The sequence below is a fragment of the Gordonia sp. IEGM753 genome, from assembly GCF_050321825.1.
GTDB lineage: Bacteria > Pseudomonadota > Gammaproteobacteria > Pseudomonadales > Pseudomonadaceae > Aquipseudomonas.
In genome coordinates this window covers 405101-461952 of sequence record NZ_JBNQGB010000002.1, presented here as the reverse complement: position 1 = coordinate 461952, position 56852 = coordinate 405101, and the positions used below count along the sequence as shown (strand labels likewise).

The 56852-nt window shown below is 59.1% G+C and carries 52 protein-coding genes (2 of these 52 running past the window's edge); 27 read left to right on the top strand and 25 right to left on the bottom strand.

The genetic code is table 11. The annotated features are described in order from the left end of the window. From ACQR3R_RS15055 to ACQR3R_RS15020, 8 genes are all read right to left on the bottom strand, one after another. Positions 1–1310, bottom strand: the 5' portion of a protein-coding gene (locus tag ACQR3R_RS15055; RefSeq protein ID WP_428273083.1) for an amino acid permease. The gene continues 175 nt to the left of window position 1, outside the view; 1310 of the gene's 1485 nt are visible here — the first part of the coding sequence; it begins with the start codon at positions 1308–1310; its stop codon lies beyond the left edge, outside the window. 280 nt (positions 1311–1590) lie between these two features. After that, positions 1591–3015: an aminobutyraldehyde dehydrogenase gene (locus tag ACQR3R_RS15050; RefSeq protein WP_428273082.1), complete on the bottom strand. Its 1425-nt coding sequence runs from the start codon at positions 3013–3015 to the stop codon at positions 1591–1593. A gap of 167 nt (positions 3016–3182) precedes the next feature. Next, entirely contained in the window at positions 3183–4010 is an 828-nt protein-coding gene (locus tag ACQR3R_RS15045) for an ABC transporter permease subunit (RefSeq protein ID WP_428273081.1), read from the bottom strand. Next, positions 4000–4938 (bottom strand): ABC transporter permease subunit, encoded by a 939-nt coding sequence (locus tag ACQR3R_RS15040; RefSeq protein ID WP_428273080.1) that lies wholly within the window; start codon positions 4936–4938, stop codon positions 4000–4002. Before ACQR3R_RS15040 ends, ACQR3R_RS15045 begins: the two co-directional genes overlap by 11 nt. A 10-nt stretch (positions 4939–4948) precedes the next feature. Continuing rightward, positions 4949–5986: an ATP-binding cassette domain-containing protein gene (locus tag ACQR3R_RS15035; RefSeq protein WP_428273079.1), complete on the bottom strand. Its 1038-nt coding sequence runs from the start codon at positions 5984–5986 to the stop codon at positions 4949–4951. Between the two features lie 153 nt (positions 5987–6139). Beyond that, positions 6140–7291, bottom strand: a complete 1152-nt coding sequence (gene ydcS, locus ACQR3R_RS15030; RefSeq protein ID WP_428273078.1) for a putative ABC transporter substrate-binding protein YdcS — start codon at positions 7289–7291, stop codon at positions 6140–6142. Positions 7292–7373: 82 nt separating this feature from the next. Next, complete coding sequence (locus tag ACQR3R_RS15025; RefSeq protein WP_428273077.1) at positions 7374–8831, bottom strand: aminobutyraldehyde dehydrogenase; 1458 nt, start codon at positions 8829–8831, stop codon at positions 7374–7376. A gap of 130 nt (positions 8832–8961) precedes the next feature. Further along, a complete protein-coding gene (locus tag ACQR3R_RS15020; RefSeq protein WP_428273076.1) occupies positions 8962–9876 on the bottom strand; it encodes a LysR substrate-binding domain-containing protein in 915 nt (304 codons plus the stop codon). A gap of 195 nt (positions 9877–10071) precedes the next feature. Here ACQR3R_RS15020 and ACQR3R_RS15015 point away from each other — a divergent pair, with 195 nt between their 5' ends. From ACQR3R_RS15015 to ACQR3R_RS14945, 15 genes are all read left to right on the top strand, one after another. Beyond that, entirely contained in the window at positions 10072–10794 is a 723-nt protein-coding gene (locus ACQR3R_RS15015) for a DUF533 domain-containing protein (RefSeq protein WP_428273075.1), read from the top strand. 135 nt (positions 10795–10929) lie between these two features. Next, positions 10930–12552, top strand: a complete 1623-nt coding sequence (locus tag ACQR3R_RS15010; RefSeq protein WP_428273074.1) for a methyl-accepting chemotaxis protein — start codon at positions 10930–10932, stop codon at positions 12550–12552. Next, positions 12552–13088, top strand: coding sequence for a chemotaxis protein CheW (locus tag ACQR3R_RS15005; RefSeq protein ID WP_428273073.1), 537 nt, complete (start codon positions 12552–12554; stop codon positions 13086–13088). Before ACQR3R_RS15010 ends, ACQR3R_RS15005 begins: the two co-directional genes overlap by 1 nt. Beyond that, entirely contained in the window at positions 13085–14356 is a 1272-nt protein-coding gene (locus tag ACQR3R_RS15000) for a CheR family methyltransferase (RefSeq protein WP_428273072.1), read from the top strand. Before ACQR3R_RS15005 ends, ACQR3R_RS15000 begins: the two co-directional genes overlap by 4 nt. Beyond that, positions 14353–15036 carry a chemotaxis protein CheW gene (locus ACQR3R_RS14995; protein ID WP_428273071.1) on the top strand — a complete coding sequence of 228 codons (684 nt, stop codon included), beginning with the start codon at positions 14353–14355 and terminating at the stop codon, positions 15034–15036. Before ACQR3R_RS15000 ends, ACQR3R_RS14995 begins: the two co-directional genes overlap by 4 nt. Beyond that, positions 15033–17330 (top strand): response regulator, encoded by a 2298-nt coding sequence (locus ACQR3R_RS14990; protein ID WP_428273070.1) that lies wholly within the window; start codon positions 15033–15035, stop codon positions 17328–17330. The genes ACQR3R_RS14995 and ACQR3R_RS14990 overlap by 4 nt, the downstream gene beginning before the upstream one ends. Next, positions 17327–18337, top strand: a complete 1011-nt coding sequence (locus ACQR3R_RS14985) for a chemotaxis-specific protein-glutamate methyltransferase CheB (protein WP_428273069.1) — start codon at positions 17327–17329, stop codon at positions 18335–18337. Before ACQR3R_RS14990 ends, ACQR3R_RS14985 begins: the two co-directional genes overlap by 4 nt. Before the next feature lie 48 nt (positions 18338–18385). Further along, positions 18386–19387 (top strand): diguanylate cyclase, encoded by a 1002-nt coding sequence (locus ACQR3R_RS14980; RefSeq protein ID WP_428273068.1) that lies wholly within the window; start codon positions 18386–18388, stop codon positions 19385–19387. Between the two features lie 149 nt (positions 19388–19536). After that, positions 19537–20632, top strand: a protein-coding gene (prfB, locus tag ACQR3R_RS14975) for a peptide chain release factor 2 (protein ID WP_428273067.1) whose coding sequence is annotated in 2 segments (ribosomal slippage) — positions 19537–19599 and positions 19601–20632 — 1095 coding nt in all. Because the reading frame shifts where the segments join, the coding sequence is not laid out codon by codon here. 116 nt (positions 20633–20748) lie between these two features. After that, positions 20749–22251, top strand: a complete 1503-nt coding sequence (gene lysS, locus ACQR3R_RS14970; protein ID WP_428273066.1) for a lysine--tRNA ligase — start codon at positions 20749–20751, stop codon at positions 22249–22251. A gap of 98 nt (positions 22252–22349) precedes the next feature. Further along, positions 22350–23066: a TetR family transcriptional regulator gene (locus ACQR3R_RS14965; protein ID WP_428273065.1), complete on the top strand. Its 717-nt coding sequence runs from the start codon at positions 22350–22352 to the stop codon at positions 23064–23066. A 160-nt stretch (positions 23067–23226) separates the two neighbouring features. Further along, positions 23227–23781, top strand: coding sequence for a hypothetical protein (locus tag ACQR3R_RS14960; RefSeq protein ID WP_428273064.1), 555 nt, complete (start codon positions 23227–23229; stop codon positions 23779–23781). 34 nt (positions 23782–23815) lie between these two features. Then, complete coding sequence (locus ACQR3R_RS14955) at positions 23816–25093, top strand: flavohemoglobin expression-modulating QEGLA motif protein (RefSeq protein WP_428273063.1); 1278 nt, start codon at positions 23816–23818, stop codon at positions 25091–25093. A gap of 203 nt (positions 25094–25296) precedes the next feature. After that, entirely contained in the window at positions 25297–26154 is an 858-nt protein-coding gene (locus tag ACQR3R_RS14950) for an alpha/beta fold hydrolase (RefSeq protein ID WP_428273062.1), read from the top strand. Next, positions 26151–26480 (top strand): PA3694 family proteiin, encoded by a 330-nt coding sequence (locus tag ACQR3R_RS14945; RefSeq protein ID WP_428273061.1) that lies wholly within the window; start codon positions 26151–26153, stop codon positions 26478–26480. The genes ACQR3R_RS14950 and ACQR3R_RS14945 overlap by 4 nt, the downstream gene beginning before the upstream one ends. Before the next feature lie 189 nt (positions 26481–26669). On the opposite strand, the gene ACQR3R_RS14940 is transcribed toward ACQR3R_RS14945, so the two are convergent. From ACQR3R_RS14940 to ACQR3R_RS14930, 3 genes are all read right to left on the bottom strand, one after another. Further along, positions 26670–27458, bottom strand: a complete 789-nt coding sequence (locus tag ACQR3R_RS14940) for a lipotoxin F family OmpA-related lipoprotein LptF (RefSeq protein ID WP_428273060.1) — start codon at positions 27456–27458, stop codon at positions 26670–26672. A gap of 54 nt (positions 27459–27512) precedes the next feature. Continuing rightward, entirely contained in the window at positions 27513–27911 is a 399-nt protein-coding gene (locus ACQR3R_RS14935) for a DUF4398 domain-containing protein (RefSeq protein ID WP_428273059.1), read from the bottom strand. A gap of 391 nt (positions 27912–28302) precedes the next feature. Then, positions 28303–28647 carry a hypothetical protein gene (locus tag ACQR3R_RS14930; protein ID WP_428273058.1) on the bottom strand — a complete coding sequence of 115 codons (345 nt, stop codon included), beginning with the start codon at positions 28645–28647 and terminating at the stop codon, positions 28303–28305. 199 nt (positions 28648–28846) lie between these two features. Between ACQR3R_RS14930 and ppc the strand changes: the two genes are divergently transcribed. From ppc to ACQR3R_RS14895, 7 genes are all read left to right on the top strand, one after another. After that, the gene (gene ppc / locus ACQR3R_RS14925) at positions 28847–31477 is read left to right on the top strand and encodes a phosphoenolpyruvate carboxylase (protein WP_428273057.1); all 2631 of its coding nucleotides are present in this window, start codon (positions 28847–28849) and stop codon (positions 31475–31477) included. A 287-nt stretch (positions 31478–31764) separates the two neighbouring features. Further along, positions 31765–32412 carry an adenylate kinase gene (gene adk, locus ACQR3R_RS14920; protein ID WP_428273056.1) on the top strand — a complete coding sequence of 216 codons (648 nt, stop codon included), beginning with the start codon at positions 31765–31767 and terminating at the stop codon, positions 32410–32412. An 86-nt stretch (positions 32413–32498) separates the two neighbouring features. Then, complete coding sequence (tsaB, locus tag ACQR3R_RS14915) at positions 32499–33173, top strand: tRNA (adenosine(37)-N6)-threonylcarbamoyltransferase complex dimerization subunit type 1 TsaB (RefSeq protein WP_428273055.1); 675 nt, start codon at positions 32499–32501, stop codon at positions 33171–33173. Between the two features lie 148 nt (positions 33174–33321). Then, on the top strand, positions 33322–33627 hold the full coding sequence (locus ACQR3R_RS14910; RefSeq protein WP_428273054.1) for a hypothetical protein: 306 nt from the start codon (positions 33322–33324) through the stop codon (positions 33625–33627). Next, a complete protein-coding gene (locus tag ACQR3R_RS14905; protein WP_428273053.1) occupies positions 33627–34487 on the top strand; it encodes a DUF72 domain-containing protein in 861 nt (286 codons plus the stop codon). The genes ACQR3R_RS14910 and ACQR3R_RS14905 overlap by 1 nt, the downstream gene beginning before the upstream one ends. A gap of 32 nt (positions 34488–34519) precedes the next feature. Beyond that, positions 34520–35341, top strand: a complete 822-nt coding sequence (locus ACQR3R_RS14900; protein ID WP_428273052.1) for an isocitrate lyase/phosphoenolpyruvate mutase family protein — start codon at positions 34520–34522, stop codon at positions 35339–35341. A gap of 2 nt (positions 35342–35343) precedes the next feature. After that, positions 35344–36039 (top strand): extensin family protein, encoded by a 696-nt coding sequence (locus ACQR3R_RS14895; protein WP_428273051.1) that lies wholly within the window; start codon positions 35344–35346, stop codon positions 36037–36039. 2 nt (positions 36040–36041) lie between these two features. On the opposite strand, the gene ACQR3R_RS14890 is transcribed toward ACQR3R_RS14895, so the two are convergent. After that, entirely contained in the window at positions 36042–36662 is a 621-nt protein-coding gene (locus tag ACQR3R_RS14890; RefSeq protein ID WP_428273050.1) for a hypothetical protein, read from the bottom strand. Positions 36663–36755: 93 nt separating this feature from the next. Between ACQR3R_RS14890 and ACQR3R_RS14885 the strand changes: the two genes are divergently transcribed. Next, on the top strand, positions 36756–37538 hold the full coding sequence (locus ACQR3R_RS14885) for a class I SAM-dependent methyltransferase (RefSeq protein ID WP_428273049.1): 783 nt from the start codon (positions 36756–36758) through the stop codon (positions 37536–37538). 173 nt (positions 37539–37711) lie between these two features. Here the strand turns inward: ACQR3R_RS14885 and ACQR3R_RS14880 are convergent, their stop codons facing one another. Then, positions 37712–38356: a TetR/AcrR family transcriptional regulator C-terminal domain-containing protein gene (locus tag ACQR3R_RS14880; RefSeq protein WP_428273048.1), complete on the bottom strand. Its 645-nt coding sequence runs from the start codon at positions 38354–38356 to the stop codon at positions 37712–37714. Between the two features lie 93 nt (positions 38357–38449). On the opposite strand from ACQR3R_RS14880, the gene ACQR3R_RS14875 reads away from it, so the two are divergent. Together ACQR3R_RS14875 and ACQR3R_RS14870 are read left to right on the top strand one after the other, a co-directional pair. Further along, on the top strand, positions 38450–39550 hold the full coding sequence (locus tag ACQR3R_RS14875) for an efflux RND transporter periplasmic adaptor subunit (RefSeq protein ID WP_428273047.1): 1101 nt from the start codon (positions 38450–38452) through the stop codon (positions 39548–39550). 6 nt (positions 39551–39556) lie between these two features. Continuing rightward, positions 39557–42628, top strand: coding sequence for an efflux RND transporter permease subunit (locus tag ACQR3R_RS14870; protein WP_428273046.1), 3072 nt, complete (start codon positions 39557–39559; stop codon positions 42626–42628). A 171-nt stretch (positions 42629–42799) separates the two neighbouring features. On the opposite strand, the gene ACQR3R_RS14865 is transcribed toward ACQR3R_RS14870, so the two are convergent. The 4 genes from ACQR3R_RS14865 to plsB all read right to left on the bottom strand — a co-directional run bounded on the left by ACQR3R_RS14865 (position 42800) and on the right by plsB (position 47017). Beyond that, on the bottom strand, positions 42800–43489 hold the full coding sequence (locus ACQR3R_RS14865) for a DUF4197 family protein (protein ID WP_428273045.1): 690 nt from the start codon (positions 43487–43489) through the stop codon (positions 42800–42802). 27 nt (positions 43490–43516) lie between these two features. Continuing rightward, positions 43517–43915 (bottom strand): YbaY family lipoprotein, encoded by a 399-nt coding sequence (locus tag ACQR3R_RS14860; protein WP_428273044.1) that lies wholly within the window; start codon positions 43913–43915, stop codon positions 43517–43519. 75 nt (positions 43916–43990) lie between these two features. Beyond that, positions 43991–44356, bottom strand: a complete 366-nt coding sequence (locus ACQR3R_RS14855; protein ID WP_428273043.1) for a YbaY family lipoprotein — start codon at positions 44354–44356, stop codon at positions 43991–43993. 168 nt (positions 44357–44524) lie between these two features. Beyond that, entirely contained in the window at positions 44525–47017 is a 2493-nt protein-coding gene (gene plsB, locus ACQR3R_RS14850) for a glycerol-3-phosphate 1-O-acyltransferase PlsB (RefSeq protein WP_428273042.1), read from the bottom strand. Positions 47018–47181: 164 nt separating this feature from the next. Between plsB and ACQR3R_RS14845 the strand changes: the two genes are divergently transcribed. Next, positions 47182–47391 (top strand): cold-shock protein, encoded by a 210-nt coding sequence (locus tag ACQR3R_RS14845; RefSeq protein WP_010462862.1) that lies wholly within the window; start codon positions 47182–47184, stop codon positions 47389–47391. A 136-nt stretch (positions 47392–47527) separates the two neighbouring features. Here ACQR3R_RS14845 and ACQR3R_RS14840 read toward each other — a convergent pair whose 3' ends face one another. The 4 genes from ACQR3R_RS14840 to ACQR3R_RS14825 form a co-directional block, all read right to left on the bottom strand. Continuing rightward, on the bottom strand, positions 47528–47905 hold the full coding sequence (locus ACQR3R_RS14840; protein ID WP_428273041.1) for a hypothetical protein: 378 nt from the start codon (positions 47903–47905) through the stop codon (positions 47528–47530). A gap of 82 nt (positions 47906–47987) precedes the next feature. Further along, the gene (locus ACQR3R_RS14835) at positions 47988–48797 is read right to left on the bottom strand and encodes a putative RNA methyltransferase (RefSeq protein ID WP_428273040.1); all 810 of its coding nucleotides are present in this window, start codon (positions 48795–48797) and stop codon (positions 47988–47990) included. Beyond that, complete coding sequence (gene dapE, locus ACQR3R_RS14830) at positions 48797–49948, bottom strand: succinyl-diaminopimelate desuccinylase (protein WP_428273039.1); 1152 nt, start codon at positions 49946–49948, stop codon at positions 48797–48799. The genes ACQR3R_RS14835 and dapE overlap by 1 nt, the downstream gene beginning before the upstream one ends. A gap of 224 nt (positions 49949–50172) precedes the next feature. Then, entirely contained in the window at positions 50173–52764 is a 2592-nt protein-coding gene (locus tag ACQR3R_RS14825) for a glycosyltransferase (protein WP_428273038.1), read from the bottom strand. Positions 52765–52993: 229 nt separating this feature from the next. On the opposite strand from ACQR3R_RS14825, the gene tcdA reads away from it, so the two are divergent. Next, positions 52994–53806 (top strand): tRNA cyclic N6-threonylcarbamoyladenosine(37) synthase TcdA, encoded by an 813-nt coding sequence (tcdA, locus tag ACQR3R_RS14820; RefSeq protein WP_428273037.1) that lies wholly within the window; start codon positions 52994–52996, stop codon positions 53804–53806. A 98-nt stretch (positions 53807–53904) separates the two neighbouring features. Here the strand turns inward: tcdA and ACQR3R_RS14815 are convergent, their stop codons facing one another. The 4 genes from ACQR3R_RS14815 to ACQR3R_RS14800 all read right to left on the bottom strand — a co-directional run. Next, positions 53905–54309, bottom strand: coding sequence for a SufE family protein (locus tag ACQR3R_RS14815; protein WP_428273036.1), 405 nt, complete (start codon positions 54307–54309; stop codon positions 53905–53907). Continuing rightward, entirely contained in the window at positions 54306–55511 is a 1206-nt protein-coding gene (locus tag ACQR3R_RS14810; protein ID WP_428273035.1) for an aminotransferase class V-fold PLP-dependent enzyme, read from the bottom strand. The genes ACQR3R_RS14815 and ACQR3R_RS14810 overlap by 4 nt, the downstream gene beginning before the upstream one ends. Positions 55512–55697: 186 nt before the next feature. Next, the gene (gene dapD / locus ACQR3R_RS14805) at positions 55698–56732 is read right to left on the bottom strand and encodes a 2,3,4,5-tetrahydropyridine-2,6-dicarboxylate N-succinyltransferase (protein WP_428273034.1); all 1035 of its coding nucleotides are present in this window, start codon (positions 56730–56732) and stop codon (positions 55698–55700) included. A gap of 33 nt (positions 56733–56765) precedes the next feature. After that, a protein-coding gene (locus ACQR3R_RS14800) for an ArsC family reductase (RefSeq protein WP_428273033.1) crosses the window boundary here: on the bottom strand, positions 56766–56852 show its 3' end. The gene runs 276 nt beyond the window's last position; 87 of the gene's 363 nt are visible here — the last part of the coding sequence; its start codon lies beyond the right edge, outside the window; the stop codon is at positions 56766–56768.

Sequence of the window (56852 nt, the reverse complement as noted above, 5' to 3'; positions counted from 1 at the left end):
CCGACGCCATACACCAGCGCGCCGATGTTGACGGCCCAACCCCAAGCGCCGAGGGTGAATTTGCCGCTCGGTTTCCAGCCTTTCATGCGTGCATACAACGCGGCGAGCACGATCATCTGGAACGCCAGGTAGATGCCGATGGCGGCGAAGCTGACGATGGTTGCCACCGCGTCTTGCAGGAAAAATCCCAGGGCGATGATCACCGCCGGCAGGACACCCGACACGAACAGTGCAGCAACCGGTACTTGGGTTGTAGGAGAAATCTTCTTCAGCAACTTGCTGCCGATGACCATTTCGTCCCGAGCGTAGGAGTACAGCAGACGACTCGCCGCTGCTTGCAGGCTGATGACGCAGGAGATGAACGAAATCATCACCACGCCCATCACCACTTTCGAACCAATCGGGCCAAACGCGTTGTTGAGAATGGTGGTGACCGGGTCTTTATCGGTGCCGTTGATCACCGCTTGCATATCCGGCACAGCAAGAATCAGCGCCAGGCAGGCAAACATCGCCGAGATGCCGCCGATGTAGATCGTCATGCGCATGGCAATCGGGATTTGTTTGCTCGGGTTCGGGGTTTCTTCGGCCACATCGCCGCAGGCCTCGAAGCCGTAGTACAGGAACATCCCCGCCAGCGAGGCGGTGAGGAACGCAGGCAAATATGAGCCATCGACGCGGATATCGAACGTGTTGAACAACACGCTGATCGGCTGATGCCGTTCGAATACCAGCAGGTAGACACCGACGATGACGGCGCCGATCAGCTCACAGAGGAAGCCGAACATGGCGATGCGCGCCAGCACTTTGGTGCCGCTGAGGTTGACCAGTGTGGCAAACAGCGTCAGCACCAACGCGATAACGATATTGGTATTGTTGCTCGGTTCAAAACCCATCATCGCGGCGAGGTACGGACCGGCGCCGACAGCGACGGCGGCGATGGTCACGCACAGGGCAATGGAGTAGATCCAGCCGACCATCCACGCCCATTTTTTGCCCACCAAACGGCGAGCCCACGGGTAGACGCCACCGGAGATCGGGAATTGCGAGACCACTTCGCCGAAGATCAGGCAGACCAGTAATTGGCCGCAACCTACCAGCAGGTAAGCCCAGAACATCGGTGGGCCGCCCGCGGCGAGACACAGGCCAAACAGGGTATAAACCCCTACGACCGGTGAGAGGTAAGTGAAGCCCAGTGCGAAGTTTTCCCACAGGCTCATGCTGCGGTTGAAGTTGGAGGTGTAGCCCAGCTTGCGTAACTGCTCGGCGTCGCTATCGGCAACGGCTGCAGAGAGGTCGGGTGATGTACTCATAATGTGTCAGCTCCGGAAAATCGGCAGATTTCGGATGTCCAAACCCCTGGCAGGGCGATGACGGCGCTGCCCGGGTCGGTGGTTATTGTTTTGACTTCTTTGGTGTGGAGCCTGGTGGTACGTAATGCCGGTTTCTGCCTTGAAACCGAGGTGACGCTATCGCCAGCAGGCTGGCTCCCACAGGGTTTGTGGTTTGGTTGTTGAGGCCGTGGTGTGGCCATCGCCGGCTCCCACAGGGGAACGCATTCCAAACTGTGGGAGCCAGCCTGCTGGCGATGCTTTAGTGCTTGAACATCACATGCCGCACGGTGGTGTAATCCTCTAGGCCGTACATGGACATGTCCTTGCCATAACCGGACAGTTTCTGGCCGCCGTGCGGCATTTCGCTGACCAGCATGAAGTGCGTATTGACCCACGTGCAGCCGTACTGCAGGCGTGCGGCGAGGCGATGGGCGCGACCGATGTCGGTGGTCCACACCGACGACGCCAGGCCGTAGTCCGAGTCGTTGGCCCAGCCCAGCACCTGCGCTTCATCGCTGAATTTGGTGACCGAAACCACCGGCCCGAACACTTCGCGACGCACGATTTCGTCGTCCTGCTGTGCATCGGCCAGCACGGTCGGCTCGAAGAAGAAGCCATTGCCTTCCACCGATTTGCCGCCGGTGATCAAGCGGATGTGCGATTGCGCCACGGCGCGCTCGACGAACCCGGCGACACGGTCGCGGTGCTGCGCGGTGATCAGCGGGCCGAGTTCGGTCGCCGGGTCATCCTGCAGGCCGTGCTTGATGCTGCTGACAGCGGCGCCGAGTTTCTCGACGAACTTGTCGTAGATGCCTTCCTGCGCATAGATGCGGCACGCGGCCGTGCAATCCTGGCCCGCGTTGTAGAAACCGAAGGTACGAATGCCTTCTACGGCGGCGTCGATGTCGGCGTCATTGAAGATGATCACCGGGGCTTTGCCGCCCAACTCCATGTGCATGCGTTTGACGCTGTCGGCGGTGCTGGAAATGATGTTGGCGCCGGTCGCAATCGAACCGGTCAGCGACACCATGCGCACTTTCGGGTGCGTGACCAGCGGGCTGCCAACGGTAGGACCACGGCCGAACACCAGGTTAAGCACGCCGGCCGGGAAGATGTCCGACGCCAGTTGCGCCAGGCGCAATGCGGTCAGCGGGGTTTGTTCCGACGGCTTGAGCACCACGGTATTACCGGCCGCCAGCGCCGGGGCGATTTTCCAGGCCACCATCATCAACGGGTAATTCCACGGTGCGATGGAGGCGATGACGCCGACCGGGTCACGGCGGATCATCGAGGTGTGGCCGGCCATGTATTCGCCACCGGCCGAGCCGTTCATGCAACGGCTGGCGCCGGCGAAGAACCGGAACACATCGGCAATCGCCGGAATCTCGTCGTTCAGCGCGGCGCTGTAGGGTTTGCCGCAGTTGTCGGATTCCAGTTTGGCCAGTTCCTCGCCATGCGCTTCGATGGCGTCAGCCAGTTTGAGCAGCAGCAGCGAACGTTCCTTGGGTGGCGTCTGCGACCAACCCTCGAACGCCGCATCGGCGGCGCGTACGGCGGCATCGACCTGGGCTTCGCTGGCCTCTTTGATTTCGACCAGAACACGGCCCAGCGACGGGTTGAACACCGGTTGGGCGGGGCCTTCGCCGTCAATCAGATGGCCGTTGATCAGTAACTTGGTTTGCATGACGTGTCCTCATCAAAACTGTTGTTTTTGTCGCTTTGGAATTCGGTCCCCTGTGGGAGCGGGCTTGCTCGCGAAAGCGGTGTGTCAGGCACTATCAATGTTGGATGTGACGGCCTCTTCGCGAGCAAACCCGTTCCCACAGGGAATAGTCTTTGTCAGTGACTGATCTATTTCCCGCCGCTGCCCGCCACGCTTTCGCCGCCACGGGTCAGGTAATACGCGCCGAGAATCGGCAGCATGGTCACCATCATCACCAGCATCGCGACGACGTTGGTCACCGGCACGTCTCGAGGGCGGCTTAGCTGATTGAGCAACCACAGCGGCAAGGTGCGTTCATGGCCGGCGGTGAACGTGGTCACGATGATTTCGTCGAAAGACAATGCAAACGCGAGCATGCCGCCCGCCAGCAACGCCGAACCAAGACTCGGCAGGACGATGTAGCGGAAGGTTTGCCAGCCGTCGGCGCCGAGGTCCATCGACGCCTCGATCAGGCTGTGCGAAGTACGGCGCAGACGAGCGATCACGTTGTTGTAGACGATCACCACGCAGAAGGTCGCGTGGCCAACGATGATGGTGAACATCCCCGGCTCAATGCCCAGCGTCTTGAAGGTCGCCAGCAGCGCGATACCGGTGATGATTCCCGGCAAGGCAATGGGCAGGATCAGCATCAGCGAAATACCTTGCTTGCCGAAGAAATCCCGACGGTACAACGCGGCGGAGGCGAGCGTGCCGAGCACCATCGCAATCAGCGTCGCAATGGCCGCGATTTGCGCCGACAGCTTGATCGCTTCCAGTACGTCGGGGCGCGAAAACGCCACGCTGAACCAGTGCAAGGTGAAGCCTTTGGGTGGAAAGCTGAACGCTGCTTCTTCGGTGTTGAACGCATACAGGAAGATGATCAGGATCGGGAAGTGCAGAAACACCAATCCGCCCCATGCGGCGATTTTCAGGCCCAGGGACGCTTGATCGCCCTGTTTTACAGGTTTAGAGCGCATCGAAGGCCCCCAGTCGTTTGACGATGGACAGGTAAACGGCGATCAACACAATCGGCACCAGCGTGAAGGCTGCGGCCATCGGCATGTTGCCAATTGCGCCTTGCTGGGCGTAGACCATGCTGCCAACGAAGTAGCCCGGCGGGCCGACCAGTTGCGGCACGATGAAGTCACCGAGCGTCAGGGAGAACGTGAAGATCGAACCGGCGGCGATGCCCGGAATCGACAGCGGCAATATCACCTGCATAAAAGTCTGGCGCGGTTTAGCGCCGAGGTCCGCAGAGGCCTGCAGCAAGGAGGGCGGCAGACGTTCCAGCGAGGCCTGGATCGGCAGGATCATGAACGGCAGCCAGATGTAGACGAACACCATGAAGCGGCCCAGGTGCGAGGTCGACAAGGTGCTGCCGCCGACGCCGGGAATGCCGAGCACGAATTGCAGTGCCGGCTCCAGTCCCAAATGTTGAACGAACCACTGCGCCACGCCGCCCTTGGCCAGCAGCAAGGTCCAGGCGTAGGCCTTGACGATGTAACTGGCCCACATCGGCATCATCACCGCGATGTAGAAAAACGCCTTGGTTTTGCCGGTGGTGTAGCGCGCCATGTAGTAGGCAATCGGGAAGGCGACGATGGCGCTGGCAATCGACACCACAATTGCCATGCTCAAAGTGCGCAGGATGATGTCGAAGTTCGAGGGCTGGAACAGTGCGGCAAAGTTCGCCAGGGTCAGGTCAGGCGTGACCGCCATGGTGAAGTCATCGAACGTGTAGAAGCCTTGCCACAGCAGCATCAGCAATGAGCCGAGGTAGATCGCGCCGAACCACAGCAGCGGCGGAACCAGCAGCAACGACAGGTAAAAGTTAGGTCGGCGGTAGAGCAGGTTAGAGAACCTGCGCAACGGCGAACTGCTGGCCGACGTTTGAGGGAGAGCCACGCTGTTCATCTCACACCCCGCTCGCAACGGTGTCGTGCAGCGCGATCATCGCCTCGCGCGCCCAGCGTGCGCTGACACGTTGCCCGGTCTGGTGACGGGCGCTGGTGTCCAGCCATTGATTGTTAGCCTGGCTGATGTTCAGGGTCTGGCCGTTTTCCAGTTTCACTTCATAGCGGGTGGCGCTGCCTTGATATTGAATGTCGTGCAGCAAACCGCTGACTTCAATTTCGTGGCTGCCCAGTGGGCCTTCGGCAAAACGCACGTGTTCCGGGCGAATCGAAAACGGCTGCGGGTTGCCGCTGAGTTGCTGCGCCAGGTCGCCACGAATCACGTTGGAGGTGCCGACGAATTCGGCGACGAAGGTGGTCGCCGGTTTCATGTACAGGTTGCGGGGCGTATCGACCTGTTCGATACGACCCTTGTTGAACACGGCCACGCGGTCGGACATCGACAGCGCTTCGGTCTGGTCGTGGGTCACGAAGATGAAGGTGATGCCGAGTTGGCGTTGCAACTTCTTCAGTTCGCTCTGCATTTGCTCGCGCAGCTTCAGGTCCAGCGCGCCCAGAGGTTCGTCCAGCAGCAATACCCGAGGGCGATTGACCAGCGCACGGGCCAGTGCCACACGCTGACGCTGGCCGCCAGACAATTGCACTGGTTTGCGGTCGCCGTAGCCGCCGAGGGCGACCATGTCGAGCGCTTCTTCGGCGCGTTTCTGGCGTTCTGCTTTGCCAACACCTTTTACTTTCAAACCGTAGGCGACGTTGTCGCGTACGTTCATGTGCGGGAACAGTGCGTAGTCCTGGAACACGGTGTTTACGTCGCGCTGATACGGCGGCAACCCGGCGGCTTCTTCACCGTGAATCCGGATGGAGCCTGCGCTCGGTTGTTCGAAACCGGCGATCAGGCGCAAACAGGTGGTTTTGCCCGACCCGGAAGGGCCCAGCATGGAGAAAAACTCGCCGTCCTGGATGTCGATGGAAACCCGGTCTACGGCTTTCACTTCGCCGAATAGACGGGAAACGTTGGTGAACTGGACTGCAAGTGTCATGGTGCGGTGCTCCAAAAAGGCAATGACCGTCGCTGCGGCCTTGCCTGGACTTCTGAAAAATCTGAATCAAGATCACGTCGATGTATCTGGAAGACTGTTTGTGGAGAGGGACTTATCCCTCTCCACAAAAGCGCCTTGGCCGGCAGCGGTGTGTTAACGACCGCCCATGATTGCGATGTAGTCCTGGGTCCAGCGGCTGTACGGCACGAATTTTCCGCCTTCAGCCTGCGGGGTTTTCCAGAAGGCGATCTTCTCGAACTGATCAAAACCGTTGGTTTTGCAGCCTTCAGCGCCGAGCAGTTCACTGCCGGTGCAGGCCGCCGGGACCGCTGGCAACGAGCCGAACCACGCTGCTACGTCACCCTGGACCTTGGGTTGCAGGGACCAGTCCATCCACTTGTAGGCACAGTTGGGGTGCTTGGCTTCGGCGTGCAACATGGTGGTGTCGGCCCAGCCTGTAGCGCCTTCTTCAGGAATGGTCGAGGCGATTGGTTGCTTCTCGTTCACCAGGCCGTTGACCTGATATGGCCAGGCGCTGGAGGCGACCACGCCTTCGTTCTTGAAGTCACTCATTTGCACAGTGGTGTCGTGCCAGTAACGGTGAATCAACGGCTGCTGGGCGCGTAACAGATCAAGCACGGCTTTGTACTGCGCTTCGGTCAGTTCATACGGGCTCTGAATGCCCAGATCGGGTTTGGTTTTTTTCAGGTACAACGCCGCGTCGGCAATGTAGATCGGACCGTCATACGCCTGCACGCGGCCCTTGTTCGGCTTGCCGTCCGGCAGGTCCTGCGCGTTGAACACCACGCTCCAACTGGTCGGCGCGGTCTTGAACACGTTGGTGTTGTACATCAACACGTTCGGGCCCCACTGGTAGGGCGTGCCGTAGGTTTGTTTGTTGACCACGTACCACGGCGCATCCTTGAGGCGCGGATCAATGCTTTTCCAGTTCGGGATCAGGTCAGTATTGATCGGCTGTACGCGTTTGCCGACGATCAACCGCAAGGACGCATCGCCCGACGCCGTGACCAGGTCGTAACCGCCCTTGGCCATCAGGCTGACCATCTCATCGGAGGTGGCGGCGGTCTTGACGTTCACTTTGCAGCCGGTTTCCTTTTCGAAACCGGTCACCCAGTCGTAAGCCTTGTCGCTTTCGCCACGTTCGATGTAGCCGGGCCAGGCCACGATATCGAGTTGCCCTTCGCCGGCACCGATGGCTTTGAGCGGTTCTGCGGCTTGAATGCTGGCGCTCGCCAACAATGCCGTAGTGATTGCACTGAGCAGTGCGGTCTTGTGCACGAACATGGGATTTCCCTCTTCTTTAATTATGGTCGGGGCAGTGTTGAACGTGGTGAAGCATGCCGTTGGCGGCTTGTTGTTAGCGTAGTCAGAGATGCTGGCCGTGGCGGGCCATAATGTGCCGCACCACGCTGTAGTCCTGTAGCGAATCGCTGGACAAATCCTTGCCATAACCCGAGCGTTTCAGCCCGCCATGCGGCATTTCGCTGACCAACATGAAATGGCTGTTGATCCAGGTGCAGCCGTACTGCAATCGGGCGGCAACCTGCATGGCTTTATCGAGGTTCTGGGTCCACACCGAGGAGGCCAGGCCGTATTCGGAGTCGTTGGCCCAATCCACCGCTTGTTCCAGTTCGTCGAAGCGGGTCACGGTGACGACCGGGCCGAACACTTCGCGCTGAACGATTTCATCGCTTTGCTTGCAGCCCGCCAGCAGCGTCGGCTGGTAGTAGAAGCCCGCGCCGGAATGCACCGCCGCACCCGTCACGCGCTCGATGTGTGGCTGGCCCAGGGCGCGCTCGACAAAACTGGCCACGCGGTCACGTTGGCGAGTGCTGATCAGCGGACCTATCTCGTTATCGGCGTCTCGTTTGCCGGCGAAACGCAGGCTGCTGACGGCCGCGCCGAGTTCTGCCACCAGTCGGTCATGAATGCCAGCCTGAGCATAAATGCGGCAAGCGGCGGTGCAGTCCTGGCCAGCGTTGTAGTAGCCATAACTGCGCACGCCATCGACCACGGCTTGAATGTCGGCATCGTTGCACACGATCACCGGCGCTTTGCCGCCGAGTTCGAGGTGCGTGCGCTTCAGGGTTTTTGCGGCGGCTTGAAGGATTTTCTGTCCGGTGACGATATCGCCGGTCAACGACACCATGCGCACTTTAGGGTGGCTGACCAAGTGGCTGCCGACGCCTTCGCCACCACCGCAGATGATGTTGATCACACCGCGCGGCAGGATTTCAGCCAGCGCCGGGGCCAAGGCCAGAATCGACAGCGGTGTGTGTTCGGAAGGCTTGAATACCAGGGTGTTGCCAGCGGCGAGGGCCGGCGCGATTTTCCACGCGGCCATCATGATCGGGTAGTTCCAGGGCGCAATCGACGCCACCACGCCAATCGGATCGCGCCGGACCATGCTGGTATAGCCCGGCAGGTATTCGCCGCTGAGCTGGCCTGTCTGGCAGCGCACGGCACCGGCGAAAAAGCGGAACACGTCGACTGTGGCGCTCAAGTCGTCCTGGCGTGCCAGGTGCAAAGGCTTGCCGCAGTTCAGGGATTCGAGGCGGGCGAGCAGGTCGGCGTTTTTTTCGATGGCGTTGGCGATGTCCAGCAACAGGTTCGAGCGTTGCTGCGGCGTGGTGCGCGACCAACTACCGAATGCGCGGTGGGCGGCGAGGATCGCGGCTTCAACTTGTTCAGTGCTGGCTTCGGCAATGTGCGTCAGCACCTCGCCAGTGGCCGGATTAATGATGGGTTCGACAAACCCCTGGCCCGCGACCAATTCGCCATCAATCAACAACGCGGTGAATAACGGAGTCTGCGCGCCAGCCATTTTACGGGGTCTCTTTTCTTGTGTGGCCATGGTGCTCCCAGTGACTGGGGCCCGGCCGTCTTATAGATGCAGCAAGACTAGTGCGCGGACCCGAGGTCGACAAATACTAAATACTGAAGGTGGCGTTCGATTAAATAGATGGCTTGCGCCCGCCGTGGGGTTGCTCACGTGCAACGGTCAAAAACGGGTCTACCAGGGCCGGACGAGCGGTGCCGCGACGCCAGGCGAGGCCCACGTCGAGGGTTTGGCTGAGGTCGGCGATCGGCCGCGCTTCGATGATGTCGCCCTCAAGCGACCACGGTCGATACGTCATGTCAGGCTGAATGGATACCCCAAGTCCCGCCGCCACCAGGCTTCGCACCGCTTCCGTCGAAGCGGTTTTAAGCGTGACGCGCGGCTGCAAACCGGCGCCACTCCACATGCGGTGAGCGTTACGGTCCATTTCGTCGACGTTCAGCTGGATCAGCGGTTCGCGCGCGACATCGGCAAGGTTGATGCTGTCGTGATCCAGCAATGGATGTTGCGCGGGCAACCACAGTCGATGGGGGGAGTGGGTCAATACTTCGGTTTGCAGCGCGTGGCGATCTTCGAGGTTGGAGAGAATCAATACCCCGACATCGATCTCCCCGCTGACCAGCAAATGCTCGATGTAGGGCCGTTCGTCTTCCATCACGCGGATTTCGACATTGGGGTACGCGCGCTGAAAGCGCGTGAGCAGATCAGCCAGGTAATAGCCGGCGACGAGGCTGGTCACGCCGATGATCAAATGGCCGGAAATCTGATCGGTGCTTTGTTGCAGGCTGCGCTTGGCGTTGTCCACCGTCGCCAGGATCAAGTGCGCCTGGCGCAGGAATTGATGCCCCTGATGGGTAAGCGTCATGCCTTTGGCATGTCGATTGAACAGGCTGACGCCGATTTCCTGCTCCAGTTGCTGGATGGCCAGGGTCAATGTCGACTGGGAAATGAACGCGGTTTGCGCGGCGGCAGAAATCGAACCAGTTTCGGCGACGGCAATGAAATGGCGGATCTGACGCAAGGTCATCATGGGAAATTACCCGGTGGGCGGTTTTTATCGATTTTGTTCAGTGTATATCTTTTTAATCGATGGCTCAGTTCAGCGGATTGCTTTTGGCAAGTAGCAGGCAACATCTGGAAGCACTCTCGCCGACAAGGTTTCGGCACTTCGCACTAGGCTGGTGGCCTTAATAGTCCGGTTGAACCCTTTTCTGGAGGCGAAAAAATGAACACGCGTGGATTGCTCGACCAGTTACTCAAGTCCGGTCAGGATCTGCTGCAGAACAAGGCTGGCGGCGCTCAAAGCAAATCTGCTGCTGGCGGGTTGGGTGGTTTGCTCGGCGGCAAGGGCGGTTCCGGTGGTCTGGGCAGCTTGCTGTCGGGCGCCGGTGGTGGCGCGTTGGCCGCAGGGGCGATGGGTTTGTTACTGGGTAATAAAAAGGCTCGCAACTTTGGCGGTAAAGCCCTTACTTACGGTGGGCTCGCGGCGCTGGGCGTCATTGCCTACAAGGCTTACGGCAATTGGCAGGCTCAGCAAGGCACTGCACCGAAAACCGAGCCACAAACCATCGACCGCTTGCCAGCGGCTCAGGTCGAGCAGCACAGCCAGGCGATTCTCACGGCTTTGGTGGCTGCGGCCAAAGCCGATGGCCACGTCGACGAGCGCGAGAAAGCATTGATCGAAGGTGAATTCACCAAACTCGATAACGACCGCGAACTGCAACAATGGCTGCACGCCGAACTCAACAAACCGCTCGACCCAACCGATGTGGCACGTGCGGCCAGTACCCCGGAAATGGCCGCCGAGATGTACATCGCCAGCGTGATGCTGGTGGACCAGGAAAACTTCATGGAGAAGTCCTACCTCGATGAACTGGCGCGCCAATTGAAGCTGGCGCCGGGTTTAAAGGCTGAACTCGAAAACCAGGTGCGCCAGGCTTCCCTGTAGGCGCCGCTCTACCTTCCTTAACGAGAACCCGGTGCATTCGCGCCGGGATTAAACGTTGTGTGAATCCGTCTTATAAATGAAACACTGCCCTCGGCTATACTCCCCAGCATTTGAAAATGCCCCCGAGGACTTACTGTGAAGAATTGGACGTTGCGCCAACGCATTTTGGCGAGCTTTGCGGTAATTATTACCATCATGCTGCTGATGGTCATCGTCTCGTATTCGCGCCTGTTGAAAATTGAAGCCAGTGAGGCCAGCGTCCGCGACGATGCGCTGCCGGGGGTTTACTACAGCTCGACGATTCGCGGCGCATGGGTCGACAGTTTTATCCAGACTCAGGAATTGCTGGGGCTGAAGGCAGGGCAGGGCATCAGCATCGAGGACGCCGCTGATTTCAAGGCGTTCGAAGCACGCCTGCAAGAGCAGATGAAGAACTACGTCGGCACCATCACCACGGATGAAGACAAGGTCGAGTACGCCGCTTTCGAAAAACTCCATGACGAGTACAACAGAATCCTGGCCTCCGTCCTCGACTTGCATAAGCGCAATCAAACGGCGGAGGCCGTCAAGATATTCAATGAGCAACTGACGCCCACCTGGACGGCCGGTCGTATGAAGCTCAACGATATTGTCCGTGAAAATAAAGCGGTGGCGGACGAGGACATAATCGCTATCGACAGTGCTGTGTTCTCGGCGAAGGTCGCTATGGGTATTTCCCTGCTGATCGCCCTATTGGCGGCTGGCCTCTGCGGCCTGTTGTTGATGCGGGCAATCATGGCGCCGATGAATCGTATCGTGCAGATTCTTGAAGTGATGCGCACCGGCGACCTCAGTGGCCGCCTCAACCTGGAGCGCAAGGACGAATTTGGCGCGGTAGAGACCGGTTTCAACGACATGATGACCGAGCTCACCGCGCTGGTGTCTCAGGCGCAGCGCTCGTCGGTGCAGGTCACCACCTCGGTGACCGAGATAGCGGCAACCTCCAAGCAGCAACAAGCCACCGCCACCGAAACCGCCGCCACCACCACCGAAATCGGCGCGACCTCCCGTGAAATCGCGGCCACCTCGCGTGACCTGGTGCGCACCATGACCGAAGTCTCTAGCGCCGCCGACCAGGCTTCAGTGCTGGCCGGTTCTGGTCAGCAAGGCCTGGCGCGCATGGAAGACACCATGCACTCGGTGATGGGCGCCGCCGACCTGGTGAACGCCAAATTGGCGATCCTCAATGAGAAGGCCGGCAATATCAATCAGGTGGTCGTTACCATCGTCAAAGTCGCCGACCAGACCAACCTGCTGTCGCTGAACGCCGCCATCGAAGCCGAGAAGGCCGGTGAATACGGCCGTGGCTTTGCCGTGGTTGCCACCGAAGTCCGACGCCTGGCCGACCAGACAGCGGTGGCCACTTATGACATCGAGCAAATGGTGCGTGAGATCCAGTCCGCGGTGTCGGCCGGGGTGATGGGCATGGACAAGTTCTCGGAAGAAGTGCGCCGTGGCATGTCCGAGGTGCAACAGGTGGGCGAGCAGTTGTCGCAGATTATTCACCAGGTTCAGGCGCTGGCGCCGCGCGTATTGATGGTAAACGAAGGCATGCTTGCGCAAGCCACTGGTGCCGAGCAGATCAACCACGCGCTGGTGCAGTTGGGCGATGCCAGCAGCCAGACTGTCGAGTCGCTGCGTCAGGCCAGTTTTGCCATCGACGAACTGAGCCAGGTGGCCGTAGGGCTGCGCAGCGGCGTTTCGCGATTCAAAGTCTGATGAACGAAATCGCGGCGAAACGCGGCGCTGCAATGCCAGGCAAACATGCGTTGTTCCTGGTATTTCGCATCGGTAACGAACGCTTTGCCTTGCAAGCCATCGAGGTGGCGCAAGTGCTGCCGCGTGTACCGTTGAAGCCCATTGCCATGGCGCCAGACTGGGTGGCCGGGGTGTTTGCCTATCGCGGCGCGGTGGTGCCGGTGATCGACCTCAGTGCGCTGACGTTTGGTGAACCGGCACAGGCCCGCACCAGCACGCGGCTGGTGTTGGTCAATTACCGTGCAACTCCGGACGCCGCGGTGCAATTGCTTGGGCTGATTCTTGAGCAGGCCACCGACATGTTGCGCTGCAACCCAGCGGACTTTCACCCTTACGGGCTGGCAAACCGCAAGGCGCCGTACCTGGGCCCGGTGCGCGAAGATGCTCAGGGTTTGCTGCAATGGGTGCACGTTGCCGACCTGCTGGACGAGCGCGTGCGCGCGTTGTTGTTTCCGTCGCCGCCACTGGATCCTGCGCTGCTTGAGGAGCGGCCATGAGCAGCGACCAGTGTTTTTTCGACTTCCTGAAAGATCGAATCGGTCTAGACGTGGCGTCCGTTGGGCCTGCGATTATCGAGCGTGCGGTGCGCCAGCGCACGACGGCGTCCAATGCGCTGAGTGCCGATGAGTATTGGCACATCCTGCAAGGTTCGCACGATGAACAACAGGCGCTGATTGAAGCGGTGATCGTTCCCGAAACCTGGTTTTTCCGGTACCCGGAATCCTTCGCGACACTGGCGAAACTGGCCGCCAAGCGCCTGGCTGACATCAACAACATGCGAGCCGTGCGGATTCTCAGCCTGCCGTGCTCCACGGGCGAAGAGCCTTACTCCATAGCCATGGCGCTGTTCGATGCCGGCCTCAAACCACACCAGTTCAAGGTCGAAGGCATGGATGTCAGCCCGCTGTCGGTGGAAAAAGCCAAGCGTGCGCTCTACGGCAAGAACTCGTTCCGGGGTCAGGATTTCGCTTTTCGGGACCGGCATTTCAGCCCGGAAAACGATGGTTACCGTCTCGACGCACGCGTGCTGGAGCAGGTACGTTTGCAGGTGGGCAATCTGCTAGATCCGGCGTTGCTGGCCGCAGAGCCACCCTATGATTTTGTGTTCTGTCGCAACCTGCTGATCTATTTTGATCAGCCGACCCAACAGCAGGTGTTCGAGGTGCTCAAGCGCCTGACCCATGTTGACGGCGTGTTGTTTATCGGGCCTGCCGAGGGCAGTTTGTTGGGGCGTTTTGGTATGCGTTCAATCGGTATCGCACAGTCGTTTGCTTTCAGCCGCCAGCACACGCCCGAACCCGAGCGCGTGCCTGCGTTTGTTCCTGCGCCGTTGCCCATTCGGCAACCGGTGCGCAGCGTGCCGGCAGCGCCTGTTCGCAGCCGACCTTTTACCCCTGTCACAACGCCTGCGGTAGTGGCCAAATCGGCCAATCCGGACGCCGCTGCGTTGTTGGCGAGCATCGCGGCATTGGCCAACGAGGGCAAAAGCGCCGAGGCTCGCGCTGCCTGCGAAACGTATCTGCGTGCTCATGAACCGGTGGCCCAGGTTTTTTATTGGCTGGGGCTGCTCAGCGATGTCGCCGGCAGCGTCCTGCAAGCACAGGGCTTTTATCGCAAGGCGTTGTACCTCGAACCGCAACATCCCGACGCGTTGATGCACTTGGCGGCTTTGCTGCAATCGCAAGGCGACAGCGTGGGCGCCAGACGATTACAGGATCGCGCCGCCCGCAACGAGCGCGCCACTGACAGTGAGCGGAAACGATGATCGCGGTCGACACGTTGAACGTCACGCATGAAGACGCCCAGGCCATTGACGACTGCTGGAACCGCATCGGCATCCACGGCGACAAGTCCTGTCCGCTGCTGGCGGAGCATATTCACTGCCGCAATTGCGCGGTGTACTCCGCCGCCGCTACACGCTTGCTCGACCGCTATGCCCTGCAAACGCAAGAGCGTGGGCCTGTGCGCGCGGTGGCAGACGACGAGGTTAAAACACGTTCGTTATTAATGTTCCGTCTCGGCGAAGAATGGCTGGCGCTGACCACGCGCAGCCTGGTTGAAGTGGCGCCGTTGCAGGCGATTCACTCGTTGCCGCATCAGCGGTCCCAGGCGTTGCTCGGGGTTGCGAATGTGCGCGGTGCGTTGGTGGCGTGCTTGTCATTGGTGGAGCTGCTGGGGCTCGACGGGGTCAGCAACGTGGCATCGGGTGCGCGGGTGATACCGCGCATGCTGATTATCGCGGCGCGAGGTGGGCCGGTGGTGGTGCCGGTGGACGAGGTTGACGGCATTCATGCCATCGACGAGCGCATTCTTGATGCTGCGTCGCGGTCTGGCACGCAGGCCAGCGGTAAATACACCCGTGGCGTGTTGCAATTCAAAGGTCGCAGCCTGCGTTGGCTGGATGAAGAACAGCTGTTGTCCGCCGTGACCCGGAGCCTCACATGACCCCCGAGCAAATGCGCGATGCCTCTTTGCTGGAACTGTTCAGCCTGGAAGCCGAAGCCCAGACCCAGGTTCTGAGCGCAGGTTTGCTGGCGCTGGAGCGCAACCCGACCCAGGCCGATCAACTGGAATCGTGCATGCGCGCCGCTCACTCGCTCAAAGGCGCGGCGCGGATTGTCGGGGTCGATGCCGGGGTCAGCGTGGCTCATGTCATGGAAGATTGCCTGGTGAGCGCCCAGGAAGCGCGCCTGTATTTGCGCCCGGAGCACATCGATGCGTTGCTGCAGGGCACCGATCTGCTGATGCGCATTGCGACGCCGACTCAAGCACCGGCGCCTGCTGATATTGAAGCCTATGTGGCCCTGATGGCGCGATTGCTGGACCCCTCGGCGGTGCCTGCTCCAGTGATCGCGCCGGTGATGGCCGAGCTCAAGCTTGAGGCGCCGACACCACAGCCAATACCTCAGTCGTCGCCCAGCGCAGATCCGGCCATCGCAGAAACGCTGGCCGCAGAACCTGCGCGCAACGTCAAGCGCACCACCGAAAACGGCGAGCGGGTACTGCGGGTCACGGCTGAGCGTTTGAACAGCCTGCTCGACCTGTCGAGCAAATCGCTGGTGGAAACCCTGCGGCTCAAGCCGCACTTGGCCACCATGCAACGTCTCAAACGCATGCAGAGCAATAGCCTGCGGGCGCTGGAAAACCTCAACGCGCATCTCAAGGAGCAGACCCTGAGCCTCGAAGCTCAGGAAGCGCTGGACGATGCGCGTCGCTTGCTGGGCGAGTCGCAGCACTTGCTGGCAGAGAAAAATTCCGAGCTGGACGAGTTTGCCTGGCAGGCCAGCCAGCGAGCGCAGGTGCTGTACGACACGGCGCTGGCCTGTCGCATGCGCCCGTTTGCCGATGTGTTGAGTGGGCAAACGCGTATGGTGCGCGACCTCGGGCGTACGCTTGGCAAACAGGTGCGGCTGGAAATCGAAGGCGAAAAAACCCAGGTCGATCGCGACGTACTGGAAAAACTCGAAGCGCCGCTGACGCACTTGCTGCGCAACGCCGTTGACCACGGTATTGAGTCCCCGGAGCAGCGCCTGTCAGCCGGTAAACCGGCAGAAGGCCTGATTCGCCTGCGGGCCTCACACCAGGCCGGTCTGCTGGTACTGGAACTGAGCGATGACGGCAATGGGGTCGACCTGGAGAAGGTCCGCCGCAGCATCGTTGAGCGGCAATTATCTCCCGTCGAAACCGCCGCCCAGTTGAGTGAAGAGGAACTGCTGACGTTCCTGTTCCTGCCAGGATTCAGCCTGCGCGACACCGTCACTGAAGTGTCCGGTCGCGGGGTTGGCCTGGATGCGGTGCAGCACATGGTCCGCCAGTTACGCGGTGCTGTGGTGTTGGAGCAAACGGCGGGCGAGGGCAGCCGTTTCCACCTGGAAGTGCCGCTGACCCTGTCCGTAGTGCGCAGCTTGGTGGTGGAGGTCGGTGATGAGGCCTATGCGTTTCCGCTGGCCCACATCGAACGCATGTGCGATCTGGAGCCTGCGGACATCATTCAGGTTGAAGGGCGGCAGCACTTCTGGCACGAAGGACGGCACGTTGGCCTGGTGGCGGCCAGTCAGTTATTGCAACGCCCGACCAGCCCGAATAGCCAGCAAACGTTAAAGGTTGTGGTCATCCGCGAGCGCGATGCCATCTACGGCGTGGCGGTCGAGCGCTTCATCGGTGAGCGCACACTGGTGGTCTTGCCGCTGGACGAGCGTCTGGGCAAGGTCCAGGACATTTCCGCCGGGGCGTTGCTCGACGATGGCTCTGTGGTGCTGATCGTCGATGTCGAAGACATGCTGCGTTCGGTGGATAAACTCCTTAACACCGGGCGCCTGGAGCGCATTGCGCGGCACGCTAACCAAGCGGTTGAAGCGGCCCGTAAACGAATTTTGGTAGTAGACGATTCGCTGACGGTGCGTGAGCTGCAACGCAAGCTGTTGCTCAACCGCGGGTACGATGTGGCCGTGGCGGTAGATGGCATGGATGGCTGGAACGCCTTGCGCTCGGAAGACTTCGACCTGCTGATCACCGACATTGATATGCCGCGCATGGACGGTATCGAACTGGTGTCGTTGTTGCGCCGGGACAGTCGCCTGCAATCGCTGCCGGTCATGGTGGTGTCCTATAAAGATCGAGAAGAAGATCGTCGTCGTGGACTGGACGCCGGAGCCGACTACTATTTAGCCAAAGCCAGTTTTCATGACGACGCCCTGCTTGATGCAGTGGTTGAGCTCATCGGAGGAGCACGGGCATGAAAATCGCAATCGTCAACGACATGCCCATGGCCGTGGAGGCCTTGCGCCGCGCCCTCGCATTTGAGCCGGCGCACCAGATCGTCTGGGTGGCCGGCAACGGCGCCGAGGCCGTGCAACGTTGCGCCGAAAACACCCCGGATTTGATCCTGATGGACCTGATCATGCCGATCATGGACGGTGTCGAGGCTACCCGGCGGATCATGGCCGAAACCCCCTGCGCGATTGTTATCGTCACCGTTGACCGCCAACAGAACGTGCACCGGGTGTTTGAAGCCATGGGGCACGGCGCGCTGGATGTGGTCGATACGCCGGCGCTGGGCGCCGGTAATGCACAGGAAGCAGCGGCGCCGTTGCTGCGCAAGATCATGAACATTGGCTGGCTGATCGGCGATAAGGGCAACCGGCTGCAGTCTGCTCCGAGCACGCTGCGCAGTGCGGCATCACGCCAGCGGCTGATCGCCATCGGTTCATCTGCCGGTGGGCCGGCGGCGCTCGAAATCCTGCTCAAGGGCATGCCGCGAGATTTCACCGCTGCCATCGTGCTGGTCCAGCATGTAGACCAGGTGTTCGCCGCCGGCATGGCTGAATGGCTGAGCAGTGCCAGCGGGCTGAACGTGCGTCTGGCTCAGGAAGGTGAGCGGCCGCAAAGTGGCACGGTGTTGCTGGCGGGCACTAACCATCACATTCGTTTGCTGAAAAACGGCACGCTGGCCTATACCGCTGAACCGGTCAACGAAATCTATCGGCCCTCCATCGATGTGTTTTTCGAGAGCGTGGCCAGCTACTGGAGTGGTGACGCCATTGGTGTTTTGCTCACCGGCATGGGGCGCGATGGCGCAGAGGGGCTTAAACTCATGCGCCAACAGGGTTACCTGACCATCGCTCAGGACCAGAACAGCAGTGCGGTTTACGGAATGCCCAAGGCAGCAGCCGCTATCGACGCTGCCTCGGAAATCCGCGCGCTGGACAAGATAGCGCCACGATTGCTGGAGGTTTTCCCCAAATGAATACGCTCATCAGCAATCCCGGCCCAGGTTGTACTCAGGTGATCGCACATGAATGACTTACAGCTCGACGACTTCAAAACCGATGAAAACGCCGCCATGGTGTTGTTGGTGGATGATCAGGCGATGATCGGCGAGGCGGTTCGGCGTGGGTTGTCGAACGAAGAAAACATTGATTTCCATTTCTGCGCCGACCCGCACCAGGCCATTGCCCAGGCGATTCGTATCAAGCCGACGGTGATTCTGCAGGACCTGGTCATGCCGGGCCTGGATGGCCTCAGCCTGGTGCGCGAATATCGTAATCATCCGGCGACCAAGGACATTCCGATCATTGTCCTGTCGACCAAGGAAGACCCGATGATCAAAAGCGCGGCGTTCGCGGCCGGCGCCAATGACTACCTGGTGAAGCTGCCCGACAACATCGAATTGGTGGCGCGCATCCGCTATCACTCGCGCTCCTACATGACCCTGCTGCAGCGTGACGCCGCGTACAGAGCCTTGCGCGTCAGTCAGCAGCAATTGCTCGACACCAACCTTGTGCTGCAACGCCTGATGAACTCCGATGGCCTGACCGGGCTGTCGAACCGTCGTCATTTCGACGAGTACATGGAATTGGAGTGGCGACGTTCACTGCGTGACCAGACTCAACTGTCGCTACTGATGATCGATGTCGACTACTTCAAATCGTATAACGACACCTTTGGTCACCTCGAAGGCGATGAAGCCCTGCGCAAAGTCGCCACCGCTATCCGCGACGCCAGTGCCCGTCCTTCAGACCTGCCGGCGCGTTACGGCGGTGAAGAATTTGCCTTGGTGTTGCCAAACACCTCGCTTGGCGGCGCACGCCTGGTGGCTGAAAAGCTGCGTCAAACCGTGGCAGCGCTGAAGATCCCGCACATCTCCCCGGCTGAAGGCTCAAGCCTGACCATCAGCATCGGCCTGTCGACACTCACCCCGCAACCGGGCGGTGATTGCCGGCAGTTGATATTGGCCGCGGACAAGGGCCTGTATTTGGCGAAGAACAACGGGCGTAACCAGGTGGGGATCGCCTAAGCGCACGAGTGCGTCACGGAGTCATGGCAGGTCCTTCCAGCAGCCACTCCCGACACGGCGCAGTTAAAGCCGCTAGGCGGGCTGCCGTGGCCAGTGCTTTGCGGTATACTCGCCGGCTTTCAAAAGTTCGCCAACGAGTGCTGCCCGCCATGGAAATCAACCCGATCCTTAACAGTATCAAGGACCTGTCCGAGCGCTCCGAAACTATTCGGGGGTATCTTTGACTACGATCAAAAGCATGAGCGTCTGACTGAAGTCAATCGCGAGCTTGAAGATCCGAATGTCTGGAACAACCCGTCGTACGCTCAGGAACTGGGCCGCGAGCGCTCCCTGCTGGCCCAGATCGTCGAAACCCTCGACGAAATGCACAGCGGCCTGGCCGACGCCAAAGACCTGCTGCTGATGTCCGCCGAAGAAGAAGACCAGGCCGCCGTCGATGACGTCGCCGCCGAAGTCGAACGTCTGCGCGAATCCCTGGAAAAACTCGAATTCCGTCGCATGTTCAGCGGTGAAATGGATGCCAACAATGCCTACCTGGATATCCAGGCCGGCTCCGGTGGCACCGAGGCTCAGGACTGGGCCAACATTTTGCTGCGCATGTACCTGCGCTGGGCCGACAAACGCGGCTTCGACGCGACCATCATGGAATTGTCGGCCGGTGAAGTTGCCGGTATCAAAGGCGCCACGGTGCACATCAAGGGTGAATACGCCTTTGGCTGGTTGCGTACCGAAATCGGCGTGCATCGACTGGTGCGCAAGAGCCCGTTTGACTCCGGTAACCGTCGCCACACCTCGTTCTCGGCAGTTTTTGTATCGCCGGAAATCGATGACAACATCGAAATCGACATCAACCCGTCGGACCTGCGCATCGACACCTACCGCTCGTCCGGTGCGGGTGGTCAGCACGTAAACACCACCGACTCGGCCGTACGTATCACTCACGTACCGTCCAACACCGTGGTCAGTTGCCAGAACGAACGCTCCCAGCACGCCAACAAAGACACGGCGATGAAAATGTTGCGGGCGCGTTTGTATGAGCAGGAAGTGCAGAAACGCAATGCCGCTTCCCAGGCGCTGGAAGACACCAAGTCGGACATCGGCTGGGGTCATCAGATTCGCTCTTATGTGCTCGATGCATCGCGCATCAAGGATTTGCGCACTAACATCGAACGCAGCGACTGCGACAAGGTGCTCGACGGCGACATCGACGAATACCTGATAGCCAGCCTGAAACAAGGCTTATAAGACATGCAATGCGAGGATCGCCTGAGTCAGCGCGATCCCTTGTAGGAGCCGGCTTGCCGGCGATCCCCGGGCCGCAGGCCTGGGGGCAACGAACCCGTGATGGAATATCTAAAGACATGAGCGACCAAGAACTCGACCCGCAAGCCCTGCAACAGGAAGAAAACTCCCTGATCGCCCTGCGCAAGGAAAAGCTTGCTGCCGAGCGCGCCAAGGGCCAGGCCTTCCCGAATGACTTCCGCCGCGACGCTTACTGCCAGGACTTGCAGAACAAGTACGCGGACAAGACCAAGGAAGAGCTGGCAGAGGCTGCAATCCCGGTCAAGGTTGCCGGTCGTCTCATGCTTAACCGTGGCTCGTTCATGGTGATCCAGGACATGTCCGGTCGCATTCAGGTTTACGTCAACCGTAAAACCCTGTCTGAAGAAACCCTGGCCGCTGTCAAAACCTGGGACCTGGGCGACATCATTGCTGCCGAAGGCACTCTGGCGCGTTCCGGCAAGGGCGACTTGTACGTCGAAATGACCAACGTGCGCTTGCTGACCAAATCGCTGCGCCCATTGCCAGACAAGCATCACGGCCTGTCTGACACCGAGCAGCGCTACCGTCAGCGCTACGTTGACCTGATCGTCAACGAAGAAGTGCGTCAAACGTTCCGCGTTCGTTCGCAAGTGATTGCGCACATCCGCAGCTTCCTGATGAAGCGTGACTTCCTGGAAGTCGAGACGCCGATGCTGCAAACCATTCCTGGTGGTGCCGCGGCCAAGCCGTTCGAGACTCACCACAATGCGCTGGACATGGAAATGTTCTTGCGTATCGCACCTGAGCTGTACCTCAAGCGCTTGGTAGTGGGCGGTTTCGAGAAAGTATTCGAGATCAACCGCAACTTCCGTAACGAAGGCGTTTCGACGCGTCACAACCCTGAATTCACCATGTTGGAGTTCTACCAGGCTTACGCCGACTACGAAGACAACATGGACCTGACCGAAGAGTTGTTCCGTGAACTGGCGCAGCTGGTTCTGGGCAGCACTGACGTGCCGTACGGCGACAAGGTGTTCCACTTTGGCGAACCGTTCGTGCGCTTGTCGGTATTCGACTCGATCCTCAAGTACAACCCGGACTTGACCGCAGACGACCTGACCGACATCGACAAGGCTCGTGCTATCGCCAAGAAGGCCGGGGCCAAAGTGCTCGGTTTCGAAGGCCTGGGCAAACTGCAGGTGATGATTTTCGAAGAGCTGGTCGAGCACAAGCTCGAGCAGCCGCACTTCATCACCCAGTACCCGTTCGAGGTTTCGCCGCTGGCTCGTCGCAACGATGACAACCCGAACGTAACCGACCGCTTTGAGCTGTTCATCGGTGGTCGTGAAATCGCCAACGCCTACTCCGAGTTGAACGACGCGGAAGACCAGGCAGAGCGTTTCATGGCTCAGGTGGCCGACAAGGACGCCGGCGACGACGAAGCGATGCACTACGATGCTGACTTCGTTCGTGCGCTGGAATACGGCATGCCGCCAACGGCCGGTGAAGGTATCGGCATCGACCGTCTGGTGATGTTGTTGACCAACTCACCGTCGATCCGCGATGTGATCCTGTTCCCGCACATGCGGCCGCAAGCGTAATTGCTTCAAACAAAAAGCCGCCTGCCCAGGCGGCTTTTTATTGCCTGTCTGGTACAAACGTATCAATTTGTTGCTTCATTTGAGAGGAAGGACCTGTCGTGAATCGTGCAATTGCTCAAGAAGGTGCAGCTGGCATCGCCACTGCGGTCGCTGAAAGTGTTCAGTACCAGGGGCGCAAGGCCAGCCGATTGGGCAGCGAACAGCGTCGACAGGAGATTCTCGATGCGGCGATGCGCATTGTTGTGCGCGATGGCGTGCGGGCGGTGCGCCACCGAGCGGTCGCCGCCGAGGCGGGTGTACCGCTGTCGGCCACCACTTACTACTTCAAGGACATCGATGACTTGCTCACCGATACCTTTGCTCAATACGTCGAACGCAGCGCCGCTTTCATGGCCAAGCTGTGGGTGAACAACGAAGGCTTGTTGCGTCAGATGGTCGTCAGCGGCGATGGCAGCCCCGAGTCTCGCTCGCAACTGGCGGACGATATTGCGCAGTTGATGGGCGACTATGTGCACCGCCAACTGGTCAATCGTCGCGAACACTTGATGGCCGAACAGGCGTTCCGCCAAGAGGCGTTGTTGAACCCGCGACTGGCGGTGTTGGTTCGCTCACATCAGCAGATTCTGCTTCAAGGTACTTGCCAGCTTTTTCAGGTATTGGGTTCGCGCGAGCCGCAACAGGATGCCAAAGTGTTGACGGCGATTATCGGACGGATGGAATATCAGGGCCTGCTCAACGATGCCGAGCCTGTCACCGAAGCGCAAATGCTCGGTATCCTGAACCGCTACATGCATCTGGTATTGGCCTCGGTATGATTGCTGGATGGAGGCGAATCCCCTGTGGGAGCGAGCCTGCTCGCGATTACGGTCTGACATTCAACAGGTCTGTTGCTTGCCACTCCGCCATCGCGAGCAGGCTCGCTCCCACCCGTTCAGTGGCCACTTGAGGGCAATGTGTGTTCATAGGGAGTGTTGAATGAAAACCTGGCGCGTCGTGGTGATCGCCTTGTCGTTCCTGCTGCTCAGCGGCTGTCTGGTGACCTTCAAGGAGCCTTTGCCCAACAGCGACCCCGCGCCTAAAGGGTTGCTCGGCAAATGGACCAGCACCAACGCTTGGGGCGAGCCGATGAACCTCGAGCTGACGCGTCTCGCCGACGACCGCTACCAGGCCGTCAGCTATTTCAAGGCTCGGCCAAAAGAACGCGAATCCTATCCCTTCACCGTTTCGCGTCATGGCAATCGCTGGTACCTCTCGGCAAAAGTGCCGGCCAGGTTCGGCGGCCATTTCACCATTGCCGGTTTTGAGCTCAACGCCAAGCACGAACTGGTGGTCTACAACCTAGACCTCGAGCAGATCAACCAGGCCCTTGGGCAGAAAGTCCTGAGTGGCGAAGGCTTCCAGACCGACGACGGCGAAGGTGTGCTGATCAACTCCGGCATGGATCAGGTCTTTGCCTACCTGGATGATCCGGCCAACTCCGATGTGTTCGTTGAGGCGGTGCGTTATCAGCGCCTAGCCAGCGCCAAATAAACCCAGTATCAAACGGTTCCTACAGGAGTTTCGGGTGGACGATTACCAGCAGACGATACGCATTTTGTCCGATCGCATTGTGCTGGCACAGACGCCGATTCGCGTGCTTGACGCGGTCAAATGGGACGACAATATCCGCAAGGGATTCCTCAAGGCCAAAGGCAAGGAAATGCCTGCGGTGGATCGCGATTACTACCTCAATCGGCCGCTGTCGTTTGACTCCAGCAAAGTCAAACTGGAGTTTCAGAACATCGAGCGCGACATCACTCGCCAGCTCGGCCAGTTCAACCCGGTCGGCCAGATCATGCGTCGCATGTGCAAGGAATACCGCATGGTGGTGCGCATGCTCGAAGCGCGCGGCACCGAAGACTTTGGCCTGATTTCCCAGGAGTTGTACGGCGCGGCATCCGATGCGTTTCATGCCGGTGACCCAACGCTGGCCGACCTTGGGCTGATGCTCTCCGATTACCTGAACAACATCGACGGCCGTGGCGACCTCAAGGACGAACCCAAGACGCTGACCGCCAAAGACGCCGTGCACCTGCTGCAAACCCGGTTGAACAAGGTGTTTGGCGAGGCCGAGGAAACCATTCGTGTGTTCGAGTCCGACGGGATCGTGGCCGATGCGGCGGCCGGTGCCGACTACATCAAGATTCGCGCCGACGCGATGTTCAACGACCGTGACGTGCGCGCGCTGGAAGTTCATGAGGGACTGGTGCATGTCGGCACCACGCTCAATGGTTTGAACCAGCCCATCTGCACCTTCCTCTCCAAAGGGCCACCGTCCTCGACCGTGACGCAGGAAGGGCTGGCGATTTTGATGGAGATCATCACCTTCGCCTCTTACCCCAGCCGCCTGCGCAAATTGACCAATCGCACCCGCGCGATCCACATGGTGGAGGAGGGCGCGGACTTTTTGCAGGTGTTCGAGTTCTTCCGCGAGCAGGGCTTCGAGATGGCGGAAAGCTACGGCAACGCCAGCCGGGTATTCCGTGGCTCGGTGCCGAACGGCTTGCCATTTACCAAAGACTTGTCCTATCTCAAGGGCTTTATCATGGTTTACAACTACATTCAGTTGGCCGTGCGTAAAGGCAAGCTTGAGCAGGTGCCATTGCTGTTCTGCGGCAAGACGACGCTGGAAGACATGCGCACCTTGCGCCAATTGGTGGATGAGGGCCTGGTAGTGCCGCCCAAGTATCTGCCGGAGCAGTTCCGCGACATGAATGCGCTGTCGGCGTGGATGTGTTTCTCCAACTTCCTGAACCACCTGAGCCTGGACCGGATCGAAGCGGATTACTCCAACATCTTGTGAGCACCGAAGATCCCCTGTGGGAGCGGGCTTGCTCGCGAAGGCGGCTTAACATTCAACATTGATGTTGCCTGACATACCGCTTTCGCGAGCAAGCCCGCTCCCACAAGGGGGAATGAGTTCCAACCCAAATTTCTGAGAGATTTCAACGGATGAGAATCCTCGGCATCTTATGCCTGCTTCTGACCTTGAGCGGTTGCAGCTCTTTGCTCTTCTACCCCGAGCCTGGTCAGCTGTTCACTCCGGCAAAAGCCAAACTCGAGTACCGGGAGGTCACGCTGGTCACGGCGGACGGACTGAAATTGAATGCCTGGTGGCTGCCAGCGAAAAAAGGCGTCGACGTCAAAGGCACGGTGCTGCACTTGCACGGCAACGGCGGCAATCTGCCTTACCACTTGGGTGGTAGCTGGTGGTTGCCGAAAGAGGGCTATCAAGTCTTGTTGATCGACTATCGCGGCTACGGCCTGTCCGAAGGCGAGCCGAGCTTGCCAGCGATCTACCAGGACATCGACGCCGCCTTCAAATGGCTCGATCAAGCCCCCGAAGTCAGAGGCAAACCGGTAATTTTGCTGGGTCAAAGCCTCGGCGGTTCGATGGCCGTGCATTACCTGGGCGAACATCCCGAGCGTCAGAAGCAACTCAAGGCATTTGTCCTCGACGGCGTACCCGCCAGCTATCGAAGTGTTGGCCAGTTTGCCTTGAGTACGTCGTGGCTGACCTGGCCGTTTCAGGTGCCGTTATCCTGGCTGGTGCCGGATGGCGACAGCGCAATCAACTCGATGGCGAAGCTCAACGGTGTGCCGAAACTGATCTATCACAGCATCGACGATCCGATCGTGCCTCTTTCCAATGGCATCCGACTGTATCAAGCTGCGCCGCCGCCGCGAGTGCTGCAGTTGACCCGAGGCGGTCATGTGCAGACGTTTGCCGATCCGGTCTGGCGCACCGTCATGCTGCGTTATCTGGAAGATCCAGAGCATTTCAACGGCCTGCGCCGCTTGGGTGAAATTCCCAACTATCCGGCATCAAATTCTGAAATTGAACCACCTGAGAGTCCGCAATGAGTGAAGAACGTAACGCCATCCCGATGATCATCACCGGTATCTGCAGCATCCTCGGCACGGTCGGTTGCCTGTGGTACTACGGCTATCTGCACTTCGCCAAACCTGAAGATGCGTTGCTGCTCAGCGACTTCACCATGCTCAAGACTGTGCCCGGCGAGGACTACAAGATTTCCCTGGAACCTGCCGCTCAAGTCGCCCAGTGCGTCGATGGCGTGCTGGTGCTGTTTGACACCGAACAAAAAGGCCTGAGTGGCGTGCTGATCAACGGGCAGAAAAAAGCCGTTCGTTGCATGGGCCAGGAAACCCCGCAAAAACTGGAGCCTTAAACCGCTCCGTGATTGCAACGAAGATCAACTGTGGGAGCGTGCTCGCGAATACGGCCTGACGTTCTGCCTGTCATTTGCCTGACATTGCGCTATCGCGAGCAGGCTCGTTCCCACAGGGCTGAGTGATCTCGAGACGTAAAAAGCCCCGCCTGATTGCTCAGGCGGGGCTTTTCTTTGCAGCAGGCAGGCTTAGTTCGAGCTGACCGTCGAACGTGGCGCTACCGGTTGGTTGTCGTTGGAAATGGTCACTTCCACACGGCGGTTCATCGCACGGCCAGAGACGCTGGAGTTTTCCGCAACCGGGTACTCCTTGCCGTAACCCTGGGACACGATGCGCGACGGATCAACACCCATTTTCACCAGTGCGGTGCGCACGGAATCAGCGCGGCGCTCAGACAGCGACTGGTTGTAGTTCGCAGCGCCGGTGCTGTCGGTGTAGCCCTCGACAATCACTTTGCGGTCCGGGTTTTCTTGAAGGAACTGCGCCAGTTTGTTGATGTTGACCAGGCCGCTGGATTTCAGATCGGCCTTGTTGGTGGCGAACAATACGTCACCAAAAGTCACCAGCGTACCGCGATCGGTCTGCTTGGCGTTCAGACTGTCCTGCAGCTGTTTGATCTGAGCGTCACGAGCATCCAGTCGCGCCTGGGCACGTTGTGCCGATGCATTTTTCAGGTTGGCTTCGGCGGTACGCAACGCAATGGTTTGCTTGGCCACTTCAACGCGCTGATTGGTCAGGTAGGCCAGTTGGTCAACCTTGGCCGCGTCCTGCTTGTCCAGGTAAGCCTTGTCGGCTTTGTCCAGGTAATCGCTGGCGTCCTTGGTTTCCAGTGCCGCCACTTTGCTGGCTTGTGGGTTGGCTTGCAGGCCGCTGTAGTTAGTGCGCGCGTTCTCCAGGTTCGGGTTCGGCGGCGTGGAGCAGGCAGCCAGTGCAACGCTTGCGGCCAACAGGGCAGGGATCATCAGATGTTTACGCATAATGGTTCGTCCTTTCTATCGATAAGAGCTTCAGGTTGGGATCGGGATGCGCGCTTATTGCACGGTGCGCTGACTTTCCTGACGCAGTTCCTGAACACCTTTCTGAGAGTCCTTCACAGCTTGTTCAGCCTTCATCGCTTGCGCTTTGCGTTCCGCTACACGAGCGTCCCACTCAGCCTGTTCGGCCAAGGTGCGGGCTTCTTCGTACTTCTTGTCGTGCATGGCGATTTCGGCTTGTTTGAGCTTGTCCTGGGCGGACTTCATTTCCACGGCGGCGTACTCGGTACCGCCAGCGCTCACGGCGCTGTTCACGGCAGATTGAGTAACGGCATATTGCTCGGTCGGCGGATTGCCAGCGCAACCGGCCAGAACGAAGCTGCTGCCGATTGCCAGGGCAGCCAGTTTCAGACCGCGCAGGTGGTTGAACGAGGTTTTGGCAGTGCTGGTCTTCATGGTCTTCAACTCCATTGGATAACTCCTGAAAAACTTTAAAAATCCATCCTGGGAAAGGAGCCGTGACCGTTAACTTTCTCGGTATTTTGAAACGGCCGTCCCAGCGTGGTTACTGGGTACGACCCGAGGCTTTTTTTAAAAGTTCAGACAAGATGGCCAATCGCCCGAAAAAATTTTGACCGAACGGCCAAGGCTCTAAATCGGGAACTTTGGCGAAGTGCAGCGGTACGCGAGGCTTTTAAAGCGCTCGCGAGCACGCCGTTTTGGAAGGGAAGGTACAAGACAAAGTGGGAGCGAGCCTGCTCGCGAAAGCGGTGTATCAGTCGACTTTTACTTCAACTGAAATGGCCCCTTCGCAAGCAAACTCACTCCCACTGTTTGTGTGCCGATATCAATGTTTCTGCTTGTCTTCAACGGCCGACAAATCGTGCAAATGACGGCGCGACAACGCTAAAAAACGCGGCGTTGGACCGACGTCCTCGTAGAGCGGATCGCCTTCCTCGTCGGTCGCCACAACGGTCGAGCCTTTCACGTATGGAAAGCTCTTTTCGAGCTCTTCCAGTGCGGCACCAATCAGTTCGCCCAACAGCTCTTCGGGGTGCCGTTTCGGGTACATCTCGGTAATCGCCGCCAGCCGTGCGGCGGCTTCCACGTCCAGATGAATCGTGTAGCCGGTTTCGGTCAGGCGACCCTTGGCGTTTTCTTCCCAATGCTGGGCAAGTTCACGGATTTTCATAGTGACCTCATGTCGCTCCTGCTCGTGGCAGGCAGGTAAGTATCCGGCAGTGGCCGGCGGCAGCCGCTGTACGGCTTACTCTTCAGACTAGCTTTTGCCCACAAGGTTTAAAGTCCCTTCGTCGTCTGCTTGTAAGAACCGGCCTTGAGCGGCACTCTTGAGGTTCATAGCCGCCCGGATTTTTACTGGAGAACCGCTGATGACCGATATTGATGCACGCTTGCGCGAGGATGTTCACCTGTTGGGTGAGCTGTTGGGCAATACCATTCGCGAGCAGTACGGCGACGGTTTTCTCGACAAGATCGAGCAGATTCGCAAGGGCGCCAAGGCGGATCGTCGCGGTTCGATGGGCGCTGAGTTGAGTGCCAGCCTCAATCAATTGAGCGAAGACGAGTTGCTGCCAGTCGCGCGAGCGTTCAACCATTTTCTCAACCTGGCCAACATCGCCGAGCAATATCAGCTGATTCATCGCCGTGAAGAGTCTCAGCCAGCGCCGTTCGAGGCGCGGGTGTTGCCCGAGTTGCTGGCGCGGTTGCGTGACGAAGGGCATGGCGCAGAATCGTTGGCGCGGCAGCTGGGGCGGCTGGAAATCGAACTGGTTTTGACCGCGCACCCAACCGAAGTGGCGCGCCGGACCCTGATCCAGAAGTACGACGCCATTGCCGCGCAATTGGCTGCGCAAGACCATCGTGACCTGACGACGGCCGAACGCGAGCAGATTCAGGCGAAGTTGCAGCGCCTGATCGCAGAAGCCTGGCACACCGAAGAAATTCGTCGTACGCGGCCGACCCCGGTAGACGAAGCCAAATGGGGTTTCGCGGTGATCGAGCACTCGCTGTGGCACGCCATTCCCAATTATTTGCGCAAGGCCGACAAGGCCTTGCATGACGCCACCGGCCTGCACCTTGCACTGGAGGCCGCACCCATTCGCTTCGCCTCGTGGATGGGGGGCGACCGTGATGGCAATCCCAATGTCACGGCTGCCGTGACGCGTGAGGTGCTGCTGCTGGCGCGGTGGATGGCTGCCGATTTGTATGTGCGCGACATCGATCACCTGGCGGCCGAACTGTCCATGCAGCAGGCCACCGACGCTTTGAAAGCCGAGGCCGGCGACAGTGCGGAGCCTTATCGAGCGGTGCTGAAAAAATTACGCGAACGCCTGCGTGCGACGCGCAACTGGGCGCACGCTTCATTGACCGTTGCGACACCGGCGCCAGCGGATGTTTTGCAAAATAACCGCGAACTGCTCGATCCACTGGAGCTGTGTTACCACTCGTTGCACGAATGCGGCATGGGCGTGATTGCAGATGGCCCGCTGCTCGATTGCCTGCGCCGTGCGGTGACTTTTGGGTTGTTCCTGGTGCGGTTGGATGTCCGCCAGGATTCGTCGCGCCATAGCGCTGCGATGACCGAAATCACCGATTACCTGGGGCTTGGACGTTACGAAGACTGGGATGAAGAGGCGCGCATTGCCTTTCTGATGCGCGAACAGAAGAATCGCCGGCCATTGCTGCCGACGTACTTCAAACCGTCCGCCGACACCGCCGAAGTGCTGGCGACTTGTCGCGAAATTGCTGCTGCGCCGGCGGCTTCGCTGGGCTCTTACGTCATCTCCATGGCGGGCGCTGCTTCCGATGTGCTGGCGGTGCAACTGCTGCTCAAAGAGGCCGGCGTGCTGCGGCCGATGCGCGTGGTGCCGCTGTTCGAAACCCTGGCCGACCTCGACAATGCAGGTCCGGTGATCGAAACCCTGTTGCTGCTGCCGGGTTATCGCGCCCGTCTGCAAGGGCCGCTGGAAGTGATGATCGGTTATTCCGACTCGGCCAAGGACGCCGGCACTACGGCGGCCGCTTGGGCGCAATATCGGGCGCAGGAACGCTTGGTCGACATCTGTCGGGAACAGCAAGTGGAACTGCTGTTGTTCCACGGTCGCGGCGGCACCGTGGGACGTGGTGGCGGCCCGGCTCACGCGGCCATTTTGTCGCAGCCACCCGGCTCGGTGGCGGGGCGTTTCCGTACCACTGAACAGGGCGAAATGATCCGTTTCAAGTTCGGCTTGCCAGACATCGCCGAACAAAACCTCAATCTATATCTGGCGGCCGTTCTCGAGGCCACGTTGTTGCCGCCACCGCCACCTGAGCCCGCCTGGCGCCATCTGATGGACGAATTGGCGGCTGATGGCGTCAGTGCCTATCGCGCCGTGGTGCGGGAAAATCCGCAGTTCGTCGAGTACTTCCGTCAGTCCACGCCAGAACAGGAACTGGGCCGTTTGCCGTTGGGCAGTCGACCGGCCAAGCGTCGCGCTGGCGGCATTGAAAGCCTGCGCGCCATCCCGTGGATTTTCGGCTGGACTCAAACACGCCTGATGTTGCCGGCCTGGCTGGGTTGGGAGGCTGCCCTGAGCAAGGCGCTGGAGCGTGGTGAAGGCGAATTGCTGGGGCAGATGCGCGAACAATGGCCATTCTTCCGTACGCGCATCGATATGCTGGAAATGGTGTTGGCCAAGGCTGACGCTGACATTGCACAGTCCTACGACGAACGATTGGTTGAGGCTGATTTGTTACCTTTGGGCGCGCACTTACGCGACCTATTGTCGCAGGCTTGTGCCGTGGTCCTGGGGCTGACCGGTCAGTCGCAGCTACTGGCACATAGCCCAGACACCCTCGAATTCATCCGCTTGCGCAACACCTACCTCGACCCGCTTCATCTATTGCAAGCTGAGCTGCTGGCGCGTTCGCGGCAGCAGGAGATGGCGCAGGGCAGCCCGGTAGAACAGGCTCTGCTGGTGTCTGTGGCGGGAATCGCCGCAGGTTTGCGCAATACCGGCTAAGGTTTTTGCCACAGGGTTGGCAACTGCCGTGCGCGGCAGGAGCCTGTGGGAAGCGAGGCTAAAAGTGCGGCCAGGCGACAGTTAGTGATGGGGTTGCGACTTGGGGAACCCGGTCGCAAGGTCACGACAGGCGTGGGTTTCTCCGACTTTCGGCGGCTTGTGTGGGCAGGAACTGCTGTGTATCTTGATCAGCCTTTGACCGTTTGGGCGGTCACGACCCTATTTTTGAGATTGGCCCCACGAGGCGAATCTGACGTTATCCATATAAAAAATTGAGGAGCACATCGATGCGCGTCATTCTGCTGGGAGCTCCCGGGGCCGGTAAAGGTACTCAGGCTAAGTTCATCACCGAAAAATTCGGCATTCCGCAAATCTCCACTGGCGACATGCTGCGTGCAGCAGTCAAGGCCGGCACCGAGCTGGGCCTGATTGCCAAAAGCGTCATGGACAGCGGTGGCCTGGTTTCCGATGACCTGATCATCAATCTGGTCAAGGAACGCATCAGCCAGGCCGATTGTGCCAATGGTTTCCTGTTTGACGGTTTCCCGCGCACCATTCCTCAGGCAGAAGCCCTGGTGAAGGCCGGCGTCGAGCTGGACCACGTAGTCGAAATCGACGTCAAGGACGAAGACATCGTCCAGCGTATCGCCGGTCGTCGTGTGCATGAGGCTTCAGGTCGCGTGTACCACATCGTCTACAACCCGCCGAAAATTGCCGGTAAAGACGACATCACCGGTGAAGAGCTGGTGCAGCGCAAGGACGATACCGAAGAAACCGTTCGTCATCGTCTCTCGGTTTACCACGCGCAGACCGAGCCCCTGGTGAAGTTCTACCAGGAGCTGTCCTCCGCTCAGGGCAAACCGAAGTACAGCCACATCGAAGGTGTTGGCTCGGTTGAAGCGATTACCGGTAAAGTGCTCGAAGCACTGAACTGAAAACCGCTTGATCGTCTACGGCCCGCTTGCGGGCCGTAGTTGTTTATACTGAAGCACTTTTTCTGACCTCTCTTACGGAAACATCAATGAGCACCTTGCTGGCCCTGGACACCGCGACTGAAGCTTGCTCCGTTGCCTTGCTGCATGACGGCAAGGTCACGAGCCATTACGAGGTGATCCCGCGCCTGCATGCGCAGAAGCTGTTGCCGATGATTCAGCAACTGCTGGCCGATGCCGGGACGACGCTGCAAGCGGTCGATGCCATCGCATTCGGTCGTGGGCCGGGGGCATTCACCGGCGTGCGAATCGCCATCGGCGTGGTTCAGGGCTTGGCGTTTGCCCTCGATCGGCCCGTGTTGCCGGTATCGAACCTGGCCGTGTTGGCGCAACGCGCCTATCGCGAACAGGGCGTGAGCCAGGTGGCCGCCGCCATCGATGCGCGCATGGATGAAGTGTATTGGGGTTGCTACCGCGAGACGGCGGGCGAGATGCGCCTGGTCGGCAACGAAGCCGTATTGCCACCTCAAGTGGCGGCATTACCCGATGACGCCAGCGGTGAATGGTTCGGTGCTGGCACCGGTTGGGGTTATGCCGAACGTATCAACGTCAGCCTGACCGGTCACGACGCGGGCATGTTGCCTCATGCCGAAGACCTGCTTACGCTGGCGCGATTTGCCTGGGAGCGGGGCGAGTCGATCGTCGCCGACCAGGCGCAGCCGGTTTATCTGCGCGATAAAGTGGCGACGCCCAAGGCGCGTTGAGTCCAAACAAAGTCGACACGTGCCAATCGTCGAATTATCCCGCTGCTTTTAAACCTTTTCGATTTTCTGTGTTCTAGTTATCACTCAACAGTTTGCTTAGTGGATCAGGTGCCACTAGACTGCCATCATTGATACCGAGCATGAATTTATGCGTATAGACGGCCTTTCATCCCAGTCGTACCCCATCAAGCGCAAGCCTCGCAAAGGGCCTGTGACGGAGGACGATGCCGTTGATATCGATGGTGAACTCGAGTTCCCGTCCGAAGAACAAATGGCTGCTCGCGGCGCCAAGGCTTCTGCGCAACGCCTCAGCAATCTTCCCGCTCGGCAGCAAGACATGCTGTACCACCGCACCATGAGCAAAAGCGTTGCGATGGCTTTGGCCAGCTACCTGAGCACCGCCGGTTTTGTCGATTGGGATACGGATGTGCTGGGTCTCGACCTTTACATCTGATGGTGCTGCCTTACTACCTCGGCTGCCCGTCCTGGAGTGAAAACGCCTGGCGTGATTACCTCTACCCGCAAGACGCGAAACCCGCCGAGTTCCTGAATCTTTATTCCCAAGTGTTCAACGCCGTAGAAGGCAATACCACCTTCTATGCGAGTCCGGCTGCGTCCACGGTGCAGCGCTGGGCTGAGGTCATGCCGCAACACTTTCGCTTCACCGCCAAGTTCCCCGGCGATATCAGCCACAACGGCGACCTGCGCGAGCAACTGACAGGCGTCGACACGTTCCTGCAATTGCTGCGCCCGGTCGGTGAACGTGTTTCACCGCTGTGGTTGCAGTTGTCGAAAAGTTTCACGCCGCAGCGGTTGCCAGAGTTGGTCGGTTTCATTGATGCGCTGGATCGGCCTCTGGCGGTCGAAGTGCGGCATTCCGAATTTTTCACCAAGGGCGACAGCGAGCGCGTGCTCAACCGTCTGTTGCTGGACCGCGGCGTCGAGCGTATTTGCCTTGATCCGCGAGCGCTGTTCAGTTGCACTTCGACTGATCCTTCAGTGCGGCACGCCCAATCCAAAAAGCCCGATGTACCGCCGCGCCCGACAGCGTTCACGCAGTTCCCGCAGGTGCGGTTCATTGGGCATCCAATGCTTGAGGCCAACGATCCGTTCCTGTTGCCGTGGGTCGAGAAAATCGCCGGGTGGATCGAAGAGGGGCGCACGCCGTACATCTTTTTGCACACCGCCGATAACCTGTTGGCTGCCAAACTGGCACAACGTTTTCACGCCATGCTGATGCTGCGTTTGCCTGGCCTGCCGCCGCTTCCTGAGTTATACAGAGAGCCCGCCGCCGAGCAACTTGACCTGCTCTGAAGCGCTTTCCCGCACTTGTCAGGAGCCTGCAAATGGACGCACAAATCCTTCGAGCCCACGCCTTCAAAGCGCTGCACGAACGCGATGGGGCTTTTGTCATCCCCAACCCCTGGGACGCCGGCTCGGCGAAGATGCTGGCAAGCCTTGGTTTCGAGGCGTTGGCGACCACCAGCGCCGGTTATGCCTTCTCCCAGGGCCGTGCCGATGGCGCATTGAGCCTTGACGACACGCTGGCGAACGTTCGGGCGATTGTTGCCGCAACACATCTGCCGGTGGCGGTCGACCTGGAAAACGGTTTCGCTGACGACCCTGTCGAGTGCGCACAGAGCATTTTGAAAGCTGCGGCGGCCGGTGCCGTGGGTGGCTCCATCGAAGATGCCACCGGCCGAGAAGAATCACCGATCTACTGTTTCGAACACGCAGTGGCGCGCATCGAAGCCGCCGTCGCTGCTGCTCGCAGTTTGCCTTTTCCTTTCATGCTGACGGCACGTGCCGAGAACTTCCTGCATGGCAACCCTGATCTGGCGGACACGATCCGGCGTTTGCAGGCTTTCGCTGAAGCGGGCGCCGATGTGCTGTATGCGCCAGGGCTGCGCAGTGCCGAGGATGTGTTGGCAGTGGTGCGTGCGGTCGCGCCGAAACCGGTCAATGTGCTGATGTCCGGCGGGCTGAAGTTGACGGTCGAGCAGTTGAGTGAGATGGGCGTCAAACGCATCAGCGTCGGCTCCGCTCTGGCGCTCGCAGCGTATGGCGAGTTTTTTCGCGCGGCTGAGGAAATTCAGCAGCAAGGCACCTTCGGTTTTACGTCGCGATCCATGCCCTATCAGCAGGCCAATCAGTTTTTCAAAGGCTGATAATGCGGTTTCTGCGGGGGGTGTTGCTGCTGATACTGATTATTGGCGCGGCGGGCGTGGGCGTCTGGCGTGGCTGGATCGCGCTGCCGCCTGAGTGGAACCCGTGGGCGCCGCTTGACGTAAGGGCTGAGCCGAACCTGCTGATACGCTACAAACTGATGCGTTTGCGTGACGATCCGCAGCTGTGTGACCAGGCTCTAAGCAGTTCGGGACTGCGCGTTGCCCGTCAATCCGACAGCCCCGATGCGACGTGCCCACTGGCCAACACCTTGCGTGTGCAGGGTGGTGATGTGGCCCTGAGCAGCAGTTTTCTCGCGAGTTGCCCGCTGGCGGTATCGTTTGCACTGTTCGAACGTCACGCCTTGCAGCCCGTGGCGCAAGCGGTCTACGGGCAAGCAGTCACGCGTGTCGATCATCTCGGCAGTTTTGCCTGTCGCAACATCTACAACCGAGAGAACGGTCGGCGCAGCCAGCATGCGACCGCCGATGCACTGGATATTGCCGGTTTTCGGCTGGCGGATGGCCGACGTATCAGCGTGCTCAATGATTGGTCAAAAGAAAATCAGGACGCGCAGTTTCTGCATCAGGTCCGTGATGCTGCCTGCACGATGTTCAGTGCGGTACTGAGCCCGGATTACAACGCGGCGCACCGCAATCACTTTCATCTGGATGTCGGGCCGTGGTGGGTGTGTCGCTGAGATCAAGCGGCGATGCGCAGGTTTTGCAGGACGATTGGGCGAGCCCAGCCAGTGTCGAAGTCGAAGTGTTTCTGTTGTTCCGCCAGTTCCTCGTTCGAGAACGGCGGGAAGGGTTTGTCGAGCAGGTCGAGTTCGAACTCGGCAATCGGCAGGTGCAACGGACGCGGCTGGGGAGCTGGGCCGGCTGCTGGTACTGGCTGGCCAGCCGTCAGAACGATTGGACGAACCCAGCCGCTTTCGAAGTTCTGTTGTTTCTGTTGCGCGGCAATTTCTTCAGGCGGGAACGGCGGGAACGGTTTGTCCGCCAGCTCCATTTCGAACTCGGCAATCGGCAGGAACAGCGGTTCTGGCGGTTTGACCTGAGTTTCTTTTACGTCGCATTCACGCTGGGAAACGATATGGGCATAGAGTTCGCTGCCGACGGTAGGCTCGACCGGGCTGTCCAGATCAACCGGTGGGAACGTGCCGGACGCAGGCGCAACATCACTCGACTGATCGGCCATTGCCTGGGCAAAAAAATCTTGCCACAGGTGACTGACGCCGCTCAGTGCTTGGGAGTTTCGCAGGCCATAATCGCCGTAAGGCGAGATGTAGCCTATCGATGTGCGTTGAATGTCTGACATTTCTCTCGGTCGACGCTCAGCTCTGGCAAAATGCTCGTTAATGTTGTTATCGGCCGTTTTTGCCGATCATTAATTTTTTGAGCGTGTTTCCCCATGATTGAGCAACCGGCGGTCTGCCGCATCCATGTCGAGGCTTCAGCCCCGGCGTTTCAGCCACAAGCCGAGCAATGGGCCGAACGGCTGGGCTTGCCGCTGCAAGTGGCTGACGGTGAGTTTGCCCTGCAGGTGGGCGAACAGGGTTTGCAACTGCAACAGCTTGGGCCAGATGCACCGGGGCCGGTGCGGGTGGATTTCGTCGAAGGTGGGGCTGCGCATCGCCGTTTGTTTGGCGGCGGTACCGGCCAGATGATCGCCAAGGCTGTCGGCATCGCGCAGGGCGTGCGCCCGCGGGTGCTGGATGCTACGGCGGGCTTGGGCAAGGATGCGTTTGTGCTGGCGAGCCTGGGGTGCGAGATGAGCCTGATTGAGCGTCAACCGTTGATTGGCGCCTTGCTGGAGGACGGCTTGGCGCGTGCCGCGGAAGACCTCGATGTGGCACCGATTGTGGCGCGTATGCGCTTGCTCAAGGGCAACTCGATCGAGGTGATGCGCAACTGGGAAGGCGAACCGCCGCAGGTGATTTATCTCGATCCGATGTTCCCGCACCGCGAAAAAACTGCGTTGGTGAAGAAGGAAATGCGCCTGTTTCGGCCATTGGTCGGCGATGACCTGGATGCGCCGGCGTTGCTTGAAGCCGCATTGGCACTGGCCAGCCACCGGGTCGTGGTCAAGCGCCCGCGCAAGGCGCCGTGCATTGCCGGGCCGAAGCCGAGCCATGCGCTGGACGGGAAATCGAGCCGGTATGACATTTATCCTAAAAAGGCACTCAAGTCCTGAGACTGAGTTGCCCCCATCGCTAGCAGGCTAGCCCACACTGGATTTCCAGCACCCTGTGAGGGCGAGTGAAACAGGTCAACTAGCTGCTCCCATACAAGATCTGTGAACAACACAAATCCCCCTGTGGGAGCTGGCCTGCTAGCGATGGCGTCAGTCCCGGCACCTGAAATCCATCAGGCCACTCCAGGTCGATAAGCCCGCATGAACAGCCCTACCACTTCCTGCACATGGCTCTCGGCTGCGTCGCCGGTCAGTGGTTCGCCACAGCCATACAACAAGCGAAAATTCCCCGCGCCCTTCAGCAGGCAGAAAAAATGCTCGGCCGCGTTGCGTGGTTTATCGATGCACAAGGCTCCCGCCTGATCGATCCTTGCCAATAGCCGCTCCATGCCATTCAACATGCGCTCGGGCCCGGCCTCGAAAAAAATCAGTGACAGTTTCGGGTCTTGACTGCCCAGACTCATCATCAAGCGGTGCAGGTTCACCGATTCGTCGCTGTTGATCAGTTGATGAAAGCCGCGCGCAATATTCAGCAACACACTTTCTACCGCAGTGCCGTCCGGCAGCTCGAAGAAAAGCGGCGGTAATTGTTCCTCGCACTTGGCCATGACGGCAGCGGAGAACAGCGTCTCTTTGTCGTTGAAATGGCTATAGACCGTCAGCTTCGACACGCCGGCCTCGGCCGCCACGGCGTCCATGCTGGTGTTGGCATAGCCATTACTCAGAAACAGAATTTTCGCTGCGTCCAGAATGGCCTGGCGCTTGGCCAGATCTTTAGGTCGGCCTGGGCCGTTGGGTGCTGAAAGATTGTTCGACATTCTTCGCTTTAATACTGGACTGGTGAGTTTGCTATTAATAACATACCGCCCAGTATAATTATTCCAAGCACCATTAGCGAAAGGTCCTTCACCATGTTCCGCTATGCCTTGCCCCTCGCGTTGCCAGTCAGCCTGGCTTTTTTATTGTCTGCGTGTGGTCACGAGGAGGCACCTGAAGTCAGCGTTCGCCCGGCCATGGTGGTCCAGCCAGAGCCTTCGGCGCAGGCAATGGAAAGTTATCCGGGTGAGGTGCGGGCCCGCTATGAGCCCGATCTGGCATTTCGCATCGGTGGCAAAGTCAGCCGACGACTGGTCGAAGAAGGGCAACGGGTAAAGGCTGATCAGGCGCTGGCGGAACTCGATCCGCAGGACGTGCGCCTGCAACTGGAAGCCACCCGTGCTCAGGTGGCCGCTGCTGAAGCCAACCTGAACCTGGTGCGCGCCGAGCGTGATCGCTACAAGACGTTGATGGATCGGCAGATGGTCAGTCGTTCGCAGTATGACAACTCCGAGAACCTTTTCCGGTCCGGTGAAGCCCGCCTCAAACAAATCAAAGCCGAATTTAACGTCTCGACCAATCAGGCCAGCTACGCCGTCTTGCGTGCGCCGCAAGATGGCGTGGTCGCTAAACGCGCCGTTGAAGTCGGGCAAGTTGTGGCGGCAGGGCAGACCGTGTTCACCCTCGCGACTGATGGCGAGCGTGAAGTGTTGATCAGCCTGCCGGAACAGAATTTCGGTCGTTTTACGGTTGGTCAGCCGGTGTCGGTAGAACTGTGGACCCAACCGGATCAACGTTTCAGTGGGCGTATCCGTGAGCTGTCGCCCGCTGCCGATCCGAAGTCGCGCACCTTCGCCGCGCGCATTGCTTTTACGGCGGGCAAGGTGCCTGCCGAGCTTGGCCAAAGTGCCCGGGTGTTTATCCAAAGTGCTAACGAAGTTTCGCTGTCGGTGCCGCTTTCGGCTGTTACCGCTGAAAACGGTGCCACTTATGTGTGGGTGCTCGGCGCCAACAACACGTTGAAAAAAGCCCCGGTACGAATCGGTGCATTTGGCGAGAAAACCGTGCCGGTGCTCGAAGGCCTCAACGCCAACGACTGGGTGGTGGCGGCAGGTGTGCATGTGCTTCATGACGGGCAGCAAGTACGCCCAGTGGATCGCTCCAACCGCGTGGTTAATCTGGCGGCGAAGGAGTAAGTCCCGATGGGTTTCAATCTATCCGAATGGGCGCTGCGTAATCGCCAGATCGTACTGTTCCTGATGCTGTTGCTGGCGATCGTTGGCGCGCTGTCCTACACCAAGCTTGGCCAGAGCGAAGACCCGCCATTCACCTTCAAGGCGATGGTGATTCGTACCAACTGGCCGGGCGCCACCGCGCAGGAAGTCTCGCGGCAGGTGACTGAACGCATCGAAAAGAAATTGATGGAAACCGGAGAGTACGAACGCATTGTGTCGTTCTCGCGCCCGGGTGAATCCCAAGTGACGTTTGTCGCCCGTGATTCCATGCACTCGGTGGATGTTCCCGAGCTTTGGTATCAGGTCCGCAAGAAGATCAGCGACATTCGCCAGACCTTGCCGCCGGGCATTCAGGGGCCGTTTTTCAACGATGAATTCGGCACTACCTTTGGCAACATCTACGCACTGACCGGCGAAGGTTTCGATTACGCAGTGCTCAAGGATTATGCCGACCGTATTCAGATCCAGCTGCAACGGGTCAAGGATGTGGGCAAAGTCGACCTGCTCGGTTTGCAAGACGAGAAGATCTGGATCGAACTCTCCAACGTCAAACTTGCCACGTTGGGCTTGCCTCTGGCAGCCGTGCAGCAGGCGCTTGAAGAACAGAATGCGGTGTCCACGGCAGGCTTCTTTGAAACCAGCAGTGAGCGATTGCAGCTACGGGTCTCGGGGAATTTTCAGTCAGTTGATGAGATAAAAAACTTTCCGATACGGGTGGGTGATCGCACGTTCCGCATTGGCGATGTCGCTGAGGTGCGTCGTGGCTTCAATGACCCACCTGCGCCGCGTATGCGATTCATGGCGCAAGACGCCATTGGCCTGGCCGTGGCCATGAAGGAGGGCGGTGACATTCTGGTACTGGGCAAGGCACTCGAAAGCGAGTTCGACCGCATCCAGAAAAACCTTCCCGCCGGCATGCAATTGAGCAAGGTTTCCGACCAGCCTGCGGCGGTAAAAACCGGTGTCGGCGAGTTTGTTCAGGTATTGGTTGAAGCGTTGGCGATTGTGTTGTTGGTGAGCTTCTTCTCCCTCGGCGTGCGAACCGGCATGGTGGTGGCGCTGGCGATTCCGCTGGTTCTGGCGATGACATTCGCCTGCATGTATTACTTCGGCATAGGCCTGCACAAGATATCGCTCGGGGCGCTGGTATTGGCGCTGGGGCTGCTGGTGGATGACGCAATTATCGCCGTGGAAATGATGGCGATCAAAATGGAGCAGGGCTTCGACCGGATCAAGGCTGCCAGTTACGCCTGGACCAGCACCGCGTTTCCGATGCTGACCGGCACACTGATAACCGCTGCGGGTTTCCTGCCAATTGCCACCGCGCAATCGGGCACTGGCGAATACACCCGTTCGATCTTTCAGGTAGTGACCATTGCGCTGTTGGCCTCATGGGTAGCCGCCGTGGTGTTTGTACCGTACCTGGGGGAAAAACTCCTGCCCGACCTGGCGAAGATTCATGCCGCCAAACATGGTACTGGCGATGGAAAGACAGACCCGTATGGAACGCCGTTTTATCAGCGTGTCAGGCGTTTGGTGGAGTGGTGTGTAAGCTGGCGAAAAACAGTCATCACGTTGACCGTGGTGCTGTTCATCGCCTCCATCGTGTTGTTCCGGTTTGTTCCGCAGCAGTTCTTCCCTGCATCGGGACGGCTGGAATTGATGGTCGACCTGAAACTGGCCGAAGGTGCCTCCCTGAGCAACACCGCCGATGAGGTGAAGCGTCTTGAAGCGTTGCTGAAGGACCATGCCGGCATCGACAATTATGTGGCATATGTGGGGACCGGTTCGCCGCGCTTTTACCTGCCGCTGGATCAGCAATTGCCTGCCGCCAGCTTCGCTCAGTTTGTTGTTCTGGCGAAAACCATTGAGGAGCGCGAACCCCTGCGCACCTGGTTGATTGAAACGCTTAACGAGCAGTTCCCGGCGCTGCGCTCGCGGGTTACGCGTCTGGAGAACGGGCCTCCGGTTGGTTATCCAGTGCAGTTTCGGGTGACGGGCGAGCACATCGAGGAAGTGCGTGCACTGGCGCGTAAAGTCGCTGCCAAGGTCCGTGAGAATCCACATGTGGTGAACGTTCATCTGGACTGGGAAGAACCGAGCAAAGTGGTGTACTTGAATGTCGACCAGGATCGGGCTCGGGCGCTGGGCGTGAGCACGGCGAATCTGTCGAAATTTCTGCAAAGTTCGCTGACCGGTTCAAGTGTCAGCCAATACCGCGAAGACAACGAGTTGATCGAGATTCTGCTACGCGGGACATTGCATGAGCGTACCGAATTGTCGTTGTTACCGAGTCTCGCCGTGCCTACCGATAACGGTCGAAGTGTGGCGCTGTCGCAGATCGCGACGCTGGAGTACGGCTTTGAAGAGGGCATTATCTGGCACCGCAATCGCTTGCCGAACGTGACGATCCGCGCTGACATTTATGGCAAGGAGCAACCGGCGACGCTGGTACAGCAGATCATGCCAACGCTGGATCCGATTCGCGCGGAACTGCCCGATGGCTACTTGTTGGAGGTTGGCGGCACCGTCGAAGAGTCGGCTCGTGGGCAGGACTCGGTAAAGGCAGGTGTGCCTCTGTTTATCGTGGTGGTGTTGACGTTGTTGATGCTGCAATTGCGTAGTTTTTCGCGCACGGCGATGGTGTTCCTGACGGCGCCGTTAGGGTTGATCGGGGTGTCGCTGTTTTTGATGGTGTTCCGTCAGCCGTTCGGTTTTGTGGCGATGTTGGGGACGATCGCGTTGTCGGGGATGATCATGCGTAACTCGGTGATCCTGGTGGATCAGATTGAGCAGGATATAGCCTCTGGGCTTAAACCCTGGGAAGCGATTATCGAGGCGACTGTGCGGCGGTTCCGGCCGATTGTGTTGACGGCACTGGCGGCGGTATTGGCGATGATTCCGTTGTCGCGCAGTGTGTTTTTCGGGCCGATGGCGGTGGCGATCATGGGTGGTTTGATTGTGGCTACGGCGTTGACCTTGTTGTTTTTGCCTGCTTTGTATGCGGCTTGGTTTCGTATCAAAAAAGACGTGGTTTGAGTGGTAGGTCTTGGCGGCCTTCGGGCCGACCATGTTCTTGTTGTTTGGTGGGGGCGGGCTTGCTTGCGAAGATGTGTCGGCGGGCGCTGATTTGTGTCGTTTGATCGCTGGCTAGCGCTCTGGCTGGCAGAGCGCATTTTTTGGTTGGTGCGCAGGCTTTGCTTTTAAGGGTTACAGCGTGCCACACACTTTTTTCGCCAGGCTTGTGGCAGCGGCCGCTGGGTTCTGGCGAATGGTTTCTTCTTGCTTGCCGATCATTTCGAACAGGCCGTTCAGTGCTTGTTCGGTGACGTAGTTTTCGATGTTGGCGTTTTTCGCGTCGAGTACACCCAGTGTTGCGGCTTGGCCGGCGAAGGAGTTGTATTGTTTTGCCAGGCCGACCTGGTCGGTGGCTTGTTTGACGATGGGCAGGAACTTGGTGCGGATTTGTTCGCGGCTGGTTTTATCCAGGTATTGGGTGGCTGAGTCTTTGCCGCCGCTGAGGATGCCTTTGGCGTCGGCAACGCTCATTTTCTTCACGGCATCCACCAGGATTGGCTGCGCTTGGGTTACGGCGGTTTCGGCTGCCTTGTTCATGCTGGTTTCAAGCTGATCGACTTGGGCACCCATACCGAAGGCTTTCATTTTGCTCGCGACTTTGCCCAGTTTTCCCGGCAGTTCGATTTTTACCTCAGGGTTGTTGCTGAAGCCGCCCGGTGTGCCGAGTTGTTTCACGGCCAGTTGCGCGCCTTGGGTCAGGGCGTCTTTCAGGCCGCCGGTGGCGTCGTTTTGCGACAGGTCGCCGAGCGACAGTGCCATTGCGCTGGCAGAGATCATCAAGCCAGCGCACAGGCCGGCGAAGCGAAGGGTGGGGCGGAACATGGCAGCTTCCTTGTTTGCAAAATGAGATTAAGGGACGGCGTTGACGCGAATTTTGAGGGGCTGAGGGTCGCTGCCATCAAGCTGAACAGCGTGATGCTCAGTGGTGATGAACAGCAGTTTGCCGTCCACTTCAATGCGGGCACTGACCGAGTAACGATGGCCAGGGTTGACCTGCACCGGATCGTAGCTCAAATGAAAGGGCAGTGGCACCTGGCCTTTTATCGGGCCTTTTTGTTCGTCGAGGATAACGGCGGGCGCATCGGCCAGGGACACGTCCTGCAGGCTGACGCTAAGGACTGCGTTCGGCGGCAGGGCGATGCGTTGCAGGTAGAAGACTTCGCCATCAAGGCTGGTTTTAGCGGCGGGTTGCATCGATTGGCAAGCTCCGAGCAGAGCGGTAAGCGCCAGAAGTGTGAGTTTTTTCATGATTAAAATCCTTGTCGTTGGCGCCCGAAGAAGCTCGACGCCAACGACAATTTAGCGGATTTTCAAGGCGACGGCTCAGAACTTGATTGATGGTTTTTCACGAACGGGGCGAACCACAACGTCCTCCGGGCGCAGGTGGTTGACGCCCAACACCACGCGATGAGGTTTGATTGTCTGGTAGATAACCTGCCCGGAAGTTTCAATTCGAGCACTGATTTCGTAGTGATGGTCCGGTAAAACATCGGCTGCTTTGTACAACAGGTCGAAACTCAGCTGCTTCTTCTCGGCATTGGTGATGACCTGCTCCGCAAGTTTTTTGGCAGGGCTATGGCGTGCCGTGACATCGAGCAGTTCGACGTAAACGGTCGAGTTATCTGGCAGGGAAATTTTGAGCAGGTAGAAAACAATCCCGCTGATGGTCATAACGTATTCGTTACTCATGTTGATTTCCTTATCAATGAATCGTCGAAAATGACGAGCCATGAGCATATCGCCGAGGCCAAGCAATCTTTTGTAGGATTATTCCGGAGCTCGGGCGCGAACGGGCAATGGACTACGTCAGAAGCTTCCTTGCCCTGACGCCAAGTGCCGCTTTGTGGCCTTAATGAATCAAAGGGGCGTTACCCATTCGGCCGCATCTTCGCTGCGGTGCAACGCTACCTGACGGATCGACAATCGTATCTCAGCGGGCAGTACCCGCTTTGCTGCGCCTTCGGCCAGTTCGCCCAACAGTTCGTGATAGCCGAGCTTGCCCGCTTCGTCGCGTTTGAGCACATCAAGGTCGAGCAGCGTCTGGATGAAGTGGCGGAACAGGCTCTTGTCGAAGAATTCGGGGGCGTTCAAGCCATGCAGTATCGACAGCCGCTGGGCCATCACGGTGCACAGGTCCTCGAGTTCTTCGGCACTGATGCTGTTCTGGCCGTTGTTGAGCAACAACGAAACCGTCATGTAGAAACGCTGCAGGGTTTGGGCAATACTTTTTGACAGCAGCGTCAGCAACACGAAATGCCGCGAGCTAGGTGCCGGCCGCAGGTACACATTGTTCTCGAACCGCAGCAGGCCGTGTTCGACGAATGCTTCAAGCCATTGATCGACTACCGCATCCAGCTCGTCCAGAGACCAGCGGATGAATAGCTCCGATTGCAGGTACGGGTACAGCGCGCGGGTGTAGCGCAATATTTGCTCGCGGCTCATGCGTGATGCACTTTGGAAGAAGCTGGCGAGCAATGCCGGTAGGGCGAAGATATGCAGCACGTTGTTGCGGTAGTAGGTCATCAGGACGGCATTTTGCTCGTCCAGGTACAGGATTTTGCCCAGCGCATCGCTTTGCTCGGACAGCAGGTCCATCTCTTTGACGTGTTCGATCAGCGCGCGGCCATCACCTTCGGGCAGCGTGGTGTGCGGCGAATACGGGACTTTGCGCAACAGCGCCAGATACAGATCAAGTACCCGCGCCATCGCACGATCATCCAACGCCAGGCGGCTGGTGGACAGCAACGCCAGAGCCACCAGATTCACCGGGTTGATCGCCGCCGCTTCGTTCAGGTGCTGTGCAACTTTTTCGCCGAGGCGGTGCGTGGTTTCGTTGAGCCAGGCTGGTTTGAATTGCGGCCCGAGTTCCTGCTGGCGCCAGTCCGGCTGCTCGCTGTCGAGGAATTCCGCCAGTTTGATCGGTTCGCCGAAGTTGACGGCCACCTGGCCGAAACGCTGCTTGAGCGCGCCGATGACTTTGAAGATGTCGAAAATCGACTCTTTCTTCTTGCTCGCGCCGCGCAGTTCGCCCAGGTAGGTTCGGCCTTCCAGCACGCGCTCGTAACCGATGTACACCGGTATGAACACGATCGGCATCCGCGATGAACGCAGGAAACTGCGCAGGGTAATCGCGAGCATCCCGGTTTTTGGTTGCAGCATGCGGCCGGTTCGCGAACGACCACCCTCGACGAAATATTCGACCGGGAAGCCTTTGGTGAACAACGTATGCAGGTATTCGTTAAACACCGAGGTGTACAGCGGATTGCCCTTGAACGTGCGGCGCATGAAGAACGCGCCGCCACGGCGCAGCAGGCTGCCGATGACCGGCATGTTGAGGTTGATCCCCGCGGCAATGTGCGGCGGGGTCAGGCCATTGCGAAACAGCAGGTACGAAAGCAGCAGGTAATCGATGTGGCTGCGATGGCACGGCACGTAGATGACCTCGTGCCCCTGCGCCACGTCTTGCACGCCTTCGATATGGTTGACCTTGATGCCATCGTAGATCTTGTTCCAGAACCAGCTCAGCACCACTTCCAGAAAACGGATGGCGGTGTAGGTGTAGTCCGAGGCAATTTCGTTGCCGTAGCGCAGGGCCAGGGCCTTGGCTTTTTCCGGGGTGATGTTTTCGCGTTCGGCTTCGTCCAGGATCGCTTGCTTGACCAGCGGCTGGTTAAGCAGGCCCTTGACCAGGTTGCGACGGTGGGAGATATCCGGGCCGATCACCGCGGCTTTCAGGTTGCGAAAGTGCACCCGCAGAATTCGCTGGGCCATGCGCACGGTGCGCTCGTGGCCCTTGTTGTGATCGATCAGCTCGCGCAGATGGATCGGTGCCGAAAACTGTACGCGGGTCTTGCGTCCCAGCACGATGATGCTCAGCAAACGGCGCAGGCGACCGGTCACGGCCCAGCTGTCGGCGAAGAGCAGTTTCCATGGGCTCGATTCACTGTCCGGCGATTGACCCCAGAACACGCTGACCGGAATGATTTGCGCATCTTCGGCGGCGTTCTGGCTGAGCGCGCTGACCAGCCGTGTCAGGGTTGGCGGTGCACCGCGTTTGTCCTGGCGGCCGAGCCAATCGGGCTCTGGGGTCAGGTAGAAAAAGGCAGCGGGCTCCATCAGGTTGCCCACCGACACGGGCAGCACCGGGCGCGGCAGGCCGGCCTTGGTGCATTCGGTGTCGACCACGGCAAGGTCAGTCAGCGAAGGGTTTTGCAGGACGTAAAACACCGGACGACTGCGGTCGAGGTTGAGGGTGAACGACGACTGGTTGATCGTCTCTGAGCGAACCCAGAGGTACAGCAGTCGGCGCAAGGCGCCAAACACAAGACGGCGGAACGGGGAACGGGTCATACGGCTTCTGCGTGAGTGATTAAAACCGAGCAGGTGCTCGGGCGGTCGTAGTGTGCCGTATTCGTCGAAAATCGGCAAAAAAGCGGCGAAGTAATCTTGAGTTGAGAGTTTTGGCGTGTGTCATATACTCGCCCGCTCAACAATAAAAATAGGGGTGACGATTTATGGCTACGCGCGAAACAGGCAATGTGAAGTGGTTCAACGACGCTAAGGGCTATGGCTTCATTCAACGCGAGGACGGGGTGGATGTATTCGTGCATTACCGCGCTATCCGCGGCGAAGGCCACCGTTCGCTGGCTGAAGGCCAGCAAGTTGAGTATGCCGTAGTGACAGGCGAGAAGGGATTACAGGCCGAGGATGTGGTTGGCCTGTAAACCCAACTTTCAGGTCACCAAAAAATCACTGTGGGAGTGGGCTTGCTCGCGATAGCTGACTGACATGCAACATCAATGTTGAATGAAAGGGCCACCTCGCGCGCAAGCTCGCTGCCACAGGTTTTGTGTGCTGTGTTTAAACAGTTTTCCAGGTGATCTCTTCCTCACCGTCGGCGCTGATGCGCATCCAGCGGTCTGCTGATTCCTCACCTTCTTCCTCGACCCAACTGCCAGGTGCGCATCGCACTTCAACGTTCAGCGCTGCAAACGCTGCGCGGGCGCAGGCGATGTCGTCTTCCCATGGTGTCTGGTCGCTCTCCAGGTACAGGCTGTTCCATTTGCCCACCGCTTTTGGCAGCCAGGTGACGGGTACATTGCCAGCCTTGCACTTATAGGTCTGGCCTTTCTGGACCCAGTCGGTGCACGGGCCTAGGGCGGTTGCAAGCCAGGCGGCAACGGCCTTGTAGTCGACGTCGGCGTCTTTCAGGTAAATCTCGATATCGGGCTGGCGCATGGATGTCCTCAATGCGGGTCTGAAAAATCCATTCGCGGATTTAGCCGGCCTCAAGCCATTGCTCAAGGCCAAAAATTAAAGGTTATTGAAGTACGAAATAATCGTAGCGCATCGACACCGTCACCTCGAACGGCTCGGCCTGTTCGATGACTGCTGCCCGACGTTCAGCACTGGCACGCCAGCCGTGGGGCGTCATGGCCAACAGGTTTGCCCGGTCCTGGCTATTTTTTAGCGTGAGTTTGAACGCCAGTGTCTCGCTGTGTTGCAGCACCATGCCTTGCGGCACCAACGCCAAATGCTTGTCGTCAGTGTATTCGCGCACTTCGTCGTACAGGCTTTCACGCAGTTCCATCAGGTGACCGCTAGTCGGCCCTACTTTCATCAGGCCGCCGCCGGGACTGAGCAGGCGTTTGGCCTCTTCCCAATCCAAGGGGCTGAAAACGCTGGCCAGAAACTGGCAACTGCCGGAAGCGAGTGGTACCCGAGCCATGCTGGCGATCAGCCAGGTCAACTGCGGGTTGCGTTTGCAGGCGCGTTTGACCGCTTCCCGGGAAATATCCAGCGCGTAACCGTCCGCGTTGGGTAACGCATCGGCAATTTGCGCGGTGTAATAACCCTCGCCACAACCGATGTCCAGCCAGCGCTGCGGCGCGTACCCGGCTGCCAATTCAGCCAGGCGCTTGGCGACGGGCGCGTAATGACCCGCATTCAGGAAGTCGCGTCGTGCTTCGACCATCGCCAGGTTATCCCCAGGGTCGCGGCTGTTCTTGTGCTGCACCGGCAACAGGTTCAGATAACCCTGGCGTGCACGGTCGAAACGATGCCCGGCGGGGCACGCCACGCCGTTATCCACGGTGTTCAGTGGTTCGCTGCAGATCGGACAGGCAAGCATCAGGCGAGCAACTTGATCAGGGTCTGGTAGTAGATTTCGGTCAGCACATCGAGGTCGGCAGCCAGTACACGCTCATTGACCTGATGGATGGTCGCATTGACCGGGCCCAGTTCGACCACCTGCGTGCCCATGGTCGCAATGAAACGACCGTCGGAGGTGCCACCGCTGGTAGACGCCTTGGTGTCACGGCCGGTGATGTCTTTGATGCTCGAAGCCACTGCGTCCAGCAATGCGCCCGGTTCGGTGAGGAACGGCAGCCCGGAGAGCGCCCAGTCGACGTGCCAGTCCAGGCCGTGCTTGTCGAGGATGTCGGCCACTCGTTTTTGCAGGCCTTCAACGGTCGACTCGGTAGAGAAGCGGAAGTTGAACACCGCCACCAAGTCGCCCGGGATCACGTTGGTCGCGCCGGTGCCAGAGTTGACGTTGGAGATCTGGAAACTGGTTGGCGGGAAGAAATCGTTGCCGTGGTCCCAATGCTCTGCGGCCAGCTCGGCGAGTGCCGGGGCAGCAAGGTGGATCGGGTTTTTCGCGAGGTGCGGGTAAGCCACGTGGCCCTGCACGCCGCGTACAGTCAGTTTGGCACCGAGAGAGCCGCGACGACCATTCTTGACCACATCACCCACCAGCGTCGTGCTGGACGGTTCGCCGACGATGCACCAGTCCAGGCGTTCCTTACGGGCCAAGAGGCGCTCCACCACCGCTTTGGTGCCGTGGTGCGCCGGGCCTTCTTCATCGCTGGTGATCAGGAACGCAACCTTGCCCTTGTGATCGGGGTAGTCGGCTACGAAGCGCTCGGCTGCCACGGTCATGGAGGCCAGGCTGCCCTTCATGTCCGCCGCGCCGCGGCCGCAGAGCATGCCGTGTTCGTCGATGAGCGCGTTGAACGGGTCGATTTGCCAAGCGGTCACCGGGCCTGTCGGCACCACGTCGGTGTGGCCGGCAAAGCACAGCACCGGGCCGTCGTATTTGCCGTGGGATGCCCAGAAGTTATCCACATCTTCGATACGCATGGGTTCCAGCGCAAAACCGGCATCGCCCAGGCGCTGCATCATCTGCTTCTGGCAATCGGCGTCTACCGGCGTCACGGACGGACGACGGATCAGGTCGATAGCGAGTTGAAGGGTCGGCGAAAGGTCGGCGTGGGCCGTCATGAGGAAACTCCGGAAGCTTGAATATGGGCGCGGACTAACTAAGTGTGGGAGCCAGCCTGCTGGCGATGGCGGTGTGGCAGTCAACATAAACTGTGATTGTTACACTGCCATCGCCGGCAGGCTGGCTCCCACAGGGATGGATATCACGCCAAGCCCTGCAAAATGGCGGTTATCTTAAAGCAAAACGGCGGCCATTGGCCGCCGTTTAGTTCATCTGCGGCGATTTAGACCGCCGGTGCCGTCTCTGCCTCGATTGCCGGTTTCGGCAGCGAAGACAGGAACGCCATGATCAGCGCCGCCAGGTACGGCAGCGACTGCACCAACAACATGGCTACCCAGAAGCGCATGTCGTTGCTCGGCAAGCCTTGCACCAGGAAAATGCCCAGCGCTGCGCCCCACAACAGCAGCATGATGAACACTTCTTCCCTCGCCTCCGAAATCGCCACCCAGAAGCCGTGGTTGTCGGCATTTTTGGGTGTGCGGAAAAACGGAATGCTGCTGGTGAAGAACCCGTACAGCACCGCTTTGGCGATGGTGTGCGATAACGCCAGGCCAGCCAGTGCCGCGCAAAATGCATCCTTCAAATTGACGCCGACCGCGCGACGATAGAGGAAGATGATTTTGCCGACTTTAAAGACGAACAGTGCCAATGGCGGAATTGCAAAAATCAGCAGCGGCGGATCGACGCGTTGCGGCACGATAATCATCGCTGCCGACCACAACAGAGCACCGACGGTAAAGAAGATGTTCATGCCGTCCGCCACCCACGGCAACCAGCCCGCCAGGAAGTGGTAGCGCTGGCCACGGGTCAGCTCGGTGCCCTTGCCGCGCAGCAGGCTGGCGGTGTGGCGTTTGATGATCTGAATCGCGCCATAGGCCCAGCGGAAACGCTGCTTCTTGAAGTCGATAAAGGTATCGGGCATCAAGCCCTTGCCGTAACTGGTGTGGTAGTACGCTGCCGACAAGCCTTTTTCGAATACCCGCAGACCCAACTCGGCATCTTCACAGATGCACCAGTCAGCCCAGCCAAGCTCCTCCAGCACCGAGCGCCGGGTCATGGTCATGGTGCCGTGCTGGATGATCGCGTCACGGTCGTTACGGGTGACCATGCCGATGTGGAAGAAGCCTTTGTATTCCGCGTAGCAGAGCTTCTTGAACGTGCTTTCGTTCTGATCGCGATAATCCTGCGGCGACTGCACCACGGCGATTTTCGGGTCGGCGAAGTGCGGCACCATGTGCTTCAGCCAGTTCGGATGCACGCAGTAGTCGGAGTCGATCACCGCGATCACTTCGGCATCTTTGGCGGTGTGCGGAATCAAGTAGTTGAGCGCGCCGCCCTTGAACCCGGCCAGCGGTGCAACGTGGAAGAACTTGAAGCGCGGGCCAAGCGTTGCGCAGTAATCACGCACAGGTTCCCAAACCGCCGGGTCCTTGGTGTTGTTGTCGATGATCAGGACTTCGAAGTCTGGATAGTCGAGGTTGGCCAAGGCGTCGAGGGTCTGTTTAACCATCTCCGGTGGTTCGTTGTAGCAAGGCACGTGAATCGACACCTTCGGCCGATAGTCCGAATCGCCTTCTACCGGCAAGAATTCTCGCCGGCGCTTGTGCGTCCAGACCGCTTCGGCCAGTTCGTGGGCTTCGGTCAGCAGGACGATAAACACGCCGAGTGCGCCGAGTGCGAGCAGGAACCCCACCGTCAGGCTGAACCAGGTGCTGTACTGCTGGCTATAGTCGTAACCGATCCACACCAAAACCGAACCGCACAAAAAGGCGATGAAGGTCAGGAAGGTGCGGCCGCGTTGACGCAGTGACGAGCCGTCAATCATCAGCAGGGTCAGCGACAACAGCGCCAATACCACTGAGCCGATGGCCAACACGCGCCACTGCGGAATGGCAACTACCGGGCCTTCGAAGTTGAATTTTTGCTGGCGAGCAGCGTTGAACACGCCCCAATACGCGCCCACGGAGCCTTCGTCGCTGGCTTTCCATGGCTGGTCAAAGGCTTCGATCACAAAATAGTTGTAACCCTGGCGGTTAAGCTTGTTGACCAGCGTGCGCAGGTAAATCGCTTGATCCGCGGGCGAGGCGTCTGAACCGCCGCGCATGCGGCCGTTGCTCGGCCAGCCAACCTCAGAGAGCAGTAACGGTTTTTTCGGAAAGGTTTTTTTCAGGTCGCGGGCGCGATCCAGTACGAACTGGCCAGCCTTATCCACCGGGATGTGTTCCCAGTACGGCAAGATGTGCGCGGCAATCAGGTCGACGTGCTTGGCCAACTGCGGATTGTGTTCCCAGATGTGCCATTGCTCGGACGTGGTCACCGGCACTTTCACGGCAGCGCGGACGCGGTCGAGCAGTACGATCAGTGCTTCAGGCGTGATTTCTTCACGGAACAACGCCTCGTTACCAACCACGACGCGTACCACACTGCGTGAGGTGTTAGCGATCTCGATAGCGCGCTGAATCTCTCGTTCGTTGCGCTCCAGGTCCGGGCTGATCCAGATACCCAGCGTGACCCGCAAACCGAACTCTTCGGCCAGTTTGGGGATATCCCCCAGCGTGCCATCGACCGAGTAAGTACGGATGTTGTCCGTCAGCTTGCTCATGATCTCCAGATCGCGACGCATTTCATCGTCAGTCGGGTACTGGTCTTTTTGCGGGTACTGGCCCTGCTGGAACGGCGAGTACGAGAAGCCGGAGATCTGTTCAGGCCAGTTGGGGGCGGTGACCGGGCGATTAATCAGCGCCCAGAAGCCGGTAAACAAGGCAGCGATGGCAAGCACCACCACCAGGTTGAGTCCAAATTTACGCGATGACATAGCTATTTCGGGTTCCGGAGGCTGCTGAACGAAGGAACGGTCTGCGGCTGGCTGCCGAAGCGGCAGGCGCGCGCATCCTACACCGGGCGCTCACTGACCGTACAGCGGACAGGGAAATGCCGCACATTGGGCACTCTACTTTGTCTTAAGTTCTTACACTTGTAGCTGGAAGCTTAAAACTTGTCGCTGCGTAGCCCTATAATGCGCGCCGGTTTTTGGGGTAATGGTCATGAGTACAGAAGATCCGCGGTTTGCAGGCATCGCCCGGTTGTATGGCATCGAAGGTCTTGAACGCCTGCGCGCGGCGCATGTGGCGATTGTCGGCGTCGGTGGCGTCGGTTCCTGGGCGGCGGAAGCCATTGCCCGCTGTGGCGTGGGTGAAATTTCGCTGTTTGACCTGGATGACGTCTGTGTCAGCAACGCCAACCGGCAGCTGCACGCACTGGACAGCACGGTCGGCAAACCCAAGGTCGAGGTCATGGCAGAGCGCTTGCGCGGGATCAACCCGGACTGCACGGTGCATGCAGTGGCGGATTTCGTCACCCGTGACACCATGGCCGAATACATCACGCCGAACATTGACTGCGTAATCGACTGCATCGACAGCGTCAACGCCAAGGCTGCGCTGATTGCCTGGTGCAAGCGGCGCAAAATCCAGATCATTACAACCGGTGGTGCGGGCGGGCAGATTGATCCGACGTTGATTCAGGTGTGTGACCTGAACCGTACATTCAATGATCCACTGGCCTCGAAAGTGCGCTCCACGTTGCGCCGCGACTATAATTTTTCGCGCACTGTCACTCGCCATTACAGCGTGCCGTGCGTGTTTTCAACCGAGCAACTGCGCTACCCGAAACCGGATGGCAGTATTTGCCTGCAGAAGAGCTTCGTTGGCGACGGCGTGAAACTCGACTGTGCTGGCGGGTTTGGCGCGGTGATGATGGTGACGGCGACATTTGGCATGGTCGCGGCAACCAAGGCTGTGGATAAGATAGTGGCGGGTGTTCGGCGGCCTTCGGACCGGATTAAATCCGAGGCCTGATGGGTGTTGCTGATGGACCCCTCGCGAGCAGGCTCGCTAGCGCAGGGGATGTGGATTCGACACAGGTGCGATGTGTGTGAGCCTTCTTGCGAAGGCGATTAACCCGCCAACTCGTTCATTCGCAGTAACACGGCATTCAGGCCATTGCTGCGCGAAGGGGAGAGTTGTCGGTTCAGGCCCAACTGATCAAACCAGTCGGGCAAGTCCACCTGCTGTAACTCCACTGCAGATAACCCGTTAACCCGTGCCAACAGTAACGCCACCAGCCCGCGAATCAACCGTGCGTCGCTGCTGGCGCTGAACTGCCAGCGACCGTCCGTCAGCGATCCAACCAGCCACACCTGACTTTCGCAGCCATGTACGCGGTTGGCTTCGACTTTATCCACTTCGCCCAGCACTGGCAGGCGGTCGCCCCATTGCATCAGCAGCCGTGCCCGTTGTTCCCAACCGGCAGCACTGCGGAACGTTTCAAGGGCCGTGATGGCGTCCGCAGGCAGGTTCATCTCAACAGCTCCAGCGCTTGATCCAGCGCTTCAAAGAACCGTTCCAGGTCTTCGGAATCGTTGTACAGCGCCAACGACACCCGGATTGCTCCCGCCAGTTCAAAGCGCTTGAGCAGTGGCATGGCGCAGTGATGACCGGCGCGCACGGCGATTCCCTGTTCCGTGAGCAAATGCGCCAGATCAGAGTTATGCACACCTTCAACCACAAAACTTGCCAGGGCCAATTGCGGTTTGCCCAGCAATCGGATGCCGTTGCGTGCTTCAAGGCCTTGGAGTAAATAGTCATGCAGTGCCGCTTCGTGCGCGGCGACGGCGACTTGATCGAGGCTTGCCAGATAATCCAGCGTTGCCCCCAAGCCAATCACGCTGGCAATCGGCGGCGTGCCTGCCTCGAAACCCAGCGGTGCAGGACGAAAACGCGCGACGTGGTAATCGGCGTCCAGCACCATTTCGCCGCCGAATTGCCACGGCTTCAGGTGCTTCAGGGCTTCATTGCGCCCGAACAGGACGCCCAGCCCATCGGGGCCGTAAAGTTTGTGGCTGGAAAACACATAAAAATCACAGCCCAACGCTTGCACGTCATGTCGGCCATGCACCACGCCTTGCGCGCCATCGACCACGGTCAATGCGTTTTGCGCTTTAGCCATCGCCAACAGCGCGGGCAACGGTTGCCAGGCGCCCAGCACGTTGGACAATTGGCTGACGGCGAGCAAGCGGGTACGCGAACCCATCAGCGTTGCGGCGGCATCCAGGTCGATCAGACCGTCGCTGGCCAGCGGCAAAATGACCAGTTTCAAATCGCGACGGTGGGCGAGTTGCTGCCATGGCAGCAGATTGGCGTGATGCTCCAGTGCGCTGATAACAATTTCATCGCCCGGATTGAATAAGTGCTCCAAGCCATAGGCCAGGAGGTTCAGCGCAGAGGTCGCGCCATGGGTAAAGATGATCTGCCCGCAATCGCCGGCATTCAGCCATTGCGCGACTTTGCTGCGACTGTCCTCAAACGCCTGGGTAGCATGCGCGCCGGGCAAGTGTTGCGCGCGATGCACGTTGGCCGCGCCATTGGCGTAGTAATGCGTCAGGGCATCCAGCAGGGCTTGAGGCTTTTGCGTGGTGGCGGCGTTGTCCAGATACGTCTGGTCTTGCCGTTGCAGGGCGGCGATGGCCGGAAAATCGGCGCGCCAGGGAGAGGGAATCATCATGTTATTCGGCCCTGGTAAACATGGGCGGGTGTACGCCAAACCCATAGGAGCAAAGCTTGTGTGGCGAGGGAGCTTGCTCCCGCTGGGGCGCGAAGCGGCCCCAAAAGCTTTGCGACTGCTTCGCAGCCGAGCGGGAGCAAGCTCCCTCGCCACACAAGCCCGCTCCCACAGGTATTTGTATGACGCTTAGTTGTGAGCGTGCAGCGCTGCGTTCAATTCGATCGCCGATTTGTGGGTTTTGCATTCCACAGCACCGGTTTCCGAATTGCGACGGAACAACAGGTCAGGCTGGCCGGCCAATTCGCGAGCCTTGACCACTTTGACCAGTTTGTTATGCTCGTCCAGCAGCGCAACCTTGGTGCCGGCGGTCACGTACAGGCCCGACTCAACGGTGTTACGGTCACCCAACGGGATACCGATACCGGCATTGGCACCGATCAGGCAGCCTTCGCCAACCTTGATCACAATGTTGCCGCCACCCGACAGCGTGCCCATGGTCGAGCAACCGCCGCCCAGGTCCGAACCCTTGCCCACAAACACGCCAGCCGATACACGGCCTTCGATCATGCCCGGGCCTTCAGTGCCAGCGTTGAAGTTGACGAAACCTTCGTGCATCACGGTAGTGCCTTCGCCCACGTAGGCGCCCAGACGCAGACGTGCCGCGTCAGCAATGCGCACGCCGGCCGGAACCACGTAGTCGGTCATTTTCGGGAATTTGTCCACCGAGAACACTTCCAGCAACTCGCCGCGCAGGCGGGCTTCGAGTTGATGAGCAGCCAACTCACCGAGGTCGATAGCGCCTTGGCTGGTCCATGCCACGTTAGGCAGCAGCGGGAACACGCCCGCCAGGTTCAGGCCGTGTGGCTTGACCAGGCGATGGGACAGCAGGTGAAGTTTGAGGTAAGCCTCAGGTGTGGACGTCAGTTGTACGTCTTCGGCCAAAAGGGTCGCAACCAGTGGCTTGTGGCTTTCGGCCAGGCGGGTCAGCAGCGCGGCTTGTGTGGCGTCGACGTTTTTCAGCGCTTCGGCCAGTTGCGAGGCCTGGGCAGTGCTGAACGCGATGGCGTGGTTGCCGTCGGTGTAGCCCAGAACCGGGGCAATGGCGGCGACCAGTTCGGCTGAAGGGTTGAGCAATGGCTGTGCGTAAAACACTTCCAGCCAAGCGCCTTGACGGTTTTGAGTGCCGACGCCGAAGGCCAGGCTGAACAGAGTAGTGGACATGTAAATACCTCTAACAAAATTGAACGGGCGGGCTTACTTGAGCGCTGCCGCGTAGATATCTGGCTTGAAGCCAATCAGGGTTCGGTCACCGAGATCAAGCACCGGGCGCTTGATCATCGA

Excerpts from the sequence above, each read along its gene's own strand:
- ACQR3R_RS14935 (WP_428273059.1), bottom strand. The coding sequence starts at position 27,911 with ATGAAGACCAGCACTGCCAAAACCTCGTTCAACCACCTGCGCGGTCTG.
- ACQR3R_RS14845 (WP_010462862.1), top strand. The coding sequence starts at position 47,182 with ATGGCTACGCGCGAAACAGGCAATGTGAAGTGGTTCAACGACGCTAAG.
- ACQR3R_RS14880 (WP_428273048.1), bottom strand. The coding sequence starts at position 38,356 with ATGTCGAACAATCTTTCAGCACCCAACGGCCCAGGCCGACCTAAAGAT.
- ACQR3R_RS15005 (WP_428273073.1), top strand. The coding sequence starts at position 12,552 with ATGAACGAAATCGCGGCGAAACGCGGCGCTGCAATGCCAGGCAAACAT.
- ACQR3R_RS14905 (WP_428273053.1), top strand. The coding sequence starts at position 33,627 with ATGGTGCTGCCTTACTACCTCGGCTGCCCGTCCTGGAGTGAAAACGCC.
- ACQR3R_RS14865 (WP_428273045.1), bottom strand. The coding sequence starts at position 43,489 with ATGTTCCGCCCCACCCTTCGCTTCGCCGGCCTGTGCGCTGGCTTGATG.
- ACQR3R_RS14855 (WP_428273043.1), bottom strand. The coding sequence starts at position 44,356 with ATGAGTAACGAATACGTTATGACCATCAGCGGGATTGTTTTCTACCTG.
- ACQR3R_RS14835 (WP_428273040.1), bottom strand. The coding sequence starts at position 48,797 with ATGCTTGCCTGTCCGATCTGCAGCGAACCACTGAACACCGTGGATAAC.
- ACQR3R_RS14945 (WP_428273061.1), top strand. The coding sequence starts at position 26,151 with ATGAGTGAAGAACGTAACGCCATCCCGATGATCATCACCGGTATCTGC.
- ppc (WP_428273057.1), top strand. The coding sequence starts at position 28,847 with ATGACCGATATTGATGCACGCTTGCGCGAGGATGTTCACCTGTTGGGT.
- ACQR3R_RS14870 (WP_428273046.1), top strand. The coding sequence starts at position 39,557 with ATGGGTTTCAATCTATCCGAATGGGCGCTGCGTAATCGCCAGATCGTA.
- ACQR3R_RS14900 (WP_428273052.1), top strand. The coding sequence starts at position 34,520 with ATGGACGCACAAATCCTTCGAGCCCACGCCTTCAAAGCGCTGCACGAA.
- dapD (WP_428273034.1), bottom strand. The coding sequence starts at position 56,732 with ATGTCCACTACTCTGTTCAGCCTGGCCTTCGGCGTCGGCACTCAAAAC.
- ACQR3R_RS15035 (WP_428273079.1), bottom strand. The coding sequence starts at position 5,986 with ATGACACTTGCAGTCCAGTTCACCAACGTTTCCCGTCTATTCGGCGAA.
- ACQR3R_RS15050 (WP_428273082.1), bottom strand. The coding sequence starts at position 3,015 with ATGCAAACCAAGTTACTGATCAACGGCCATCTGATTGACGGCGAAGGC.
- ACQR3R_RS14960 (WP_428273064.1), top strand. The coding sequence starts at position 23,227 with ATGAAAACCTGGCGCGTCGTGGTGATCGCCTTGTCGTTCCTGCTGCTC.
- ACQR3R_RS14910 (WP_428273054.1), top strand. The coding sequence starts at position 33,322 with ATGCGTATAGACGGCCTTTCATCCCAGTCGTACCCCATCAAGCGCAAG.
- ACQR3R_RS15025 (WP_428273077.1), bottom strand. The coding sequence starts at position 8,831 with ATGGCTGGCGCGCAGACTCCGTTATTCACCGCGTTGTTGATTGATGGC.
- adk (WP_428273056.1), top strand. The coding sequence starts at position 31,765 with ATGCGCGTCATTCTGCTGGGAGCTCCCGGGGCCGGTAAAGGTACTCAG.
- tcdA (WP_428273037.1), top strand. The coding sequence starts at position 52,994 with ATGAGTACAGAAGATCCGCGGTTTGCAGGCATCGCCCGGTTGTATGGC.
- ACQR3R_RS14825 (WP_428273038.1), bottom strand. The coding sequence starts at position 52,764 with ATGTCATCGCGTAAATTTGGACTCAACCTGGTGGTGGTGCTTGCCATC.
- ACQR3R_RS14985 (WP_428273069.1), top strand. The coding sequence starts at position 17,327 with ATGAAAATCGCAATCGTCAACGACATGCCCATGGCCGTGGAGGCCTTG.
- ACQR3R_RS14995 (WP_428273071.1), top strand. The coding sequence starts at position 14,353 with ATGATCGCGGTCGACACGTTGAACGTCACGCATGAAGACGCCCAGGCC.
- lysS (WP_428273066.1), top strand. The coding sequence starts at position 20,749 with ATGAGCGACCAAGAACTCGACCCGCAAGCCCTGCAACAGGAAGAAAAC.
- ACQR3R_RS14810 (WP_428273035.1), bottom strand. The coding sequence starts at position 55,511 with ATGATGATTCCCTCTCCCTGGCGCGCCGATTTTCCGGCCATCGCCGCC.
- ACQR3R_RS14815 (WP_428273036.1), bottom strand. The coding sequence starts at position 54,309 with ATGAACCTGCCTGCGGACGCCATCACGGCCCTTGAAACGTTCCGCAGT.
- ACQR3R_RS14875 (WP_428273047.1), top strand. The coding sequence starts at position 38,450 with ATGTTCCGCTATGCCTTGCCCCTCGCGTTGCCAGTCAGCCTGGCTTTT.
- ACQR3R_RS14840 (WP_428273041.1), bottom strand. The coding sequence starts at position 47,905 with ATGCGCCAGCCCGATATCGAGATTTACCTGAAAGACGCCGACGTCGAC.
- tsaB (WP_428273055.1), top strand. The coding sequence starts at position 32,499 with ATGAGCACCTTGCTGGCCCTGGACACCGCGACTGAAGCTTGCTCCGTT.
- ACQR3R_RS14890 (WP_428273050.1), bottom strand. The coding sequence starts at position 36,662 with ATGTCAGACATTCAACGCACATCGATAGGCTACATCTCGCCTTACGGC.
- ACQR3R_RS14860 (WP_428273044.1), bottom strand. The coding sequence starts at position 43,915 with ATGAAAAAACTCACACTTCTGGCGCTTACCGCTCTGCTCGGAGCTTGC.
- ACQR3R_RS15015 (WP_428273075.1), top strand. The coding sequence starts at position 10,072 with ATGAACACGCGTGGATTGCTCGACCAGTTACTCAAGTCCGGTCAGGAT.
- ACQR3R_RS14930 (WP_428273058.1), bottom strand. The coding sequence starts at position 28,647 with ATGAAAATCCGTGAACTTGCCCAGCATTGGGAAGAAAACGCCAAGGGT.
- ACQR3R_RS14990 (WP_428273070.1), top strand. The coding sequence starts at position 15,033 with ATGACCCCCGAGCAAATGCGCGATGCCTCTTTGCTGGAACTGTTCAGC.
- ACQR3R_RS14980 (WP_428273068.1), top strand. The coding sequence starts at position 18,386 with ATGAATGACTTACAGCTCGACGACTTCAAAACCGATGAAAACGCCGCC.
- ACQR3R_RS15000 (WP_428273072.1), top strand. The coding sequence starts at position 13,085 with ATGAGCAGCGACCAGTGTTTTTTCGACTTCCTGAAAGATCGAATCGGT.
- ACQR3R_RS15045 (WP_428273081.1), bottom strand. The coding sequence starts at position 4,010 with ATGCGCTCTAAACCTGTAAAACAGGGCGATCAAGCGTCCCTGGGCCTG.
- ydcS (WP_428273078.1), bottom strand. The coding sequence starts at position 7,291 with ATGTTCGTGCACAAGACCGCACTGCTCAGTGCAATCACTACGGCATTG.
- ACQR3R_RS14895 (WP_428273051.1), top strand. The coding sequence starts at position 35,344 with ATGCGGTTTCTGCGGGGGGTGTTGCTGCTGATACTGATTATTGGCGCG.
- ACQR3R_RS14940 (WP_428273060.1), bottom strand. The coding sequence starts at position 27,458 with ATGCGTAAACATCTGATGATCCCTGCCCTGTTGGCCGCAAGCGTTGCA.
- dapE (WP_428273039.1), bottom strand. The coding sequence starts at position 49,948 with ATGACGGCCCACGCCGACCTTTCGCCGACCCTTCAACTCGCTATCGAC.
- plsB (WP_428273042.1), bottom strand. The coding sequence starts at position 47,017 with ATGACCCGTTCCCCGTTCCGCCGTCTTGTGTTTGGCGCCTTGCGCCGA.
- ACQR3R_RS14885 (WP_428273049.1), top strand. The coding sequence starts at position 36,756 with ATGATTGAGCAACCGGCGGTCTGCCGCATCCATGTCGAGGCTTCAGCC.
- ACQR3R_RS15020 (WP_428273076.1), bottom strand. The coding sequence starts at position 9,876 with ATGATGACCTTGCGTCAGATCCGCCATTTCATTGCCGTCGCCGAAACT.